This window comes from Parasphingopyxis sp. CP4 (genome assembly GCF_013378055.1).
Lineage (GTDB): Bacteria > Pseudomonadota > Alphaproteobacteria > Sphingomonadales > Sphingomonadaceae > Parasphingopyxis.
Genome location: NZ_CP051130.1, coordinates 1,418,061 through 1,473,946, shown reverse-complemented (window position 1 = coordinate 1,473,946; position 55,886 = coordinate 1,418,061). Strand labels below are relative to the sequence as shown.

Sequence of the window (55,886 nt, the reverse complement as noted above, 5' to 3'; positions counted from 1 at the left end):
AGGCGCCGAAAACGCGAGCCAGCTTGGATGCCGGTGCATTAGCGAGCTGGGCGACCTTGGTTGCAGGTGCATTAAGCAGACCCACAATCTTGCCACGCAGTTCGTCAAGCGAAGGCAACGCAGCCAGAGCTTTCACGCCGTCGAGATCGAGGACTGTTTCGCCCATCGCCCCGCCAACGATTTCGAGCCGGTCATTCTCTTTCGAGAATTCGGCAACCACTTTCGTGGCCGCTACCGGATCGTCCGACCAGGCCATCGCAGTCGGCCCGGCGAACAAATCGCTGATCGGGTCATACTGGGTGTCCTTGATCGCAAGCTTGGCAAGCCTGTTCTTCGATACTTTGAAGCTGGCGCCGGCTTCCCGCATCTTCGCCCGCAACGCGCTGGATTCAGCAACGGTGAGGCCGAGGTTGCGGGTCACAACGACCACGCCCGCCTCGGTGAAGGTGCGGTTCATTTCAGCAACCGCTTCGGTCTTTTGAGCTCGATCCATATATCGCACTCCTTCTTCGGCCTGCGGATCATCCGCTGACCATAATGAACCACAGGACCAAGGCCCTTATGGTTCGTTCGAAATGTCCGAGGGGTCGGTTGCCCAAAGCGGCTGGAGCCGCAGCAGACCGGGGTTCCCATCAGATGGAAACACCCGTCAAAAACTTTCCCCGTCTTGGCTGGAAATTAAGAGGACCCAATTGCCCTCACCAACTGTCTCGGACGGTGTGACCGAAGGTGAAATTCACTTTCGGCCGAATCCCGGCTCCGAAGAGCCGGGAAGCCCTTTACGCTCCAGCTTCCGCCGGATCAACCTTCACGCCGGGGCCCATGGTAGAGCTGACGGCGATCTTCTTGATATATTTGCCTTTGGCACCGGAAGGCCGAGCCTTCACAATAGCGCCGACAAATGCGTCGTAATTCTTTTTCAGGTCATCTTCGGTGAAGCTGGCCTTGCCGATCGTTGAATGCACGATGCCGGCTTTTTCTGCGCGAAACTCGACCTGGCCGCCCTTGGCGTCCTTAACAGCTTTCGCAACATCCGGGGTTACCGTGCCGAGTTTCGGGTTCGGCATCAGGCCCTTGGGACCCAGAACCTTACCGAGACGGCCGACGACGCCCATCATGTCCGGTGTTGCAATGACGCGATCATAGTTGAGATCGCCGCCCTGCATCGCTTCCATCAGATCTTCGGCACCAACTGTATCGGCACCGGCTTCCTTGGCTTCGTCAGCCTTCGCGTCCTTGGCGAATACGGCGACGCGAACGTCCTTGCCGGTTCCCGAGGGAAGCGAAACGACGCCGCGGACCATCTGGTCTGCGTGCCGCGGATCGACATCCAGGTTCAGGGCAATCTCGATCGTTTCGTCGAACTTCGAGGTCGCATTGCCTTTGACGATCTTCAGCGCTTCGTCAGATCCATACAGCTTGTCCCGATCTACGGTATCAACCTGTGCTTTTTGCTTTTTCGTGAGCTTTGTCATGATTAGCCCTCCACCACTTCGAGGCCCATCGACATGGCAGAGCCCTCGATGATGCGCGTTGCGGCTTCAATGTCATTCGCGTTCAGATCGACCATTTTCGCTTCTGCGATTTCGGCGACTTTCGAACGCTTGATCTGGCCAACGATTTCCGAGCCAACCTCGCTCGCGCCCTTTTTCAGCTTTGCAGCCTTTTTGAGCATGTAGCTTGCGGGCGGGGTCTTCGTGACGAAGGTAAAGCTGCGATCCGCATAGACCGTGATCTTGGTCGGGATCGGCGCGCCTTTTTCCATTTCCTGCGTGGCGGCGTTGAACGCCTTGCAGAAATCCATGATGTTCACACCGCGCTGGCCCAATGCGGGCCCGAGGGGCGGTGATGGGTTGGCCGTACCTGCAGGAACCTGCAGGCTGATATAGCCGTCAATTTTCTTTGCCATTGTTTCAGTCTCACCTTTTCTCTTGGCTTAGCGGTTCAAATGACAGTGGCACTGCCTCCCGCATTTTCCGGACCATCCGGAAACTCGTAAATTCCTATTTGACCAGTTCGACCTGCTCGAATTCCAGTTCGACCGGCGTCGCGCGGCCAAAGATCGATACCGATACCTTGACGCGGGCACGATCGAAATCGAGCTCTTCAACGACACCGTTGAAGCTTGCAAACGGGCCATCAAGGACCTTGATCTGGTCGCCGATTTCATAATCGACATTGATTTTCTGTTTCGGTGCTGCGGCCGCTTCCTCTTTCGTATTGAGGATGCGCGCGGCTTCGGCTTCGCTGATCGGTTGCGGCTTGCCGCTCGATCCAAGGAAACCGGTTACCTTGGGCGTATTCTTGACGAGGTGATAAACATCGTCGGTCATGCTCAGCTTGGCGAGCACATAGCCGGGGAAGAATTTCCGCTCGGTCTGGACCTTCTTGCCGCGCTTGACCTCGGTGACTTCCTCGGTCGGCACTTCGACTTCTTCGACCAGCTGTTCGAGACCCATACGCGTGGCTTCGGACATGATGGCGTCTCGCACCTTGTTCTCGAAGCCCGAATAGGCGTGAATGATGTACCAGCGCGACATGGAATACCCTTAGCTGAAGTCTTTTAGCTGACGAGGCCGATGAGGAAGGTGACGATCATATTGAAGAATGAATCGACACCCAGGAAGAACAGGGCGAGAATAGCGGTCATGATCATGACCATGATGCCGGTCTGTATAGTTTCCTGACGCGTCGGCCATACGACCTTCGACGTCTCGGCACGGACCTGCCGAACAAACTCGCCTGGGCTAGTTTTTGCCACCGTTTTCAAACCTCGTTCAAACCAAAAACGCACACACGCCGCCATCGGCCCCTGCGGCCGACATCGGCGTGAGTGTTAAACTCTATCTCGGACCCGCAAGCTGCCGTTTCAAGGCATACCCGCCGGACCAATCGAAGACCGGATGGCAGGAGCGGAGGGGCTCGAACCCACGACCCTCGGTTTTGGAGACCGATGCTCTACCAGCTGAGCTACACTCCTCCGAGTCCAAGAGACGCGCGTTTAACGGGGCTGGCCGGGGGATGCAAGGATATTGTCGTACGGAATAGATTGTCGTGACAGCGATTAGGCGACAGCCTCGTCCGGCGCTAATGGGAAACGGGATTGGACATCCTGTCCCTCCATCGGGCGATCAAGATAATAGCCCTGGACCTGCGCAACACCGAGCTTCTCGGCGATCACATATTGGCGATCATTCTCAATTCCTTCGGCGATCGTTGCAATGCCGAGGCTGTCCGCCATGGCGATCACGGCGCGAATAATGGCGACGCTCGATTGTGACCCGGCTTCCGCATCGCGGATGAAGCGCTTGTCGATCTTGATCGAATTGAAGCTTGTGCGTCCGATAAAGCCCAGTGTCGAATAACCGCTGCCAAAATCATCGAGCGCCATCGTAACGCCCAGCCCGCGTAACTGTTCAAAGGTCTGGATTGCCTGCTCGCTGTCATTGTTAAGAATGGCTTCGGTGGTTTCGAGTTCCAACCGGTTTGGTGCGAGGCCGGAGCTGGCCAATGCCTGGATTACAAGTTCGCCAAGCCGCGGATTGCGTAATTGACCCGCGGACAGGTTGACCGCCAGACGATATTGTTCGGGCCAGTTCATGGCTTCCATACATGCTTCGCGGAAGACCCATTCGCCGATTGAATCAATCAATCGTGTCTCTTCGGCGATCGGGATGAATTTTTCGGGCGGGACCAGGCCAAGCTCCGGATGCGTCCAGCGTAAAAGGGCTTCGAAACCGGCCACTTCCTTCGACGCCAGGGTAACGACCGGCTGATAGACGAGATGAAGCTCATTCTTGTCCAATGCTTCGCGCAATGCGGTTTCGATCGCGCGCCGTTCCTCGGCTTTCTGCAGCAGGGAGGGTTCGTACGGAGAATGGGTTCCGCGTCCGCTGGCCTTGGCCCGATAGAGAGCGAGATCCGCCTTGCGCAGCAAAGCCGAGGCAGATCCACCGTCTTTCGGGTAGATGGCCGAACCGACACTGGCGCCGATGTGAAGGTCGTGTCCGTCAACCCGATAGGGTTTGGACAGCTGAATGATGATATCGCGGGCGCGTTTGTCGAGCTCATCCGACGAACGGAAATTACCGATGATCACGGCAAATTCATCGCCACCCAGCCGGCCGCTGGCATCGCTGCCTTGCAGCATGCCGTTGAGGCGCACAGCGACCTGTTCGAGCAGTTTGTCCCCTACCGGATGGCCAGACGTGTCGTTGATCGCCTTGAAGCGATCCAGGTCGATCATCAGAAAAGCGCAGTAGCGATGTTCATCGGCAGCTTTGGCAATGCGATCACGCAGGAGCTCATTAGTATGCGCACGGTTCGACAAGCCGGTCAGCGCATCAAAATGGGCCATGTGATAGATGCGGCGCTCCATTGCTTCGCGGTCCGTTACATCGGAAATCACACCGCGATAACCGATTACGTGCCGGTTGGTGCTCAGCCGCGGTGTCCCAGAGATCTTCCACCAGCGTTCTTCGCCGTTCAGCATGACGGGCATTAGCAAGTCACTGAAGGTCTTTCCTGCTTGCATCTTGGTGAGAAGTTCACGCGTTTCGTCGCTTAGCACCTCCTCGCGCCATTGGTCGCCAGCAAGCAAGTCAAGCAATGGCATTCCCTCTAACTTGCGAGGCGCCAGACCAGCGGCAGCAGCAAATCGCTGGGAGGCATCGACAATACATTTGCGAGCATCGACCTGCCACAACCAGTCGCTTTCAGCGGCATTCTCCTGACGCAGCATCAGCTTCACCACGTCATTCTGGGCAGCCAGCGCGATATCGTTGCGCAGCCGTGCGACGGCGGCTCGACCGTTGATCAGCAATGTGAAGGTGAGGCATAGTCCGTAAGAGAAGGTCAGCCCGGCCAGCAGAGTGAGATCGAGCCGGAACAGCATGACGCTGACGCTGATCGCCACCAGCCCATTGAGCATGATACCGCCCAACGGCACCGAATTGAGCATCAATGCGGTCGCGCCCATGATTGCAAGGCTGAGCGCCGCGATAGTCACGATTTGCTCGAGATTGCCATATTCCGCGAAGAACAGGGACGGAATTGACCAGAACAAGCCCAGGATCGTGCAATTGGCAACCGATCGCATCACATCCGATCGTGTCGCGCCGCCGGTGCGCGCAAGATTAGCGCGTCGGGCGGAGGCGATCGAGGCCATGCCGATGACCAGCATCGCGAACCACACGGCCATCATTTCGTTGGGCACCTGACCCCAGAATAGGGTGCCGGCAGATAATGTCGCGAGCAGCACGGCGACGACCGGCAGGAGTGAGTTTTTGCTGAGTTCACGCAGCTGAGCCGCGCGCACGAGCTTCCACTCGCCGTCCCGCGGCTCCCTGAGGCCTAGAATGTCCAGCCAGCCGAGCTGGTTGGTATCAAGTGCTGCCATTGCTTTCCCTCTAAGCAAGGGATAGCCGAAAAAGCCTTTCTGAATGCCGGACTAGCAAGGTAAATTTTGCATTTACCTTTGCATTTTCTGCCCGATTATCAGGCAGCAATGGCGTAAGGTTGGATTTCACCGGATAGGTAGAGATTGCGCGCCTTTGCCCGGCTCAGCTTGCCTGAGCTCGTGCGCGGCAGGGTGCGCGGCGGAACGAGTTCAATCACGCAGTTCATACCGGTTATTGCGCGGACCTTGTCACGGATCATGCCGTGAAGTCTTGTCCGTTCGTTAACGTCCGACGTGCGGCACTGCACAAGAACAGCCGGTGTTTCCTCACCGCCAGCGGCCGTTATGGAGAAGGCGGCAATGTCACCGGACTTAAAACCGGGCAGCTGTTCGACGGCCCATTCGATATCCTGTGGCCAGTGATTTTTGCCGTTGATGATGATCATGTCCTTGGCCCGGCCAACAACATAGAGATAGCCGTCGGAAAGATACCCCATATCACCGGTATCGAGCCATCCTTCGACAAGGCAGGCATCGGTCGCCTCTTGGTCGCGGAAATAGCCGTCCATAATGGCCGGACCCTGCACCCAGACCTGGCCGATCGCCTTATCGGGCATCAGGCTGCCATCTTCTTCGCGGATTTCGATTACCGTGTCGCGGACAGCCTTTCCGCAATTGACGATCGCCCGATAGCGGGTCGGCTCGTCATTATCGGCCTTGGGTACGCCAGAAAGTTCACTTTCTTCGACCAGATCGACGACGATCCCCTCGCCAGCAGGCATCAGGGTGACGGCGAGCGTCGCCTCGGCAAGGCCATAGCTCGGGACAAAGCATTTGGGATCGAAACCGGCATCCGCAAATGCATCAGTGAAATGCTGCATCACATCGGGACGGATCATGTCCGCACCATTTCCGGCAAGCCGCCACCGTGACAGATCAAAGCGTTCTTTTACGTTCGACTGACTGCCGATGCGGCGGGCACAAATGTCGTAGCCAAAAGTCGGCGAATAGCTGCAGGAAGTCCCAGGATTACGGCTGATCAGATCCAGCCATGCAAGAGGGCGCCGGGCAAAGTCAGCGGTCTTTAGATAATCCGTTGAAACCTGGTTCGCGACCATCGAGAGCATGCAACCCACAAGGCCCATATCGTGATAGAAAGGCAGCCAGGAGATGCAGCGGTCATTCTGTCCGATCAGCATGCCATTGGCATGCGAACCGAGATTGTGAAGCAGCGCCTTGTGGCTGATGATCACGCCGTGCGGGAAGCGCGTCGACCCGCTGGAATATTGAAGATAAGCAACATCGTCAGGACCGGCTTTCGGGAATTCGACATCCGGCGCGTCGCGCAGGGCAAAACTTTCCCAGTCCTCGCCTGGTACCGAACACGCATCTGCGGCGGCTTTCGAGATTTCAGCAATTTCTGCTGGATAGAGCAGGATTTGCGGTTCCGAACTTCGCAGTTGGACTGCCAGCTGGTCGATATAACCTTCCTTACCGCCAAAGGAAGTTGGGAGCGGCAGCGGAACCGGCAGCGCGCCTGCATAGACGGCACCGAAAAATAGGGCGCAGAAATCCGGCTCAGTATCAGCGATCAACGCTACCCGATCTCCTGGCTCGATACCAAAGTCGATCAGCCGCTTGGCGGCAGCAATCGCGTCGCTGCGCAGCTCTGAATAGGGATAGGGTCGAACCAGATTGCCGCGTGCGTCATGGAAATTGAAACCGCGCTTGCCTTGGGCGGCATAGTCCAGCGCTTCGCCCACGGTGTCAAAATCGGCAAAGCGCCGTGGCAATTCGTCGGAGATTGGTGTCGGTTCGAGAGTATCCGTCATAATATCCTTCAGCCGATGCCGTGCGACCCATGGGTGGTTTCGGCATGCTGTCTACGTTGTTTCGATCCCACGAATTAGCCGATCAGGGGCGTTCAAAATCCGGCTCGACTATGGCACAAACGTGGCGCATGACCGGTCGAACCCGCAAAAAACCCCGTCCACCGCTGGATCAAGAGAGTTTAGAGCAGCTCGCGCTCTTCTATGTGGGCCGCTACGCAACGACCCGCGCAAAGCTACGCTCTTATCTTTCGCGCAAAATTCGCGAACGCGGCTGGGATGACAATCGCGAGCCTGACCTTGAGAGGTTGTCGGAGAGATTCTCCGAGCTTGGTTATATTGACGATGCTGCGTTTGCGGAGGCGCGGGCCCGGTCGCTTGCGCGCCGTGGCTATGGTGCACGTCGGGTCGATCAGGCCTTGTTTGCAGCGGGAATCGAAGACGCGGATGGCGTCGATGCGCGGCAGATTGCTGCGGATAATAGCTGGGATGCCGCCTTGTCATTTGCCCGAAAAAGACGATTTGGGCCGTTTGCGAACGCCCCGGTCGATGCCGATCGCAAGCGAAAGTCTATCGCCGCAATGATGCGTGCCGGGCATTCCTATGAAATTGCGCGAAAATTTATTAATGCCGACCCTGGAAATATCCCGGAACGGGAAGACTAGCCGGCTTGACTTAAGACTATTTCACGCGAGTGAGATTCTGTGTTAGATATTTGCGCTAACAGGGGACGATGCATGACATCCGAGCGCAACGCAGTGGCTTTTCGTGCTGCGTCGGACGACGTGGCGCACGGCGAGTCCGTGGCTGTTTCAGTCGCGGAAGACCATATGCACGCGGCCGGAACCATTAAATGGTTCGACGGGACGCGGGGCTACGGTTTCCTGATTCCCGATGATGAAGATGGCGATATCCTCATCCACTTTTCCGTATTGCGTGATCATGGTCGCCGGACATTGCCTGAAGGTGCACGGATCGAATGTTATTTCGTCGAGCGGGACCGCGGTAGGCAGGCCACTGAAATCCTCTCGATCGATGTTGAGGGCTGCGACAACTACGCGCATTCGCGTCCTGAGGGCAGTGACGCGGAAGACGCGGCACTTGAAGAGGCGGCGGGCGATTTCGAAACAGTGACTGTAAAATGGTTCAATCGTCTCAAAGGCTATGGCTTTCTCGTCCGTGACGATGAGGATCGCGACGTATTCATTCATATGGAGATCGTACGCCGGTCGGGCCTGGGCGAGATCGATACTGGGGATCGCTTGCAAGCGCGCATCGCCGACGGTGGAAAAGGGCCCCTTGCGGTTGCGCTCGCGCACTGCGAATAGCAGGCAATGATCAGAAAAATTTCCGGACTTGTAATCTTCAGCGCAATCGCGCTCGCGGGGTGCCGAGCCGAATCACAGCCGCGTCCCAATCCACCTGCCACTCAGGAAACGGTGGAATCGCCCGAAGAGGCGGCTGTGGAAACCATTGCTGTCACTATTCAACTCGCCGATGGCGGGCGTCACATATTCAATGTGGAGACTGCGATCACGGCTGAGGAGCAGCGGCGTGGACTGATGTTTCGCGAATCCCTGCCGCAAGACGGGGGGATGATCTTCCCCTTTGAATATCCCCGCTATGCCAGTTTCTGGATGCGCAACACGATGATCCCGCTCGATATGATCTTTATCCGGGCGGACGGTGTCATCACCAATATTGCCCGCGAAACCGAGCCCTATACGCTGGATTCCAATGTTTCGATCGAGCCCGTCATTGCCGTCCTGGAAATTGATGGCGGCCGTGCGGCGGAACTCGGTATTGATGCTGGAGACCGTGTCAGCTGGGCCGGCGGACCTGGCGCTGCCGAATAGGCGCAGGCAGTTAGGCGCAGATGAATCGCAACAACGGTTGGCGCGCCCGGCAAGAGACGCTAAACGCCGAACCACTATGCGATTTTTGAAAATGATCTTCACCTGGTGGGAAGGGGCCACAATTGGCACCGCCCTGTATTCCGCCCGCAAGGGCCGTCATGTCGCCACGGACGACAGCGGCAACCGCTATTATGAGAGCAAGAAGGGCCCACGGCGTCGCTGGGTAATCTATCCCGGTGGCAATGACGCCAGCAATGTTCCGGCGGAATGGCACGGATGGCTGCATCAAACCGTCGAAGATGTGCCCGATCAAAGCCTGCCACCGGCGCGCGCGTGGGAATCGCCATACACGAAGAACCTTACGGGCACGGACGAAGCCTATCGACCGGCCGGCGATCTTGAACAAGGTGGCAAACGTGCGGGCGCTAGCGGCGACTACGAGGCCTGGAGCCCAAGTTGAGCACGGTGCGCAATCATCTGTTTGAGGCACTGGTGGGCCTGGTCGTTGTTATCGCGGCAATCTGGCTCGTCTTCACCTTCATCGGCCGAACGGCGAGCGGAGCGGGTAGTGATGCAATTGAGGTTACCGCCTATTTCCCGAATGTGAGCGGAATCTCGGTGGGTACCGATGTTCGGGTGGCTGGCCTCTCCATCGGTGAAGTAACGGCGATTACGCTCAATCCGGAAGATTATCAGGCGGAAGTCCGCATGGCGATCGACCCGGGGACTAATCTTCCCAATGACAGCAGCGCAGCGATAACCAGCGAAGGCTTGCTGGGCGGTAGTTTCATATCGATGCTGCCCGGTGGTTCGGATGAAGCCTTGCGGGCCGACGATGTCATTCTCGACACCCAGGGTGCGATCGACATGACCGGCCTGATTGGCTCGATGATCAACGATTCCGGTGGCAGTGATGGTGGTATGGATGACACCATGTCGGACACGTTCGGCGATACCATGAGCGACGAGTTTGTCGCCGATCCCGCCGATGCTGAAGATCCGCTTCCATGATCCGCGGTGTGGCGGTTGTCGCCTGTGCAGCCTTGGCTGCCTGCGGTTCGGCTGAAGAAGTCCCTGATGAAGCACCGCCGAGTGAATTGACGCTCGATCAGAATCGAAGCGGCGCGGATGACGACACGCTGAATGTCGACGATATCGAGATCGTCGGCGATCTTCCCGTGAATATGGCGGGTGTGACGCCCATGGAAGATCGGGTTGCGGTGCTTGGCCTGCTCAACAAGCGCAACGGCTTGTCGCGCGAAATCCGGTTGCAGCCGGGCGAATCAACGCGGGTGGGCGACGTTCTGGTCCGCCTGCGCGCATGCGAAGTGACCGCACCATGGGAGCCGCAACAGCTCACCGGCGCCTTTGTGCAGCTATTTGTTCGGGATCGTGACGCAAATGGCGACGACGATAGCTGGAACCGGGTTTTCTCGGGCTGGCTCTATAAAGAGCGCCCGGCGCTCAATGTGGTCGAGCATCGCCTTTATGATGTCTGGCCCAAAGCCTGCGAAATGACATATCCGGATAGCGCGCCGTCTTCCCCAGTACCGTCTCCGCCTTCCAGTGCGGACAGGTCTCCGCCGGTTGCAGAGACTGTGCCCGATGGCCCCAGCGGCGACAGCGCAGCGTCCAGCAACGACGCATAATCTTCTTTGCTGATCTCGATCGCGCCTAACGAGGCGAGATGATCGGTCATGAATTGGCAATCGAGAAGCTCGAATTCGCCGGCGCGCATCCGCGCGACAAGATGCGCCAGCGCGACTTTGGACGCATCCGACATCCGGCTGAACATGCTCTCGCCAAAAAAGGCGCGGCCCAGCCTGACGCCATAAAGGCCGCCGACCAGCTCATCATCCATCCAGCATTCGATCGAATGGGCATGGCCGCGCTCGTGCAACTCGCCATAGGCCTTCTGGATCGCCGGATTGATCCATGTGTCCGGACGATCCGGGCGGGATTCAGCACAGGCCGAAACAACCGCATCAAACGCCGTGTCCAGTGTCACGCGATAGCGATCGGAGCGGATGGTCTTGGCGAGCGATCTCGATACACGCAACCCGTCCAGTGGCAGGATAGCGCGTTTCTTGGGGTCGACCCAGAACACATCGGAGGCGTCTCGGCTATCGGCCATCGGAAACACGCCAATCGCATAGGCGCGCAGCAACATGGTCGGATCAAGCAAGTCCACGGGCGCAATGATAGCGTTTCCGCGCCAAGCCGTCATCGGCTGTTGCGGGAGGCATGTTAGAGTTTTGAGATTTTCCGTTCCACGCCGCGCCACAATTTGGCGAAGGCTTTGCCGGCCGGCGAATTGGGCGCAAAAGCTCCCACTGGTTTTCGATGGGCCGCCATTTGTTCAACCGCGCTGGCATAGGGGATTACCGGCCAGCGCTTTTCTCGCTCCAGAGCCGCTTTGTGAAGATTGCGACGCCGATCGACCATGGTGAAAACCGGCAGGATAGCCGTGCGGCCCTTGTGATTGCGCTGAACGTGATCGACCACGGTATCGAAGGCTCGCTCCGAAAGTGGTGAGGGAATTACCGGAACCAGCACAATATCCGCAGCGCGCAGTATCTGATCGCTGGTCTCACTGAGCCCGGGCGGGCAATCGAGGATGACGCGATCATAGTCGCGCGCGACGCTATCGATGATCTTGAGGAGTCGCTTCTTCTTTCCGAAAGAGAAGAACATATGGTCGAGGTCACGCAAAGAGGAATCGGCGGCTAACAGGTCGAGCCGCTCGATATCGGTTTTGCGGATCAGTTTGCGGGGTTTGACCTCTTGGTCATAGACGCCTTCGGCGCGGCGCTTGGGTTTCTTGCCCGTTTGAACGAGATAGGTCGCCGCGGCCTGTTGATCGAGATCCCATAGCAAGGTCCGCCGCGATGAAAGCGTGGCGGCGCTCCACGCAAGATTCACCGCCAGCGTGGTTTTTCCGACGCCGCCCTTCATGCTGTAGATCGCAATTGTGCACATGGGTACGTATCTAGCGACCTCTTGCTCGCCAGCCAAATAGCGAGCCCGGCTGCCATCCCATTTTGGGACGCTTCTTCTATAGGTTACTCGGCGGGTTCTTCTTCTGCCACCGGATACAGCGTTGCCATCCATGACGCGACATCGGCGGCGCTGCGATCGGGGGCTTCTTCCATCGGAATATGGCCGATTTCCGGATAGGCGATCAGCGCGCTGTCCGGGATATGTTCGTCAAACCACTGGCCCGCTTCGAGCGGAACAAGTGTGTCCTCTGCACCCCATATCAGCAGGGTAGGGGTCGATATGCTGGCCATGGTTTCCGGGCTCGCCACAGTGCGCTCGGCGCGATTGCGAGCCCGCGTCGCGGCACGATTACCCGGATAGCGAAGCAGATCATGATAACGATCGACCATCGCGTCATCGATCATCGCCTGGTTGCTGACACTCTGGCGCAACGAGCGCTCGACCATTGAACGTGGCGTTATCTTTTGCATGAGCGAGGAGATGACTGGCATGGACGCAATCCGGAAGCCGATCGGAATCTTGCGTGGCTGCGCGTCTGGCGCGCCTGAGCCGCCGACAAGCATGAGTCCGTCGAGCCGGTCACCATGCGCCAATGCATAGTTCCAGGAGACCCAGCCGCCCATTGAACTGCCGCCGATCACAAAACGATCAAGCTCAAGCGCTTCGGCCACGCCCTGTGCTGTCTCAACAAAGACATGCGTATCGTAATTGCCATCTGGGGTCGGGCCGGTCAGACCATGGCCTGGCTGGTCATAAGTGATGACGCGATAGTCCTCGGACAGTCGCTCGACCCAGGGTTCCCAAGTCTGCAACGAAGCGCTCGATCCGTGAAGTAGCATGATAACCGGCGCATCACGCGGGCCATGATCGCGGACATGGACGGTCAGGCCAGTATCGAGTTCGATAAATTGCGACGCGTCATTGGCGTATATTGCGCGCAGCTCGTCGGCATCGCGATCGGGGGTCCAGAACCAAACGATCGCACCAACTATGACAATCAATAGGGTCAGCGCAGTCCATTTGAGAAACTTCTTCATTGGCGCGCTCCCAGTGTGTCAGGCGTTAGATGATTTCCTTGACGAGATCCTGCGGTCGGCAGAGCCGGACGCCGTTTTTCGTTTCAACGATCGGCCGATTGATGAGAATCGGGTTCTTGATCATCGCATCGAGAATTTGATCATCGCTGATATCCGGGTCGTTCAGCCCGAGCTCCTTGGCAAGCGGTTCCTTGGAACGCAGCCCGTCGCGCGCCGTAATGCCGGCTTTCTTGTAAAGCTCTTTCAGCTTTGCCTTGGTTGGCGTGTCGTTGAGATATTCGATCACTCGCACGGCAATAGCTGGCGCTTTTTCTAGTATTTCCAGCGTCTTGCGAGATGTGCCGCACCGCGGATTATGGTAGATAATGGCCTGCATCGAACGAATTACTCCTGTACCTTCGATAATTTTTCCAGAACCGCCATCGCCTCGTCACGCCGTGCCCAGGGCACAAAGACATGATCGTGATGATATGCCGCAACTATATTGGCACTGATCCCGGCTTCGGCAAGAACCCCGGAGATTTTTGCCGTTAGCCCGACTGCGCTCAACGCGCTGTTAGCGCCAATCGTGATTTTTGCCCAGCCCCCTTCATGATCAAGGCCAATGCCCTCCATGATCGATGCGAGCGCGATCACGCTTGCGCCTTCGGCTTCGGCAAAGGTGGCGACCGGCACCAAACCTTGTGGCCACCCTGTACCCATCGGGATTGTTGCAAAGCCATGCTCCTCTTCGGCAAGCATAGGCTTCAGATCGCGCAGCAGCGCATCAAGATCGGATTCGCCGGGCATTAGTTGGCCTGATCGGCGCTATTGTTTCGGTCGAGCCATTCCTCGAGCCATTTGATCGTATAATTGCCATCGAGAAAATCGGGATCGTCGAGCAATGCCTGATGCAGGGGCAGCGTCGTATCGACACCCTCGATCACCATTTCTTCCAGCGCGCGGCGCAGCCGCATGATGCATTTGTTGCGGCTAGATCCATAGACGATCAGCTTGGCGATCATGGAATCATAATAAGGCGGGATCGAATAACCGGTATAGAGGCCGCTATCGACGCGAACATGCATGCCACCCGCCGCATGATAGTTGATCACCTTGCCGGGTGATGGGGCGAAGGTTTTCGCGTTTTCCGCGTTGATCCGGCATTCGATCGCATGGCCGGTAAAGGTTACCTCATCCTGTGTTACCGACAGCGGTTGGCCTGCGGCGACTAAGATCTGCTCGCGCACCAGATCGAGCCCGGTGATCATTTCGGTCACCGGATGTTCGACCTGCAGCCGCGTATTCATTTCGATGAAATAGAAACCGCCATTCTCGTAGAGAAACTCGATCGTACCCGCACCGCGATAACCCATATCGGCCATGGCTTTGGCACAGATATCGCCCATTCGCTCACGTTCTTCGGCTGTAATTGTCGGTCCCGGTGCTTCTTCCAGCACTTTCTGGTGGCGGCGTTGCAGCGAACAATCGCGTTCGCCCAGATGGACGGCATTGCCTTTGCCATCTCCAAATATCTGAAACTCGATATGGCGTGGATTGCCGAGGAATTTCTCAAGATAGACCGTGTCGTCGCCAAAGGCCGATTTCGCTTCCGACCCGGCTTGTTTCATCAAGGTTTCGAGTTGGCTCGCTTCAGGCACGACTTTCATGCCGCGACCGCCGCCGCCGGATGCAGCCTTCACGATCAGCGGATAACCGATGTCAGCGCCGATCTTCTTGGCTTCGCTATATTCGCGCACCGCGCCATCGGAGCCAGGGACCAGCGGCAAGCCAAGCTTGCCGGCCGTTTTCTTGGCTTCCACCTTGTCGCCCATGATGCGGATATGTTCAGGCTTCGGCCCGATCCATATAATGTCATGGTCCTCGACGATCTTGGCGAATTTTTCATTTTCGGAGAGAAAACCATAGCCGGGATGGATGGCATCCGCCTGACTGATCTCTGCAGCCGATATGATATTCGGGATGCTTAGATAGCTGTCGGTCGCCGATGGCGGCCCGATACACACAGCCTCATCTGCAAGCTTTACATGCTTCGCCTCCGCATCGGCGGTCGAATGCACAGCCACCGTCTTGATGCCCATTTCATGGCAAGCGCGATGGATGCGCAGCGCGATTTCGCCGCGGTTGGCAATCAGGACTTTCTCGATCACGATGGCCGCCTATTCGATCGTTACGAGCGGCTGATTGAACTCAACCGGTTCGGCATTCTCGACGAGGAGGGCCGTAACCTTGCCGGATTTGTCGGCGATGATCGGGTTCATGACCTTCATCGCCTCAATAATGAGCAGCGTATCGCCTTCGGAGACCGAATCGCCAACCGAGACAAACTGGTCTGCGCCCGGTTCCGGTGCCAAATAGACTGTTCCAACCATCGGAGAATTGACTGCGCCCACCAAATTTTCTGCTGCCGGAGCCGGTGCAGCAGCCGCAGGAGCTGATGCCGGTGCGGCAGCCGGCGCAGCCGCGATCGGAGCGGCGACGGGCGCTGGTGCGGCGACCGCAACGGCGCTGCCAGCGCGCGATACACGGATGCTGCGATTTCCATCTTCTACTTCGATTTCGGTGAGATTGGCATCGTCCAACAGCTCTGCCAGCTGGCGCACGAGATCGGCGTCGACATTCATGGTGCCTTTTTCGGCACCTTTAGAGGTCGTCATAGCAAACCCTTTATCCCTGTTGCCGGTACGAAACCGGACTGCAAGAGGCGGCTTTTACTCAAAGCTGCATGGCCGCGTCCAGCGCCAGCAGATAGGAAAATGCCCCGAATCCCGAAATAGTGCCTTTTGCGGCCTCGCCGACATAGCTTTTATGTCGAAACGCCTCCCGTGCATGCGGATTTGAGAGATGGACCTCGATAACCGGCACCGAAACCGCCTTTATCGCGTCATGCAAAGCAACTGAAGTGTGCGTGAAACCGGCTGCATTCAATAGGATAGCCTTGGCATTATCGCCCTGGGCTTCGTGAATCCAGTCGATCAAATGTCCCTCATGATTGGATTGACGCACTTCAACGTCAACGCCCAGTTCCTGCGCCCGATCTTCCAGTTTCCCGGCGATATCGTCGAGCGTATCAGACCCATAAATTTCCGGCTCGCGCAGCCCGAGCAGGTTCAAATTTGGCCCGTTCAGAACAAAGATCACGGGTTTATCGCTCATTGGCCTAGCCTTTTGGTTGCGGCGATGCGGGGCGGACACCTATATGCGGCTCGGATCGTAACGCAAAGGCAGGATGCAGCAATGACAAGTGACGGCACGATATCGATACAGGTGAATGGTGAGCATCGCCGTATCCATCCGGGTCTGTCGCTGGCTGCCTTTGCAAGCGAAGCGCTGGGTCTGGATCCAGCGAAGATTGCGGTTGAACGCAACCTTGAAGTGGTACCGCGCTCGACGCTGGCCGATGTCCTGGTTGAAGATGGTGACACGTTGGAGATCGTGCATTTCGTTGGTGGCGGTGACCATCGGGATGACGATAGCTGGACGGTTGCTGGCCAGACTTTCACCTCCCGGCTTATTGTCGGCACCGGCAAATATAAGGATTTTGAAGAGAATGCGGCGGCGCTTGAAGCATCGGGTGCAGAGATCATTACCGTCGCCGTGCGCCGGGTGAATGTTTCGGATCCCAATGCGCCGATGCTGACCGATTTCATCGATCCCAGACGCTTTACCTATCTACCAAACACGGCAGGCTGCTTTACCGCGGACGAAGCGATCCGGACGCTCAGGCTTGCGCGCGAAGCCGGCGGCTGGGATCTCGTGAAGCTCGAAGTGCTGGGTGAGGCGAAGACGCTCTATCCCGATATGCGCGAGACGCTGACGGCCACTGAGACGCTTGCCAATGAAGGCTTCAAGCCCATGGTGTATTGCGTTGATGATCCGATCGCGGCGAAACAGCTGGAAGCGGCCGGAGCTGTGGCGGTGATGCCGCTGGGCGCACCGATTGGCTCAGGCCTTGGTATCCAGAACCGGGTGACAATCCGGTTGATTGTCGAGGGCGCTTCGGTGCCGGTACTGGTAGACGCTGGTGTCGGTACGGCGTCCGATGCGGCCGTCGCCATGGAGCTGGGCTGTGACGGGGTGCTGATGAACACCGCGATCGCCGAAGCCAAGGAACCGGTCCGCATGGCCCGGGCGATGAAGCTGGCGGTTGAGGCGGGACGCGAAGCCTATCGCAGCGGCCGGATGGCAACGCGGAAATATGCCGATCCCTCTAGCCCATTGGCGGGGTTGATCTAAACTCATTGGTCGTTCGTCGAAAACGAACCGCAGGTTGCTTTACTCCGCGACGATTTCGCGGTGTACGACACTCGTCGGAGATACCTGGTTTCTACTGCCCCTGTAGTTAAACCGGGTCGCATTGGGCCATCATCGCTTGATCGGTGATGGCCCTTTCGATTCAGGCGCTTGTCGCGGCGCGCACCTTTGCCACAGATGTCCCAGCCGCCAGCTGATCCTCAACATCGATCTTCAGATGGAGGAGGCGCACACCGGTTTCTGCCTTGGCGCGATCGAGCGCACCGGCGAAGTCTGCGGTCTTCTCGATCGTTTCCGACCAGCAGCCATAGGCTTTCGCTAACGCGGCGAAATCGGGGTTGCTCAGCGCGGTCCCGGATAACCGTTCGGGATAGTTGCGCTCCTGATGCATGCGGATCGTGCCATAGCTGCCATTGTCGATCACCATCACCAACATATTGCAGCCATGCTGGACTGCGGTCGCCAATTCCTGCCCGTTCATCAGAAAGTCGCCATCACCCGCTACCGCAATCACCTGGCGATCCGGATTGCGCAGCGACGCCGCGACAGCAGCCGGTACGCCATAGCCCATCGCGCCCGCCGTCGGGGCGAGCTGGCTTACCGGGCCGGTGTAGCGCCAGAAGCGATGCCACCAGCCTGAAAAATTCCCGGCACCGTTGCAGATGATGCTGTCAGCGGGGAGCGCTTCGCATGCCGTGCCGACACATTGGGCAAGATCGAGTGCGAGATCGTCATTCGGGGTTACGCTGTTCCAGGCTTCCCATTCGGTATGCGCGTCCTTGCCGCAGTCGAAATCGATAATGTCATGCTCCCAGAGCGAGGCTTCCTCGGAGAACTCCCGCATATCCGCGCAGATGGCGAGATCGGTGCGATAGACGCTGCCGAGTTCCTCGGGATCAGGATGGACCTGAATCACGGTCTGATCCGGATGATCGGGGGTGATTAGCGTATAGCCATCGGTCGTCGCTTCGCCGAGCCGGGCGCCGACCACGAGCAGCAAATCGGCCGCCCTGATCCGCTCGAGCAGCTTCGGATTGGGCCCATAGCCAAGATTGCCGGCCCAAACCGGGCTCTCATTGGGTATCGCGTCCTGGCGACGGAAACCGCAGGCTACCGGAATACCAATATCTTCGGCAAAGTTCTGGAAATAGTGCGATGCGCCCGCGCACCAATCTGCGCCACCGACAATGGCGACCGGCGAAACGGCGTCCTTGAGAAGCTCCATCATCACCGCCATCGCTTCAGGGTCCGGATGCTGGGCCGGACGGATAACTTTCGGGCGATCGGCTGCTTCGACAGTGTCACGCAGCATGTCTTCGGGCAGCGCGAGAACGACGGGTCCGGGACGCCCGTTCATCGCGACCGAATAGGCCCGCGCGATATATTCGGGGATCCGCTCGGCCTGGTCGATCTTTGCTGCCCATTTGCACATCGGGCCGAACATTGCCGGAAAGTCGATCTCCTGAAACGCTTCGCGATCCTTGTCGCCGCGCCCCACATCGCCGATGAAATAGATCATCGGCACCGAATCCTGCATCGCCACATGGACACCGATTGAACCATTGGTCGCCCCGGGTCCGCGCGTGACGAAGGCGATACCCGGATGGCCCGTCATCGCACCGTCAGCGGCCGCCATGAAAGATACACCGCCTTCCTGACGGCACACGACGAGATCGATTGCGTCCTTGTCATGCAGGGCATCGAGGACAGCGAGATAGCTTTCGCCGGGCACGCAGAATATCCGGTCGCAGCCCTGCTCAACGAGATTATCGACGAGGATCTGGCCGCCGGTGCGAGAGGTCGATGCGTCGCTCATGCCTGATGCACCGCTTTGGTGACCATATAGGCTTCCAAGCCTTCTGGCCCGTCCTCACTGCCGAAGCCGGATTCCTTCACCCCGCCAAAGGGTGCGTCGACCGCACTGATACCGACTGTGTTGATACCGACCATGCCGCTTTCGATCGCATCGCCCAGCAACATCGCCTGACGGCCATTTTCGGTGAACGCGAAGGCAGCAAGGCCATAGGGGAGGCGGTTTGCCTGTTCGATTGCTTCATCGAGCGTCGCAAAGGGTCGCATCATCGCGACCGGGCCAAAGGGTTCATTCGCCATGATCTGAGCATCGAGCGGGACGTCAGCGATCACGGTCGGGCGGAAGAAAAAGCCGCTCTCGCCAAGAACATCGCCGCCGGTTGTGATCCGCGCACCTTTGTCCGCTGCATCGGCGATGAGCGCGCCGACCGCTTCGGGGCGTCGCTCATTGGCGAGCGGACCCATTTCGGTTGCATCTTCAAGGCCATTGCCGACGGTCAGCTGTTCGGTGCGTTTGGTGAACTCGTCGACAAACCGATCATAGATGCCGTTCTGGACGTAGAAACGCGTCGGGCTGACACAGACCTGGCCGGCATTACGGAATTTCTGCGGGACGATAATGTCGAGCGTGCGATCGAGATCGCAATCGTCAAAGACCAGCACGGGCGCATGGCCGCCCAACTCCATCGTTGTCCGCTTCACGCCATCTGCGGCAAGCTTCATCAGATGCTTGCCGACGGGCACCGAACCGGTGAAGCTGATCTTGCGGATGATCGGCGAGGCGATGAGATGCGTGCTGACCTGGTCGGGCACACCAAACACCATCTGTGCGACATGGCCGGGCACGCCTGCATCCAATACGCAGCGCATGAGCGCCATGCAGCACGCCGGTGTTTCTTCCGGCGGCTTGCAGATGATTGAACAGCCCGCCGCCAGCGCTGGTGCGAGCTTACGGGCCATCAGGAAGAGCGGGAAATTCCACGGGCTAAATGCGGCAACGGGACCCACCGGTTGCTTGATGACGATCGAGCGCTGCCCGGTCGGACGAACCAACACCCGGCCTTGAGCGCGTTTCGCTTCTTCAGCAAAATAATCAAATAATCCCGCCGCACCATGTACTTCACCGGCGGCTTCCTTGACTGGCTTGCCTTGTTCCAATGTGAGCAGCGGCGCGATATCATTGGCCCGGTCCCGCAACAGATCGGCTGCCTTGCGCAAGACAGCGCCACGCTCATTGACGTCTTTTGCCTTCCACTCGCGAAAACCAAGCTCAGCTGCAGCCAGCGCGCGATCAAGATCGTCGCTATTGGCCAAAGGCAAGGCGGCCAGTGTCTCTCCGGTTGCCGGATTAATAACGTCCTGGGTCTGCCGGTCCCCGGCCTCAACCCATTCGCCATCGACATGAAAGCGTAAATCTTGCGGATATTCGGTCGTCATTTGTTGCGTCCCTTTGTTCCCTTCGTCATGCTGAACTTGTTTCAGCATCCACTTATCACCCTGCTCCGGTGTGTAGATTGAGGAGTGAACCCTGAAACAAGTTCAGGGCGACGATGTCTGATTATAATAGCGCGTCGCGACAAGGAGAGGAACTGGCATGAGCAATTTTGAATTGGTATCCGACGGACTGCGCTTTCCTGAAGGTCCGGTGGCGATGGACGATGGTAGCATTATCCTGGTGGAGATTGCCGAAGGCCGCATCACGCGCGTACTTCCAGATGGCACCAAGGAAACCGTGGCCGAACCGGGCGGCGGTCCGAACGGCGCGGCGATCGGCCCGGATGGCAAGCTCTATGTCTGTAACAATGGCGGCTTCGAATATCTTGAGAGTGACGGCATGCTGGCCCCCCATGGGATCGCCAGCGACTATTCGGGTGGTCGAATCGAACGCATCGATCTGGCGACTGGCGCGATCGAGACTTTGTACAAGTCGGGCGATTTCGACTGTGTATTGCGCGGTCCGAATGACATTGTCTTTGACGCGCATGGCGGCTTCTGGTTCACCGATCATGGCAAGGTGGATTATGCCAAACGCTGCCATGACATTGTCGGCATCTTCTATGCCAAGGCCGATGGCAGCCATCTCGAAGAGGTGATCTTCCCGTCCAACAACCCAAATGGCATCGGCCTCTCGCCCGACGGCAAGACGCTCTATGCGGCCGAGACCTACACATGCCGGTTGATGAAGTTCAACATCACTGAACCTGGCAAGGTGGCCGACGACGCCGGACCCGGCGGCCCCGGCATCCCTGTCTATCGCCCGGCCGGCTACAAATTCTTCGATAGCCTCGCCGTGGATGGCGATGGCAATGTGTGTATTGCCACAATTGGCGAATGTGGGATTTCGGTCGTCTCCCCGGATGGGTCGTTGGTCGAATTCGTCGCGACTGATGATATCTTTACGACTAATGTCTGTTTTGGCGGGCCGGACATGAAAACGGCTTGGCTGACGCTCTCGGGGACGGGCAGATTGGTCAAGATGGAATGGCCGCGTCCGGGCCTGAGACTGGAACATAACGCCTGATTTCAGGCCTTTCAGTCTTGGAGAAAATGATGAAATTACAGGTGGTAACCGGCGGGCTCTTACTCGCAATCGGTGCTGCGGCTTTGCCAGCACAGGCCCATGACATGGCGGCGTTCGATGCAGCGGCGGCTCAAGCCGTGCTCAATGGCTGCGTTGTCCATGCCGAAGCCAATGGCCAAAGCCAGGGCATCGTTGTTGTTGATGCCGGCGGCCATATCATGGCGGCACTCCGGATGGATGGAAATGGGCCTGGCGCAATCGCCTTTGCCGAAGAGAAGGCCTATGCGGCCGCGACCTGGGGTTTCCCGACATCCGGCATGGAGCAGGGCGCTCGTAACACTCCCGGCTTTGCCGACGCACCTGGCGTAGTCACCGTCGGTGGTGGGGTCCCCATTTATGACGCAACCGGCCAGCATCGGCTTGGCGCGATCGGTGTATCGGGCGAACCACCCGAAGACGATATCGCCTGTGCCGAGGCCGGGATTGCGGCCGCCGGCTTCTTGCCGAGCCGTGTCAGGCAGTAGCGAGCTGGCTTTTCATCGCGGCAAACCGTCGCATCCGCGAAGCTATTGTTTGACCGGTGCGATTCATCGCCTCTAAGGACCACGCAGAAATTTTCGGCGAGGATGGCGATGAACAAGACGACGGTGATTTGGGATTTCGGTGGCGTGATAACATCCTCGCCCTTCGATGCGTTCAATCGCATGGAAGAAGAACGCGGCATGCCGATCAACAGTGTGCGCAAGATCAATGCGGCTGACCCGGACAGCAATGCCTGGGCGAAGTTCGAGCGATCAGAGATTAATGCGGCTGAATTCGATACGCTGTTTGCGGAAGAAGCACGGGCCGTCGGTGTCGAGCTGCGCGGAAGCGATGTGCTTGCCTGCCTGTCTGGCGATATCCGACCGCGGATGGTTGAGGCGTTGGACATTTTGAAATCCAAAGGTTTCGCCATTGGCTGCATCACCAACAATGTGCCGGCCGGCAAAGGTGCCGGAATGGCGGGCAGCGCGGAAAAAGCGGCAGCAATTGCCGAGATCATGGCGCGGTTCGATCATGTGATTGAAAGCTCCAAGGTCGGTGTGCGCAAGCCCGATCCGCGAATTTACGAGATGATGTGCGACGCACTGGAGGTCGAAGCTACGGCCTGCGTCTATCTCGACGATCTGGGTATCAACTGTAAGCCCGCTGCCGGATTGGGCATGGCTGCGATCAAGGTGGTCGGCGAAGATAAGGCGCTTGTAGATCTGGGCACCGTTCTTGAATTTGAAGACGGTTGGGTGTGATCTTCCTCCGGTCATTTGCCGGCTTTCTTCTGGCCCTGGCCGTCCTGTTTAGCGGACCAGCACAGGCAGACAACGGCCGGCTACTGATTGTCGGCGGCGGTTTGCTGCTCGAAAATGAAGCAGTCTATCGCGCGCTGATCGACAATCGCCCTGAGGACAGCCCTGGCATCGCGATTATTGCAGCGGCCGGGGTCGACGGATCTGCTCGAGCGACCACATTTGCTGGCCATCTTATGCATCACGGCGTCGATCCGGAGGTCATTACTATTGTCGCTCTTGCCACGGTCGATGATCCCGACACGCCCGATATCGACGAAGGTGATTGGGTCGCCAACGCCGCTAATCCCCAAGAGATTGCCAAGATCGAAAATGCGGGAGCGATTTGGTTCACTGGCGGGGACCAGGCTCGACTGAACCGTACACTGGTGCGCCCCGGGGGCATTGATAGCCCGATGCTGGCAGCGATCCGTGCCCGCCTTGCCGCCGGCGCCATTATTGGCGGCACCAGTGCGGGAGCGGCAGCCATGAGCAGCCCGATGATAGCGCGCGGTGGACCGTTCGAAGCGCTATTTGGTCCGGTCGGTGACACGCCGAGCGATGAAACCAACCCGTCGGAACCATTGGTTTTAATGCAGGGACTCCGTTTCTTTGCGCCGTTCACGATTGACCAGCATTTGATGGAACGGGCGCGCTTGGGTCGGCTCGCGCGCGCAACCGCCCGGCAACCAGGTCCGGCACGTCTGGGGATCGGCATCGATGAGGATACAGCATTGCTGGTTAATCTGTTCGAGCGCCGGGGCACCGTTATCGGGCGTGGTGCGGTCACTGTTCTTGACGCGCGCGACGCTGTGGTCAGTGCCGATGCAATCACCGGCATCCGCCTGTCACGATTGCATGATGGCGATCGGATCGGTCTCAATAGTTTCGAAGTCACGCCGTCCGATACGCGCCTGTCGGTTGCCGATCGCGATCGCATTTTCGGCGGGCTCTGGCCGACGCTTGAACCGCTGCAATTCCTCGAGAGCGAAGCGATTGGCTTTCACACATCGGAAATGCGCCGCGGTACCACTATCCGCGTCTCCGCCCGCCTGTCCTATGCCAAGCGGACCGCCACTTTCACGCTCAGCGGGGATAGCGATACCCGCTATTGGCGCCGCGATAGTGATTATGGCTGGAACGGCACGCTGACCGGCGTGCGTCTGTCGCTGACGACTGAAACCGCCGAATAGCCGCTCCGCGCCTTAGTGCGTCATAAACACCGGCACTGGCGATTGCTGGATGAAGTGACGCGACACTCCACCGAATAGCGTCTCGCGCAGCCGGCTATGGCTGAAAGCACCCATCACCATATAGTCGGCGCTGCGTTCGAGCAGCAGGTCGTGCATTTCATCGGCAATCTTGTCTTGCCGCTCGCGGCGAATCAGTTCGGTCTTGATGCCATGGCGTGACAGATAGGCACAGGCCTTGGCGGCCGGGAAATCCTTTGGATCTTCACCGATTGTGACAACCTCGACCGAATTGGCGACCTGCAGGAGCGGGATCGCTGCCCGCATTGCGTTGGCAGCCGGCGCCGAGCCGTTCCAGGCGACGACAGCCTTGCCAGCGCAGTTAAATGCCTTGCTGGACTGCGGCACTGCCAGGATCGGACATTCGGCTTCCATGACAAAATAAGTGACGCTCGACGCGAGATCGGCATCGCTGTCGCCAGACGGTTCACTGAGCACCGCTACGTCGGCAACCCGGGACTGGGCGACCAGCACGTCATCGGGCGCGCCATCGACCGAGAGGAAATCCCAGGCCACGTCTTCATTGTCCATTTCCGCCTTGAGCATGGTCTGTTTGCGGGTCGCTTCTTCGAGCGCCGCTTCACGCTGTTCGGCCACGAAATAGGATCCGCCAAAGGGATCGAGTGCGACATAATCGCTGACCGCAATGCCATGCAGAAAGCTGATATGACCGTTTGTGGCGCGGCCTAGATCAAGCGCGGCTTGCAGGCGGGATTCAAGGCCTTCTTCATTATTCACGGGGAGCAGGATGGATCGCATGATCAATCTCCTTGGCTAGATGAGCATTTCCCCATAATAGTAGGAGGCAATCGTCGATCCGCATTGATCGAAGTCAAAGCCTATCGACCGAAAACTGCGGCGATTGCAGCTTTTGCGTGTATGATCGCAGACAGGACAATTGACCCGACTCCACGGCCTTGCCTAATGGCCGGTGACAAGAAACGCCCGCCGGAGCGCATTATGCAAAAGATATACCCTGACGCCGCCGCCGCGCTGGATGGCCTGCTATTTGATGGCATGCACATCTGCGCCGGAGGATTTGGCCTATGTGGCATCCCCGAACGCCTGATTGACGCGATCCGGGATGCCGGAACCAAAGAGCTGACCATTGCGTCCAACAATGCGGGGATTGACGGGGAGGGGCTCGGCAAGCTGCTGCGCACCCGCCAGGTCAAAAAGATGATCTCCTCCTATGTCGGGGAGAATAAGGAATTCGAACGCCAGTTCCTTGCCAAGGAGCTGGAGGTGGAATTCTGCCCCCAGGGGACACTCGCCGAACGCTGCCGGGCCGGCGGCGCAGGCATTCCGGGTTTCTATACGAAAACCGGCGTCGGCACGGTTGTTGCCGAGGGCAAGGAAGTGAAGCAGTTTGCCAATCATGATGGCGTTATGGAGGATTATATCCTCGAGCGCGGTATCTTCGCGGACCTGTGCATCATCAAGGGCTGGAAGGCCGATACCAGCGGCAATCTGGTGTTCCGCAAGACGGCGCGGAACTTCAACCAACCGATGGCAACCGCGGGCAAGATTTGCGTCGCCGAAGTCGAGGAGATTGTCGAGGTCGGCGCGCTCGATCCGGACTGCATTCATTTGCCAGGAATTTACGTCAAACGGCTGATCGACGGATCGCCCTATGACAAGCAGATCGAGTTCGAGACCACCCGCGAAAGGGAGACGGCCTGATGAGCGATGCACCCAAAGGCTGGGACCGGAACCAGATGGCCGCACGGGCCGCGCAGGAGCTTGAGGACGGCTATTATGTCAATCTCGGTATCGGCATCCCGACGCTGGTCGCCAATCATATCCCGGACGGCGTGGAGGTCACGCTGCAATCCGAAAACGGTATGCTCGGTATCGGACCCTTTCCCTATCCGGACGAAATCGATCCGGACCTGATCAATGCGGGTAAGCAGACAATCAGCGCGCTTCCGTCATCAAGCTATTTTGGTTCGTCCGACAGTTTTGCGATGATCCGCGGCGGACATATCGACCTGACGGTTTTGGGCGCGATGGAAGTGGCGGAAAATGGCGATATCGCGAACTGGATGATCCCGGGCAAGATGATCAAGGGCATGGGCGGCGCGATGGATCTGGTTGCCGGCGTGAAGAAAATCATCGTCGTGATGGATCACAATTCCAAGGCCGGAGATCCCAAGTTCATCCCCGAATGTACGCTGCCGCTGACCGGAACCAATGTCGTCGACATGATCATCACCAATCTCTGCGTATTCCATCGGCCGGATCATGATGGCCCATTCGAGCTCATTGAGCTGGCACCGGGTGTGACGCTTGAGGAAGTCGGTGAAAAGACGACGGCCCATTATATCGAGCGGGTTGGGCAGGCTGCCTGATCGGATGCTGCGCTAGGATATCCGCATGCGCGTCCTGCTGACCGGATCATCTGGCTGGCTGGGGCGATATCTTGCGCCGATGTTGCAAGCTGCCGGACATGAGTGCGTGGGACTCGACATCGTTCCCGGCGCATATACCCAGATCATTGCGTCAGTCGCCGACCGCACCGCCATTGACCAGGCGTTCGCGGATTACAGGACCGAAGCCGTCATCCATGCTGGCGCGCTCCACAAGCCGGATATTGCCCGAAACCCGGCACAGGCGTTCATCGATACCAATGTTTCGGGCACGCTGAACTTGCTCGAAGCAGCGATCGCAGCCGGCCATGACCGTTTTGTGTTTACATCGACAACTTCGCTGATGATCCGGGCCGATGTCCGCGCGGGCAAAGAGGGCGGCGCGCAACAGGCGTGGTGGCTCGATGAGGAATTTGGTCCGCTACGACCCCGCAACATCTATGGAGTGACAAAGCTTGCCGCCGAACATCTGTGCCGCCTCTACCATGAGTTGCATGGTCTCGACGTTGCGATTCTGCGCACTGGACGCTTCTTCCCCGAAGACGATGATACGCACAGCGAACCAAGCGGCGAGAATTTGAAAGCCAATGAATTTCTGAACCGCCGCCTTACCGTTGAGGATGCGGCACGCGCGCATGTTACGGCGCTGGGCGCTGCGCCCGGTATGGGGTGCGAGACATATATCCTATCCGCCCCACCCCCCTTTGGGCAGGCTGAGGCCGCGGCGCTGATCGACGACGCGCCCGCCGTTATTGCGCGCCACTTTCCCGATGCTGCCGATATCTATGCGCGACGTGGCTGGACGCTGCCCCCCTATATCGATCGCGTCTATGATCCTTCGAAATTCGTTCGACATACGGGTTTTCGGTTCGACACCGACTTTGCCACAATTCTCAACGCCTTGCAGAGCGATGGTCCGCTCCCCTATGCCCATGACCCGGATTATGTGTCGCCGATTGTAAGGCGATAGGCTGAGTGAGCGGGAGGGACACATGAAGAAATGGATCTACTGGCTAGGGGCTGTTCTTGCAGTTCTCGCCTTAGCCTTTTGGTGGCTACTTCTTGATGCGCGCGCCCCGGCATCGGCAGAAGATGTCTTCGATCTCGATGCCTATCGCACGATGGTGAGTGAGGATGCTGGCAACCTGCCGGTCGAAATCCGCATCGAAACCGTCGGTACGGATACGGCACCGGGTTTTGCGGCGGACGCGGGAGATTTTGGCCGGGAATTCCAGCTTGCCTACACCGCACTTCAAATTGTCTGGCCTGACCAAGCGATCGTCATCGGTGGGGCAGCCGATGAAGCAACCGCCGCCGAAATGGCGCAGTCTGCGGAAACGTCTCACTTTGATGGCGATGCCTATCAACGGGTCTTGGAGGCAATGCTGCAAGCCGAACAGGTCCTGATCACGCATGAGCATCTTGATCATGTCATGGCGATCGCACGTCACCCCGATCCGGCGGCTTTGGCGCCGCGCTTGCGGCTCAATGCACTGCAGCTCGATGCGATGCCCCAATTCGCCATTGATGGTGAGTTGGCGGGCGAGATTGCCGGTTCAGCAACTACCAGTTTCGATGGGCCCGAGCGTATTGCACCTGGCGTGGTCCGCGTCCCAAGCGCTGGCCATACGCCGGGTACGCAATCCTTTTATGTCCGGCTGGCCTCGGGCGAGGAATATTTCCTGATCGGCGATATCGTCTGGGCGATGAGCAATATAGACAATCTCTCGACCCGCCCAAGGCTCCTCCAATATCTCATGTTCGATCCCAATGAGGATCGACCCAATGTGCTGGCTCAGGTCCGCGCGCTCCATGACATGCGAACAGCCAATCCGGACATCATTTTGGTACCCAGTCATGACCGTGATCACCTGGACGCATTGGTGGCAAACGGACAGCTCCGGTCCAATTTTCTCTTGCGCAGTGAAGATTTAGGCGAGAATGACGCTGCGACCACACCGGATTCCTGATTCCCCTCAAAGGACCATTTCATGACCATCAAGCTTCATCATCTGCGCTTTTCGCGCTCGACGCGCATCATCTGGCTGCTCGAAGAGCTTGGGCTCCATTACGAGATGGAGGAGCATCACCGGCATCCGGAAACCAATCGCTCGCAGGAAGATCTGTTTGCGATTCATCCGCTCGGAAAGGCGCCCACGGTCGAGATTGACGGCCATGTCATGGTCGAGTCCGGGGCGATCATCGAATATATCATCGAGACGCGCGGCGAGGGGCAGTTGGCTCCGTCATCAAACGCGGATCGGGCGCCTTATCTTGAATGGCTGCAATTTGCCGAAGGCACGCTGTCGATGCCGATCCTGCTGACTTTGCTTGGGCCACGCTTTGGCGGTCTTGGAGATGTGTTGGGCGGATTTGTCGGCGGAGAAGTCACCAAATTGCTCGATTATATTGACGGCCATCTGGAAGGGCGCGAATTCCTGCTGGGTGACACATTCACCGGCGCCGATATCAATCTCGAATATCTGCTCGAGCTGTCCAATCTTGTCAGCCTGCTCGACGAACGTCCCAATGCGAAAGCTTATCTTGGCCGGTTGATGAATCGTCCGGCGTACAAGAAAGCTATCGAGATCGGTGGTCCGCTGGTTGATCTGCCTGGCTAGGCGAGGGCGTGCCTAGCGGCTGCGTCCGCGGGCGGTCACCGGCCAAATATCGACGAGCGTATCATCCTCGACGACATGATAGGCGTCGTGCAAGTTAACGGTCGGATCGCAGTGCGGGACTTGCACTGAGACGGTAGCGCCATGGTCAAACTCATGGTCCGCATTGATCAATGCGCCATGTTCGTCGCCCATGAAAATATATCTCGTTTCCTCGGGGACGCCGTCCATCACGATTGGCGTGCCTCCATCAGTCGACAAGGCTTTGAAGCCAGCGTCGACTGTCGCCATGCCTGGCGTGTTGCAGCTGATAATCCGCGTATCAACGAGCAGGGCTGTTTCGAAATTCTCCGCTTCGGCGAAGAGCTCGCACTCCCCATATTCATTGTCCATGAAGACATAAGATCCGACCTGCAGCTCGTTGAACAGTCCAAGTTCAGCGTCAATTTCATGGGTGCCGGTACCACCGCCGCTGATGATTTCCGGCGACATTCCGGCATCGGACAAAAGCGTGACTATCCCGCGCAGATAGTCGGTCCGCTCGATGATCGCGGTGCGCCGTTCTTCATAGGATTGTATGTGTTGATGCAGCCCGCAATAGAATTGCAGACCGCGAAATCGCAACGATGCATGGCGGGATATTTCTTCGGCGAGCGCCAAGGCGGCTTCGGGCGAAGCAACGCCTGTGCGGTGAATGCCCGGATCGATATCGATGAGGACATGCAACGGATCATCCTCGTCAAACACGGCTGCCAGTTTTTTGGCATTGTCCGGGTGATCGACCACGAGCATCAGTTCCGATGTTTCCGATGCGAGCTTGGCCAGGCGAGTGATGGCTGCGTCCGATACGATAGGCGAGGTGATCAGGATGCTGGGAATGGGGCCAGCGGACACGAGCGCCTCAGCCTCACCCAGCTTCGCACAACACACGCCTTTGGCACCGGCGGCGACCTGCAGGCTCGCAATCTCGAAGCTCTTATGCGTCTTTGCATGGGGACGCAGGCCGATCGCATGGCGTGCTGCAAACTCAGCCATCCGGTCAATATTTCGGCCCAAGGCTTTGCGATCTATCACCAATGCAGGTGTGTTGAGCGATCGGCGGCCGCCTTGCTGACCCAAAAACCGTTCATTCTCGGAAGTGGCATTCATGACGATCTGTCCCCCAGCTGGAATAGCTCGGCCAAGGCCGGGTTAGCGAATTTTCCATCCGGGTCAGCAGCAAGGCAGGCGCTGCGAAACGCATCGGCCTTGGGGTACAGGCGCTGTACATCATCAAAAGCCAGGGTGTGGCGCTTCGCCCAATGCGGACGCCCGCCATGATCACGAAAAATAGCCTCGGCTTCGGCGAAGATATCGCGCCAGGCCATCTTCGCATATTGATGCATGGATATCGAAGCGCAGGGGCCATTGTTGAACGGGCTCATCCAGATATCGTCGCCAGCAACCAGCCGATATTCGAAGGGAAAGCTGACCGGCAGTTTCTCCCGCCGTATCCAGTCGATCACGGTGCGAAGCGCGGCAAAGCCGTTTGCGCGCGGCAGCTGGTGCTCCATCTCCTCAAAACGCGTATTCCGATCAGACGGGAAAATCACATAGGCCGGGCCGCGGCGCTCGCTGGATTTCATCTGCTTCATGATCTGGCGCTGCAGCGATGCCGTCAGCTTCGGCATTCGCGCGACCGTCTTGCAGTAAAGCGCGAAGGCCTTTTCATCCATGTCCGTGGTCTTGGTAGGGGAAGGGCATTCATCGCACGGCTGGAGCGTCTTCAGGATGGCAGTGTCGGCATAGGGAAAGGCCCAGAATTCGACATGGCGATATTCGCCGGCCAATTCGTCCCAGCGTTCCTCGAGCGCATCCATCGGGATCGCCTCGAGATGTTCTTCCAGATGATAGGCGGGGAGAATGTCGATCTTGATCGTGATGGCGATGCCCAGGAGACCCAGCGACAGGCGTTGCGCCTGAAAAAGCGATTCATTTCCTGTTGGACTGCATTCGACGACAGAACCATCAGCCAACATCAGACGAAAACCGCTCGCAATCGTGGCGAGACTTCCCAGATCTGCGCCGGTTCCATGCGTACCGGTCGATATCGCGCCCGCCAGGGACTGCGGGTTCACGTCACCCTGGTTCGGCAACGAATAACCGCGGTCCCATAGCCATTGGGTGAGCTTGGCGAGGCTCCAACCGGCGGGTGCCCATGCGCTCTTCCCGTCCTCGGCGATTGTCGGTTCGCCTTCGAGATTGTCGAGCCGAAGGAGCAGGCCATCTGTCTCGCATAGCGGCATGAAGCTGTGTCCGGCTCCGGTAACCCGGACCTTGTCATGTTGGGTGACGAGCTGCGCTAATTCCGCTTCGGATCGCGGCGAGGCAATCTGAGCCGGTTGGGCCTGAACGCTTCCGGACCAATTCTCCCAACTATTTGCTGTCATACGGCACCCTTTCGATAATCGGATACCCAGCGATGATGAAGCCGACAAGCGCAACCGGAATCAGGCTTCGACACAGATTCTCGTCAAACATCTCGCCGTTTTGTCCGTTTTGCGGTATCTTCTGTGCTTATGGGGGGACGTTTTCAAATCTATCTGATCAAGCCGACGCGCTACCATGACGACGGCTATCCACTGCAATGGTGGCGATCGATTGTGCCATCCAACTCGCTCGCTTGCATGGCTGGCATTGTCCAAGATGCCATTGCGCGCGGTGTCCTCGGTGATCTGGAATGCGATGTTCACACGCTTGATGAGATTCACAGCAAGGTGGACCCGAGGCGGATTGCGCGTGACATCAAGCGGTCTGGCGGGCGTGCATTCATTGGGCTTGTGGGCGTCCAGTCCAATCAGTTTCCACGAACCATGGAAATGGCGAAGGAGTTTCGTGCAGCGGATCTGCCCATATGCATTGGCGGTTTTCATGTTTCCGGCTGCATGTCGATGCTCAAGGAGTTGCCGCCTGAGCTTGTCGAGGCCCAAGCGATGGGCATAAGCTTTTTTGGTGGAGAGGCGGAGGATTGCCGCATTGATGAGGTGCTGCAGGATGCACTCAACGGCGAACTGAAACCCAGTTATGACTGGCTGAAGGACACGCCCAATATTGAGGGTGCGCCGATCCCGTTTCTCCCGCGCGAGCAGGTCGACAATAACACCAACGGCTTTTCGAGTTTTGATCTCGGACGCGGCTGCCCGTTTGAATGTTCCTTCTGCACGATCATCAATGTGCAAGGGCGCAAGAGCCGATTCCGCTCCGCCGACGATCTGGAACAGATTATCCGGGTCAATGCGGCTGAGGGAATTACCCGCTTCGTCCTGACCGATGATAATTTCGCCCGGAACAAGAATTGGGAAGTCTTTGCCGATCGGCTGATTGCCCTTCGCGAGGAAGGCCTGGCGATCAAGCTTGTAATCCAGGTCGATACGCTGGCCCATCGTATTCCGCGCTTTATCGAGAAATGCGTCCAGATGGGCGTGAACGAGATTTTCGTCGGCCTCGAAAATATCAATGCCGACAATCTCGAGGCTGCCAAAAAGCGCCAAAACCGCGTGGAAGAATATCGCGAGATGTTCCTCCTATGGAAGCAACATCCGGTCTATATCATCTGCGGCTATATCATCGGCTTTCCCAATGACAGCTATGAGAGCATCCAGAATGATATCGCGACCCTCAAGCGCGAACTGCCGATTGATTCCATATATCTCAATTATTTGACGCCGCTTCCTGGTAGCGAAGATCACAAGATTGCCTATGAAGCGGGGCAGTGGATGGACCCGGACCTCAACAAATATGATCTCAACCACCGGGTCACCCACCACCCGACGATGAGCGATGCGGAATGGGAGCGCGCCTATGAGGATGCGCATCGCAGTTTCTACAGCTGGGACCATATGGAAACCGTCATCCGGCGGATGGCCGCGCTCGGTTCCAACCAGAAGAAAATGACCGTCAATCGGCTGACCGCCTATCGCGAAGCCGTCCGCATAGCCGGCGTCGCAAAATTTGAATCCGGCTATATGCGCATCTATCGCCGCAAGCAGCGCCGGCCGGGCTTCAAAATAGAAAATCCGTTGATCTTCTATCCGAAATATTTCGCCAAGAATCTCTACATCACAATTGCTGTTGCTCGAACCTATGTCCGTCTGCGTCGGTTCATGAAACGGGTCATGAAAGATCCTGCGCGCTTCGACTATACAGATGAAGCGATCGTCGACGACAAGCGCACGGTCGATGTCCTGCTGACGGCGACCCGGTCGTCAGGTCAGGCCGAAATTCGCCGCCAGCATCGCGAAGACGCACAGGAAAATGCTGCCGCCTGATCAGCCCTGCGAGGCTAGAAGCTGATAAAGGCTCCGATCATGAACTGTTCGGGATCATAGGCCCCGCTGGCCTCGCGATGCCGATATTCGGCCCGCACGCCGACATCTGATCCGATCATATAGCGGGCGCCGATACCGTAGATGATCCCATCCATGGAATCGTCGCGTTCAAACTGCGCGCCGCTGGCGACATCGGTTACGGTTATGTCGACCTGCTCGCCGCCATAGCCGGCAATGCCATAAGCAGCGAAGCCGGGCAGGGGGGCGAGACCGAGCCGAGCCGTGGCGCTCCAGTTGAAGCGCGCTTGTGTTGATACCTGGCGATCAACGGTCCCATCGCGGACGAGCGCGGTGGTTTCGCCGGTTGAATCGCCGATCCCGGCTTCGACGGCCATATAGCCGAGCGGAAATGCGGGGAGCTCGACGCCAACATAGGCGCCATAATCCACGCCATTGCTTTCATCGCTTGTGACGATGGTTCCATCTTCGCCAAATCGACTGGCGCTGCGTTCGCCAGTGCCCGCCTCCACGCCCATGTAAATGTCCGGCACAAACGGGATGCTCTGCGCCTGGGCGGGCACGGCAATGACGGCTGCAATCGGGATTGCGATGGCTGATACGATAGGTTTCATGGTGCGATCCTACTCAATACACGGTTGCCCCCGGACCGGCTCTCGGCCCCAGAAAGCGGAATGGACAGCGCGAACCAACCAAATCGCGACGAACCGAATCAGCTTTGCGTTGGGTTGAATCTTCGCCAGAGCATTGGCGACACAAGAAAAGCTTCTTTTGCAGTGAAGAAGATTCGCGTTAGGGATGCCGCCATGAATCAACCACGTACGCTGTATGAGAAAATCTGGGACGCCCATGTCGTTGAAAGACGCGATGACGGCACCTGCATCATCTTCATCGATCGCCATCTCGTCCATGAAGTGACAAGCCCTCAGGCCTTCGAAGGACTACGCACCGCTGGCCGCCCGGTTCGTCGGCCAGACCTGACCCTCGCGGTGCCCGATCACAACCTTCCGACGACCGCCCGGCGCGATGCGGCTGGCAATCGTGTTCCAATCGCCGATCCGATGTCGGCGAAACAGCTTGAGGCGCTGGAAGCTAACGCCCCGGCCTTTGGCATTCGATACATTGATGATGCAGCGCCCGAACAGGGCATTGTCCATGTGGTCGGCCCTGAACAGGGCTTCACGCTGCCCGGTTGTACGTTGGTGTGCGGGGACAGCCATACTGCCGCCCATGGCGCGCTCGGCGCGTTGGCTTTCGGGATTGGCACCAGCGAAGTCGAACATGTGCTGGCGACCCAGACACTTTTGCTCAAACAGTCCAAGACAATGGAAATTCGCGTGGAGGGGAGCTTGGGCTTTGGCGTCTCACCCAAGGATGTCGTGCTCGCGATTATCGGGCGCATCGGCGCCGCAGGCGGCACCGGCCATGTGATCGAATATACCGGCTCGACAATCCGGGACATGAGCATTGAGGGCCGGCTGACGGTATCCAACATGTCGATCGAAGCCGGCGCGCGCGCTGGCCTGATCGCGCCGGATACCAAGACATATGCCTATTTGGAGGGCCGACCCATGGCGCCGACAGGCGCAGATTGGGATGCGGCGATGCAGTGGTGGCAATCGCTGCCGACCGATGTCGGCGCGAAATATGATTCGACCGTCGAACTAGCCGCTTCTCAGATCGCGCCGAACGTCACCTGGGGTACCAGTCCCGAGGACGTCGTGCAGATCACGGATAGTGTACCGGATCCGGCAAGTTTCGATGATGAATCGAAACGCGCAGCGGTTGAAAAATCATTGGATTATATGGGATTGACCCCCGGCCAGCGCATGGAAGACATCACGGTCGACAATATCTTTATCGGCAGCTGTACCAACAGCCGCATCGAGGATTTGCGTGCTGCCGCAGCCGTCGCCAAGGGGCGCAAGGTAGCCGATGGCGTCAAACAGGCATTGATCGTACCGGGATCGGGTCTCGTCAAACGCCAGGCCGAAGAAGAAGGGCTGGATCGCATCTTTGTCGAAGCCGGATTTGAATGGCGTGAGCCAGGCTGTTCGATGTGCCTGGGCATGAATCCTGATAAAGTACCGGCGGGTCAGCGTTGCGCATCAACGTCAAATCGCAATTTCGTTGGTCGTCAGGGGCCGGGTGCGCGCACGCATCTATTGTCACCGGCAATGGCCGCTGCGGCTGCCATTACGGGCCGATTGACCGATATAAGGGAGATGAAGGGATGAGGCGGTTGAAAGCTTTGGGAATGGCGCTGGCGGCGCTAGCGATGCCATTCGCCGCGGCGGCGCAGGATCGCGTGACGCCCGATATCGAAATGTGGCGGCTTGATTGCGGCGCCATCGCAATCAGTGACCTCGATGCCTTTGCGGATGGCTATCTGTATGAGGGCCGGGAAGGCCGCTTCACGGATAGCTGCTACCTGATCCGAAACGCGGATCGCTATCTGCTCTGGGATGCGGGGCTCCCATCGGCGCTTATCGACAGCCCGATGACACAGGGCATTTTTACCGTGTCGTTGGAACGCACTATTGCCAGCCAGCTTGCCGAAATCGGCGTCGCTGTCGAGGATGTCGATTTTCTCGGTCTCAGTCATCACCATTTCGATCATGTGGGCCAAACACCAGATTTTGCGGCTTCGACTCTGCTGTTGAACAGTCGCGATGTCGAAGCTCTGCGCGCCGGCGCTAACCCTCAATCGTCACAGATCCTCGCGGCTTGGTTGGAAGGTGGCGCTGCGATTACGGACTTCTCAGGCGATCATGATGTGTTTGGCGATGGCAGCGTCGTCATTCTGGCCATGCCGGGCCACACGCCGGGGCACAGCTCGCTATTGGTCCGCTTGCCCGAAACCGGAAACGTACTGCTGACTGGCGATCTCTATCATTTCCGTGAGCAAATCGAGAATCGCGGAATACCGCGTTTCAACACCGATCGCGCGGATACACTCGCGTCTTTTGAACGGTTTCTGCAGATCGATCAGGCGCTTGATGCGATGATCGTGATCCAGCACGATCCGGGTGATCTCGAGCGCTTGCCAGTCTTTCCGGAATCCGCGCGCTGATGGAACCGTTCAAACAAGTTGATGGCCGGGCCTATCCGTTCGGTCGGAAAAACGTCGATACCGATGTCATCATTCCCGCGGAATATCTGAAGACGATCAGCCGGGAAGGCCTGGGTGAGGGCGCGTTCAAAACCGTGCGCGCGGAAGACGGCAATGTCTTTGACAATCCCGAATATGCTGGATCGCCGGTGTTGATTGCGGGTGACAATTTTGGCTGCGGCTCGAGCCGTGAGCATGCAGCATGGGCGCTCAATGACATGGGTGTTCGCGTTGTAATCGCACCGAGCTTTTCGGACATTTTTTCCAGCAACGCCTTTAAGAATGGTATTTTGACGGTCGAACTGCCCCAAGAGGTTATCGACCGGTTGATGGAAGTGGCCGAAAGTGATCCAATCACCGTCGATCTGGAAAATCAGGTGGTCACAACACCATTCCAGGACCGTTTTGAATTCGCGGTCGATCCATTCCGCAAGTCTTGTCTCCTCGCAGGACTTGATGAGATCGGCTTGACCCTCGCCAGCGGGGACGCGATTGCCGCATATGAACAGAAAGCCAGCGCCGCTCGGCCATGGCTCGTAAAGGAGACGAACTGATGAAAGCCCTGCTGTCTTACGAAACCGGTGGACCCGAGACCCTCAAAATCGGGGAAGTTGATACACCGGAGGTAAAGCCGGGTCATGTGCGCGTGGCCGTGAAAGCCTGTGCCATCAACTATCCGGACGTGTTGATCATTATTGATCAGTATCAGTTCAAACCGGAACGGCCATTTGCCCCAGGCGGAGAAGTGTCTGGCGTCATCGACGCTGTCGGTGAAGGCGTGACGGACTTCGAAGTTGGAGATCGCGTGCTTGCCATGTGCGGCAATGGCGGCCTGTGCGAATATACCGTCACACCCGCAACCAGCGCGTTCAAGCTCCCCGATAGTGTCAGCTTTGAAGATGGGTCGGCGATGATTCTGACATATGGCACGACCATCCATGCCCTGCAGGATCGCGGCGATTTGAAAGAAGGCGAGAATCTCCTGGTGCTCGGCGCGGCTGGTGGCGTTGGTATGGCCGCTGTCGAGATCGGCAAGGCGATGGGTGCCCGGGTGATCGGTGCGGTTTCCAGCGAAGAAAAGGCGCAGGCCGTGCGCGATATCGGGGCGGATGAGACTATTATCTACGATCGGGGCCCACTGGACCGTGACGCGCAAAAGGCACTGTCCGCGCAGTTCAAGGAGCTTGGCGGGTCCCAGGGCATGGATGTCATCTATGATGCAGTTGGCGGGGATTATTGCGAACCGGCATTGCGTTCAATAGCCTGGGAAGGCCGCTATTTGGTCATTGGGTTTCCGGCCGGAATTCCCAAATTGCCGCTCAACCTTACCTTGCTGAAGAGCTGCGATGTGCGCGGCGTTTTCTGGGGGGCTTTTGCGGCGCGTGACCCGCAGCATAATCGCGCCAATATCGACAAGCTGTTCGATTGGTGGGCCGACGGCAAAATTTCTCCGCAGGTCACGGAAGTTTTTCCGTTCGAACAGGGCGGCGATGCGATCGCCAAGATGGGCGCGCGAAAAGCTATCGGAAAACTGGTCGTGAAAGTCGCCGATTAGCGGGAAACCGTTGCGCAGAGGCATTCGCCTCCCTATCTGCACTTCAACATAGTTTTACGCTCGGAGAGAGAGTTTCATGGCCGATTTCAAAGACCGCAAAAAAGGGTTTGAGAACAAATTCGCTCACGATCAGGAAATGTTGTTCCGCATCAACGCCCGTCGGAACCGCTTGATTGGCGAATGGGCGGCTGGAGTGATGGGCCTGACGGCGGAAGAAACCGATGCTTATGCGAAGGCAGTAGTCCAGGCGGATTTCGAAGAAGCCGGCGATGAGGACGTCATCCGGAAAGTCGTCGGCGATCTTGTTGCGGCAGACCACGAAGTTGATGATGCTGCCGTGCGTGCCAAGCTTGAAGAGATGACGGTTGAAGCGCGCCGCCAGCTGATCGAGTCCACGGACTAGCCGAGGAGCAGGCGCAGATGCCGATGGCCGCCGACGATATCGAGGCAATGATCCGGGAGGCGATTCCGGACGCTGCGATCGAGATTACGGATCTAGCTGGCGACGGTGACCATTATGCAGCGCGCGTGGTTTCAGAGAGTTTCCGCGGCGTTCCGAGAGTGAAACAACATCAAGCCGTCTATGCGGCGCTTAAAGGCCGGATGGGTGGAGAGCTGCATGCCCTCCAATTGACCACCGCCGTCCCCGAATAGGAGTTTCTATCATGTCCGACGCGCAAACCCGCATCGATGAAAACGTAAAAGCAAGCGATGTCGTGTTGTTTATGAAGGGATCACCCCTTTTTCCGCAATGCGGTTTCTCCAGTCGCGCTGTCGCCATTCTTGAGCATTGCGGCGTGGAATTTTCGAGCGTCGATGTCTTGCAGGATCAGGACGTGCGTCAGGGGATCAAGGAATATTCTGACTGGCCGACTATCCCGCAGCTCTATGTAAAGGGCGAATTTGTCGGCGGATCGGACATCATGATGGAAATGTACGAAGCTGGCGAACTCCAAGCCTTGATGCAGGAAAAAGGCGTCAAAGCCGCCGCTGCCAGCTAACGTCTTCGCCGACCAGGCAAACACATCGACGACATAATGCGGCCAGATGATTACCTTTGAGGTAATGGAATTGCCGCGCTGACCGCCCTATCATTTGCTCCAGTACAGACAGGAGCGAAGCAATGGCGACGATGGCAGTAGGACACCAGATCCGACAGTGGCGGGAACGTCGACGGCTGAGCCAGATGCAATTGGCGCTCGAGGCAGAGATTTCCCCGCGGCATTTGAGCTTCATCGAAACCGGGCGATCCCAGCCGAGCACCGGAACCATAGACCGGCTCGCTGAGCAGTTGGACATTCCCTATCGCGCCCGGAACGGGTTGCTCACTGCTGCGGGTTTTGCTGCGCGCCATGGCGAGCGAACCCTGGACGATCCGGCGATGACCGTCGCGCGGCGATCGGTCGAACATATTCTGAAAGGTCATGAGCCCTATCCGGCCATAGCTGTTGATCGCCACTGGAACATCGTGGCCACCAATGATGCGATCAGCTTCTTCACCGAGCAGATTGGCGATGCGCTCCTTACGCCGCCAATGAACGCTATCAAGCTTGCGCTCCATCCCGAGGGATTGGCGCCGCAGGTCGTCAATCTTGGCGAATGGCATGCGCATGTCCTGGAGCAGTTGGATCAGCAGATTGCGGTTACCGCCGATCCCGGCCTGGTTGCTCTGCGCGAAGAAGTGTCGAGCTATCCGCATGAAAGCGACTATGAAGCGCCGCCAGCCGATCCGGATCGGATCTGGGTGCCATTGATCCTGGATACGGTGGTTGGGCGCCTATCCTTTATAAGTACGATCACGATATTCGGGACGCCGGTTGATATTACCCTGTCGGAACTCGCGATTGAGGCCTTTTTCCCGGCGGATGAGCATACAGCCGAAATTCTCCACAAGAACTGGACGCGCTAACGAGACGCAGATCGGCGTGCGGAAACGCAGCGATAATGCGGGGTTTTCGGCGATTTGGGAATTTGGGGTAATGAGGGGACGGATTAGCGCGAGACCAGGGTAGCTGGCTAACCCGTCCCTCATTGGGGGGTATGGTGGTATGGAACGCCCTATACCATGCACCCCGCGTGCCAGTTTTTCGAAATCCCGGAAATCCAGGCCTTTCAATGGTTTTCGGTCTGTTAACCATATGCCGAACTGTCAGATTTTTCGACAGTCGGTCGGTTTTTCGCCACCAACTACATTTGTAGTCATTTACAGAAGCTGTGCCGTTCGACTACATCTGTAGTTGAAATGGAAGGCGCAATGGACAAACGAATTAGCGAAGCTGAGCTTGAGATCATGGAAGCATTGTGGCGCGAGGCACCGCGTACCGCTGCCGATGTCGCTGACGACGTGGCGGCTGAGCGGGGCTGGAGCCTCCAGACCGTGAAGACGATGCTGGCGCGGCTTCAGGACAAGCAGGTGGTCGATCATGTGAAGGATGGCCGGCGGTTCCTATACTCGCCGCTGATTGCTCGGTCGGACTATATACGCGGCGAATCCCGGCGATTTGTCGATCGGCTCTTCGGCGGGAAAATTTCCCCCCTCGTTGCGCACCTCGCCGAACGAGACGGACTCAGCGATTCCGACATCGACGAGATCGAAAAGCTGATCGGGGAGCTCAAGTCATGACCGAATGGCTGGCCGATACTTTCATTGCCACGACAATATTGATGGCACTCGTCATGGCCGTTCGCGGCCCGGTAACGCAGCTGTGTGGTGCGCGCGTTGCATATGCGCTGTGGCTGATACCAGCTGCTCGCTTCTTCATGCCGACGATCGAGCGGACGATCGAAGCATCTGGCGGTCCATTATCGGCAGATCCGTCGATTCTCTTGCAACCCGAAGTTCTAGTAGCACTGGCAAGCAACCAGCAAACCGGCGGGACCGATTGGACAGTAGCGCTAGTGACGGTTTGGCTAACCGGTGCCTCGCTACTCTTCCTGTGGCGCGTTACTGATCATTTCCGCGAGTGTGAGGAAATCCTCGAAGAATCAGATGAACTAGGCCGGGCCAATGGTATTCGGATCGTCCAGGCGCGCGGCATTACTGGCCCCATAGCATTTGGCGTAGTCCGTAAACACATTGCCCTGCCGCCCAATTTCTATCGCGACTATAGCGCGCGGGAACGAGACCTAGCGCTCGCCCATGAGTTTGCGCATCACCGATCGGGCGATCTCTTGATCAACCTGATCGCATTTTTTGCGCTCTGCCTGCACTGGTTCAATCCGATCGCCTGGATCGCATGGCGGGCATTCCGCTTTGATCAGGAAGCGGCATGCGACGCGCGAGTGCTTTCTCAAACGATTTCGGACGACCGACCGGCCTATGGCCGCGCGGTTGCCAAAGCCTCCTCCGGCCAGGCGCTGCTTTTCTCCAGCGTCCTCGACAATCCCCAATCATTGAAAAAAAGGCTAAAAACAATGGCTATGAATGACAAATCTCGGCTGCGCGTTGCAGTTGGGCGGATCGCGATCGGCGCCGGACTGCTCGTGGCGCTGCCGATGACGGCTACCGTGAGTTACGCCATCGCACAGGCACCAGGAGATGAGCAGGTAACGCAGCATGATGGCGAGCGGCATCAGGAACATACACGGCTCGCCGCGCATCAAGCTCACGATGAAACTACCCACCGCCGAGTTTACACCTATCGGTCGGATGGCGAGGCTCCAACACGAGAGGAGATTGAAGCGATGATTCCCAGTGAAGAGGAAATTGCCGCCATGATCCCGAGCGAGGCGGAGATCCGTGCGATGATACCGAGCGAAGCCGAACTCAGGGAGATGATCCCCGACGAGGCGGAGCTGCGCGAGATGATCCCGGATCGCGAAGAGCTGTTGGCGATGATCCCCGATGTCGAAACGCTTGAGCAATGCCACGCGAATGGCGAGGCAGTGCACACCGATGAGAGCGTCGACCCGGCGACCGGTCGGGAACGGATCCGCATCATGATCTGCCGCGAACGGCTGGGTCAGCAAGGGCGCGCGGAGGCCCTTGAAGGCATGCGCGAAGCCCGCAGCGAAGTCGCCGCAGACGCTGAAATCCCCGAGGATATTCGGACGATGGTGCTGGCCCGGCTCGATGCCGGTATCGCGCGCCTCGGCGAATAAGCCTGAGGAGACCCGCCGGAGCCCCTCCGGCACGGTTCAGGAGGAAAGGGGGCAGGGCACCAGTCCTGCCCCTTTTTTCGTCGCTTACCCTTTTCCGATGCCTCGCAACTTGCCACATGGGGCAGATGAACTTGCCTGATGACCTGCCGACCGGCCTGACAATGGAGTTGCACCCCCAGGTGCGCCGCGTCCTTGCGCCCAATCCCTCACCGTTCACCTATACCGGTACGCAGACCTATATTGTCGGCCATGGCGATGTCGCGGTCATCGATCCGGGCCCCAAAGACCCGCGCCATATCGATGCAATCCTTGCGGCGACCAAAGGCGAAACCATTCGCTACATCATCTGCACGCATACCCATCGCGATCACAGCCCCGCGGCTGCACCGCTCAAAGAGGCGACCGGCGCGGAAATCGTCGGCTGCGCGTTTCTCGCCATCGATGATGGTGGCCCGCGTGCGGATGCCGCCTTCGATCGCAGTTACGCGCCAGATCGCGTGCTCAGTGATGGTGAGATCATCTCCGAGACCGGCTGGACACTCGAAACGGTCGCCACCCCCGGTCACACCTCCAACCATCTCTGCTTTGCGCTGCATGAGGCGGATGCGATCTTCACCGGCGATCATATCATGGGCTGGTCGACAACTGTCATCGCGCCGCCTGACGGCGATATGAAAGATTATATGGAAAGCCTCGCCAAGCTCGTTGAGCGGGAGGAAACGCTCTACTATCCGGCGCATGGCGAACCGGTGCAAAAAGCGCGGCGTTATGCGCGCGGCCTGATGGGCCACCGTAAACAGCGGGAAGGCCAGATTTTGCGCGCCATCGATGACGGCCTGGTCGCTATCCCGGACATGGTCGCCAAAATGTACAAAGGTATCGATCCGCGCCTCCATGGCGCCGCCGGACGTTCCGTCCTCGCCCATCTGATCGATCTTCGCGATCGCGGCCTGGTCGAAGAGAATGATGAGACATGGTCGAAGACAGCCGCATAGAAATTGATCCACCGGGCGGGCCGAATGAGCCGCCGCCGCGCGAACCGCCGGTGATCATGATCCGCCAGGGCTCGGGCCGCTGGTTTGCGCTTGGCTGCCTGCTGACTCTGGTCGCGCTTGTGACGATCTTCTTTGTCGGGGTTGGCAGCATCACGAGCCGTGTCTTTGGCGGCGGCCCGGATCCTGAGACTATCGCCAGCTCCAGCCTTGAGGGCTTGCGCGAACAAAACACACTGATTCCTTTTTCCGCCCGCTTCGTGGCCGTGATTACCTCCACCCAGCGCCGCTTTGGCCTTTCTGCGCGCAAGACGCTGATCATGCCCGGCACGGTCCGCTATGAGCTCAATCTCAGTCAATTGGGCGAGGATGATGTCGCCTGGGATGCGGGATCGAATATTCTCACCGTCACCATGCCGGATCTCACCGTGTCCGAGCCCGCTATCGATATCGCCGCGATCCGCGAATATGATGATGGTGGGATCCTGATCGCGGTTACCGATGCCGAAGAGACGCTGGACGAAGCCAATCGTGCCGAAGGCCAACGCTCCCTGATGCGTCAGGCCCAGGCCGCACCAACAATGCGGCTGGCGCGTGATGCCGCGCGACGGGCGGTAGAAAATAACTTCCAGCTCCCGCTCCGTGCCGCTGGCATCGATGCGACGGTGCGCGCCCAGTTTGCCAATGAGGTCAATCCCAACCAGATGGATCGATCCCGCGACGTGCTTGGCGAGATACGTGAAGGTAAGCGTTAGCGGCCTTCGCGGGAGCGATGCTTTCAACTGTCCTATTGCCGTTAGGCCTGAGCCTGTCGAAGGGCTCAGGATAATCGCAAACATGCTGTGCTCCGGCGCAGGCCGGAGCCTAGACCCGAACCGTCCGGACTGGGCTCCGGCCTTCGCCGGAGCACGGCTCGCTCCCAATCTTCCGTCATGCTGAACTGGTTTCAGCATCCACTCATCAGACCGCACAGACTGCGCCTGTTACGCGGTGGACCCTGAAACGAGTTCAGGGTGACGGGATATCCTTCTGCGAACAACGACGATTTGACGGGCCCTTCCCCGCCGATCCATCTCATATCCACCCGAGACAATCGCTTTTTGAGTTCCTATATGGTTCCAAAGGAGCAGAATCATGGACGCACGCGAAGGTATTGGCGGCAGCTTGGCTGGTGTTGACATCAAGGAAGAGATCAACCGGCTGCGCAAGGAGCGGAACGCGGTTATTCTTGCCCATTATTACCAGGATCCGGAAATTCAGGACATTGCCGATTTTGTCGGCGATAGCCTCGATCTCTCGCGCAAGGCGGCGGATACCGATGCTGACGTCATTGCCTTTTGCGGCGTCAAGTTCATGGCGGAAACGGCCAAGATTCTTTCCCCGGAAAAGATTGTCGTGCTGCCGGATCTGAAGGCCGGATGTAGCCTGGAAGACAGCTGCCCGCCGGACAAGTTCAAGGAGTTCCGCGATGCGCATCCCGATCATATCGCGCTGACCTACATCAACTGTTCGGCCGCTGTGAAAGCACTTTCGGATATCATCGTAACCTCTTCATCCGCTGAGAAAATTCTCAACCAGATTCCCAAGGATCAGAAGATCATATTTGCGCCGGACAAGCATCTGGGTGCCTATATGGCGCGCAAGACGGGCCGGGATATGCTGCTCTGGCCCGGCGTTTGTATTGTCCATGAAGCGTTTTCGGAAACTGAGCTTCTGAAGCTCAAGGCGCAGCATCCAGACGCTCCCGTATTGGCGCATCCCGAATGCCCCGCAGCGATCCTTGATCATGCCGATCATATCGGTTCCACCAGTTCTATCTTGGCCGAAGCCAAAGCGACCGAAAGCGATACCGTGATTGTCGCGACCGAGCCGCACATCATGCACCAGATGGAAAAAGCGCTCCCTGACGTCACCTTTATCGGCGCGCCAGGTGCGGACGGAAACTGCAACTGCAATATCTGCCCGTATATGGCCTTGAACACGATGGAGAAGCTTTACGTGGCACTGCGTGACCTTGAGCCGCAAATTGAGCTCGACGAGGAATTGCGCGTGCAGGCGAAGAAAAGCCTCGACAAGATGCTCGAAATGGCCGGCGCTACGGTAGGGCAGGGCGATGTCGGCGATCCCGAGGCTGCGGCGAACCAGTGATCGTTTGCCCTGAGCTTGTCAAAGGGCTGTCCTTCGATTCTACGGCTTAAGTAAGGACAATCCTTCGACAGGCTCAGGATATACGGAGTATTTGGGCACTCTTGTGCTCCGGCGCAGGCCGGAGCCCAGTTCGAACGGTTCTGGCCTAGGCTCCGGCCTGCGCCGGAGCACAGAGCGCTTCCAATCTTCCGTCATGCTGAACTCGTTTCAGCATCCACCTATCAGTTCGAACCGACTGGGACCTGTGGAGCGGTGGACCCTGAAACAAGTTCAGGGTGACGATTATTATTGCATAAGTATTTTATGTGCTCCGGCGCGCTCATCACTATTCGTCATTGCGAGGAGCCGTTAGGCGACGTGGCAATCCAGAGCCGCATGCCGGGTGCCCATCCGCTCTGGATTGCTTCGGTGCGCTCGCAATGACGCTTATGCTCGTATATTAGCTGATTCATGACTGAATTTGCCCTCGACCGTTTCGATCTTGATGCCTTTGTCGCATCGACCTTCGCCGAAGACCTTGGCGAGATTGGCGATATTACATCGGCGGCTGTGATCCCGGAAACGGCGCGCTTTGAAGGTGTGATGGACAGCCGCGACGCGATTGTGGTCGCGGGCATGCCGATTGCGGAAGCTTTTTTCCGGGCGCTGGACCCGAATGTCGAAATCGACGCGTTGGTCGAAGATGGCGATCGCGTTCCTGCCGGTACCGATCTTATGCGTCTCACCGGTTTGGCCCGGCCCATGCTGACAGCGGAACGATCAGCACTGAACAGCATGCAGCATCTGTCTGGAATCGCGACCATGACGCGGAACTATGTGAAGGAAATTTCGGGTACGCGCGCGACCTTGCTCGACACGCGCAAGACGATTCCGGGACTGCGGGCGTTGGAGAAATATGCGACCCGCATGGGCGGCGCGCAGAACCACCGCATGGGATTGTGGGATGCGGCGATGATCAAGGACAATCATGTGGCCGTCGCCGGATCCGTCCGCGAAGCCGTGCGCCGGGCAGTCAGTGCCGGCATTGATCGGATCATTGTCGAGGTAGACCGGATCGACCAGATCGAACCGGCGCTGGAGGCGGGAGCTACACATTTGCTGCTCGACAACATGCCGCCCGAAATGCTCCGCCATGCCGTCGATATGGTTGACGATCGGGTGCCGACCGAAGCCTCGGGCGGAGTTACGCTGGGCAGTATCAACGAGATTGCAAAGACCGGGGTCGACTTTATCTCCGTTGGCCGGCTGACCCAATCTGCGCCTGCCGCCGATATCGGCCTCGACTTCGCCGAGATATGATAACAGCCAGACTACCGTTTGGGCTGAGCCCGTCGAAGCCCTGCACTTTCTTTGGGTTGGCACGGAGAAGAACAAAACAACCCTTCGACAAGCTCAGGGTAATCGGTTTTATTGTCGCCCTTTTTTCACTTCCCGCAGGCGTGCATGCCCAGGCCCGTGAATGCCGGATCCCGGATCGGGTCGCTGCCCCGCGCGCCGTCTCTATTCCACCCGGTGAAGCGCGCACTGCACCGGTTACGCGTCATGTCCTGGCGTTGAGTTGGTCACCCGAATTTTGCCGGACCCGGCGAGGCGATGCCAGTCACCGCATGCAATGTGGGGGTATCGCCAATGGCGGGGCCGGGCAGTTCGGCTTCATCCTGCATGGCCTATGGCCCGAGACCAATGGTTCGCGTTGGCCGCAATGGTGTCGGCCGGTCAATGCCTTGTCGCCGCGCCTGGTGCGCCAACATCTCTGCACGACCCCCTCGGTCCACCTGATTCAGCGCGAATGGGCCAAGCATGGGAGCTGCATGACGCGCGATCCGGGTCGCTATTTGCGGGCCGGAACGATCATGTACCGCGCGGTCCGCTATCCCGATATGGACGCGCTGTCGCGACGCAACTTGACCGTGCGGCAGTTTGCGGATGCTTTTGCGGCCGCCAATCGCGGCGTAACTGCGGATATGGTGCGGGTGCAGAGCAACAGTCGCGGCTGGCTCACCGAAGTGCGAATTTGCCTGGCTCGGGATTTTCGACCGCAACGCTGCCCGGCGCGGCAACGGGGCGCGCGGCCCAATGAACGATTGCGGATCTGGCGCGGACGCAGCTAGCGGCGGACTTCGCCCTCAATCACCATCGTTTCGGGATGATGCTTGTCGAGATGCTTGCGGATGATCTTCAGGTTGCGCGTGTTGGACCGGAACACAAAGTCAGCCGCGTCGCCGATGAAGGGAACCGCGCCCACGGCAAGATCGACACCGATATTGCCGAACATGCGGGCGATTTTCCATTTGGGCATGTTGAGGTTGCGCGCTTCCCAGACCAGCCAGGTGCCCATTACAGCCGCGATGATGTCGCCGATTACCGGGATCAGACCGAGAATGAAATCAAGGCCGAATTCGCGGTTGATGATTGGCATGGTGAAACCGCGCTCAAGCACCGCCTCCATGGCTTCTATGCGTTGGCGAACAGAAGCCGGATCGCGCCCGATCTCGGGCATATTGGCTGTAATCTTGTCTAGATGATCCTGCGTAAGCGCCATGAAAAACCTCTTTAAACTCAATGATATTGCGGAAGAACAGGTCCGCACCCACCCTTTATGTAGGTATTGAGAGGTGTTTTAGCTAGGTGGCGCACCCAGTGTGTCGAGCGGGTGGCTGCCAAATCTATTGGGTGTAAAGCCCGAAATTCTGGGCGAAACCAATGACCAACGAATGGGTCGGAGCAGGGGGATATAGGGGGTAAGCCGCTGCAATTCGGTCGCCGCTTCGCCGATCCGGATGGCGCGGACGCGGTCCGATTCCACTTCGTCGATCTGTTCGAGCAGGTCGGCATAATCATCGCTGCAGGGAAGACCGCGATTGCAGCGAAACTGCTCGAGATACCAGGTTGCGCTTTCTGTCGCGGCGACGCGATCGATCAGTCTGAGATCTGCGTCGTCGGTCCAGGCCACCCGCTCAACGGGAATGCCGACTGCCGCCCAGTTGGTGCGGAGAACGGCAAAAACGACCCGACTGCCGGGACCATCTGGAAGCGCGATGCGTAGCGGTTCGATATCGCCATTATCGGCAGTCCAGCTTGCCACCGCCTGGCGCGCAAAGGCGCGGCGGAGCGCGATCGTACTGTTGACCCAGGGCGGGCCGACGGGATCGAGCAGCCCATCGACGTCGGCCGGGACGATGGTCAGCCGCGCTTCGGCGAGGTCGGCGCCGAAATAGCCGGCCAGTTGACCGCGATCGATGGCGAGCGAAAGGACTTCACGATTCTGCGGCGTTTCGAGAAAGCCGGTTTGTTCGACAATTGCGAGACCGTAGAGCCCGTCGACGGGATCGATCTGGAGCTGATTGGAATTCGGATTGATAGCTTCTGCGAGCACCAGCGTCGCCCAGCTGCCGCCCAGCACGATATCAGCAAGTTCGGCGTCAAACCGCGCGACCGCCGTTGCGGCTGTGCGAAATCTGAGCTCGATTGTTTCGCTGGGTGCGATCGGGGGGAGTTCGACAATCTCGTCGTCAACGATTTCGGGCGGTTCGCGGCGCGGCGCCAGCAGTATCATTTCGCTATCGGGTTCATAGCCATCGGCAATCTCATAGGGCCCAAGGCCGGCGCCTTCGACGAAGATAGCGAGGTCCGGTGTTGCGAGAAGCTGCAGGAAATCGAGGCGCGGCCGGGTGAGGTTGATCTCGACAACCATTGGCGTGACCGCATTTACCGTCTCGATATCGGAGAGCAGCGCCGCGATCCGGTTGTTGCGATTGACACGGCTGGCGGTGCGCAATTGCTGCACGACCTGGCCTGCGGTGACGGCGGTTCCGTCATCCCAGGTGACATCGTTGAGGCGGAACACATAGGTCTGGCCCTCGTCGAGCACGATCCAGCGTTGGGCCAGGGCCGGTTCGATCTGCCCTTCGCCGTCCAACCGGACCAGGCCTTGTGCGGTCGCCTCGAGCAGCAACGCATCGGCAGGCGAGGGGAGAGCGGCGATCGGGTTTGAGAAATCCGTCGGCTCGGCCAGCATGTCGACCCGCAGCGCGCGAGCATCCTCGCTATCGGTGCAAGCGACGGCCAACAAGCCGAGAAGCGGAGCAAGAATCGAGACGCGTTGGCGGATCATGACGCTGGATTGAGTAGCAGCGTCCGGCTCGGATGGACATTGGGCGAGTTATCGACCCAGCCCGAGACCCGCTCGGAAACCAATGATCGGCTGACGTAGTAATAGATTGGCAGGATTGGCGCGTCCGCCACCAGTATCGCTTCGGCCGCCCGCATCCTCTCTGCCCGGCGCTCGGGGTCCGGCTCATTGAGCGCCGCATCAAGCGCGCTATCATATTCCGCGCTGGCATAGCCGGAATAGTTGATCACGCCGGCGTCCGATCGATGGACAGCGAGGAAATTCTCCGGCGCCGAGATATCCCCGATCCAGCCTGAACGCGCGAGTGTGAAATCGGCCCGGCGCAACGCGGAAAAATGCAACGTCGCTTCACTGTTGAAGAGCTGCGCCTCGACGCCCAGCGGCTCCCACATGGCTGCGAGCGCTACCGATATCCGGCGATGCTCCGCCGCACTGTTGAAGCGGATATCAAAGCTGAGCGGGTTGGTTGGACCATAACCCGCGTCGGCCAACATCGCACGCGCCTCAGCCAGGCGCGCTTCGCGATCCATCGCCGCACTCGCCGGCGCTATCGGATCAAGCCCCGACATCCCCGGCGGGATGATGCCCCAGGCCGGTTGCGTACCGATGGCGAGCAGCTCTTCAGAGATCCAGCGCCGATCGATGGCGAGGCTCAATGCACGCCGCACGCGCGCGTCATCAAAAGGCGGCTGGCGTGTGTTGAAGGCGAAATAATAAGCGCCGCGATAGTCGGTGATGCGGGTCTCGGCTGGACGGCGCGCCCGAAGCCACTCAAGCCGTGTCGAAGGGAACTCGCCTGCAATGTCTGCGCCGCCCGCCAGGAACATGCGCATTGCCGTAAGGCTATCATCGACTGGCCGCCAAGCGATCTCAGCGATTGGCGCTTCGCCGCCATGCCAGCGCGGATTGCGTTCGAGCAGCACCCGGTCGTTCAATGTCCAATCGGCGAGCCGATACGGACCCGAGGTGACCAGCGGTCGATCGCTGGTCCAGCCGTCTCGGTCCGCCTCGATCCGATGGAGCGGCAAGGCGGCCATTGCCGGATGCGCCAGCAGCTCAATTATTGCTGGATAGGGATAATTCAGGCGGACCCGAACAGTATCAGGAGCAAGGGCATCCACCGCCGCGATCGCATCGAACAATGAGGCAGTCGGCGCGGCCGTGACTGGATCGCGAAGCCGCGCAAAAACCGCTGCGAAAACCGCTGCGGTGATCGCCTCGCCATCGGAAAAAACCAGGTTGTCGCGCAAGGCGAATTCCCACACCAACCCATCGTCAGAAGCCGCCCAATCCGCCGCCAGGCCAGGTTCGATACTGCCATCCGCGGCATAGCGCGTCAGGCCTTCAAACTGGTCGGATGCAACGCGCAAGGACGCGAGATCGGACACGCTGTGGGGATCGAGCGACTTCACCTCGTCATCGGCAAGCCGGACAAGCGTCTCGGACGGCAATGCGCCGGTCTGTGGCCCGCCACAGGCAGCCAGCGCTCCATACAGCATGAGGGCGAAGATCAGTCGTTGCAGCACGACGCTACATTACGCCAAGCGCCGCCAATGCTCCACGGCCAAGATCAGCTGCTTAGGCTTTCCCAAGGTCCGCGGATTGCGAGCGTGATGCCCGGAACCTGGATGTTCACAAACATCGTGCTTCCGTCCGGCGAAAAACAGGCACCGCAAAACTCGCTCTTCAATGGATGCGCATTGCGGGCGACGTCGTAAATCTCTCCCGTGGGTGTCAGACCGCGCAGATAATTCTCGCCGCGACCATCCTCACACAGGATGAGATCGCCCCAGGGCGCAACAACCAGATTGTCGCACATGTCGAGCGAATCTGCGCCCGGCGATTCATACACCAGGGTCAGTTGGCCTGGCGTTCCGGTTTCATCGCCCTGGCCCTCCGACGGACTTGGCGAATATCGCCACACCTGACCCGCCCGCTGGACGCCGCCCTGTGTACAGTTGAAATAGATGTCACCGCCGCTGCCATCGGGCCGCCGGGCATAATCCATACCTTCACCACGGAAGAACTGAGCTGCACCCGCCGCATAGCCGCGGGCCGGCAAGGTCGCATCGGGTGATTCCACATCGTTCAGGTCGATCCAGTCGACCGCATAGGATCTGCCCTGGCCAATTTCACCCAATCCTGCGCCACCCCAATCCCGCGGCCAGTTACTGGTATTGGCCGACGGCCATTCCCGGATCACCAGCGCCTGGAGGCGGCCACCCAGGTGTAACTGACCCGGGCTGTTCGGCAAAAAGCGATAGAAGAGACCGGTCGGGCTATCTTCAGTGAGGTAAATAATGCCGGTATCCGGATCGACGGCCACGGCCTCATGGACAAAGCGTCCCATGGCAGTCAGCGGCACCGGGTCGATCAAGCCGGTTGCAGATGACGGCGTTTCGAAGACAAAGCCGTGATAGCGTTGCGATTCTTCCGGTGGTCGCCGGGGGGCTTCTTCGCAGGTCAGCCAGGATCCCCATGGCGTTGCCCCGCCAGCGCAGTTGGCCGAAGTGCCGGTCAATACGAGATAATCCTCAACCAGCTCTCCGCGACGCATATCGTACACGACCTTGGAGACGCCGCCGAAAAACGGGCTGCCATCAGGTTTCAGGCCGAAAATCTTGCCTTCGGGAACGCGCGATAGCAGCTCGTTATTCTCGCCAAACGGGCTGCCATCGGTGGTGTCCGGCCAATTTTCATGATTGCGCATCAAGATGCAGCGATCTGCATTTGTTGGATCAGCGAAACAGGCCATGCCATCGGGACGGCCAGGCCGAAAAAATCCATCGGCCATCATGCCGCCCGTTTCTGACACAACCGAATAGGAAAAGCCTTGGGGAAGGTCGATCAGCGCTTCAGGGTCCGGAACAAGGGGATTGGCACGGGCCGACGATGTCAGAGCCGTTAGGCCGCCCAGTGCAGTTGCTGAATAGAAGAGACCAGCCGCCTGGCCATATTGTAGGAAAGTTCGGCGAGAGAGCGTCATCGATCAGGTGTCCCGGCTGGTTGATTGGGTAACCAGCAGCCTAGCGCGAATATGGTACAGTGAACAACTTTTCGCGCTTTTGGTGCGGACGGCGGGACTCGAACCCGCACTCCCTTACGGGAAGCAGATTTTAAGTCTGCAGCGTCTACCGGTTTCGCCACGTCCGCATCTGGAAATGCGTGGCTGAACTGTCTTCGTGTTACAAGCGCAAAGTGCGCGCGCCTTAGTCGTTAAGGCGTTCGCGCATTTCCTTGCCCGGTTTGAAATAGGGCACGCGCTTGGCTGGAACACTAACCGAAGCCCCGGTGCGCGGGTTGCGGCCGATGCGTGCTTTTCGGTCACGCGTCGAAAAGGCACCGAAGCCACGAAGCTCAACCCGTCCGCCATCGGCGAGCTGGTCGGTAATCGTGTCAAAGAAGCAGTTCACGAGTTTTTCGACATCCTTGGCCGAGAGGTCAGGATTGTCGGTGGCGATCTTCTGCACAAGCTCAGATCGAATCATGCGCGTTTCCCCCAAAACATTTTAGTTTGCGACTCTTATTTCACATGGCTTTGCCATTGCGGCAGAGGCCAGACGCGTGTCTCCGCGCTTATGACCCGTGCAATTCCGTAATGTTCCGCTTTGCCATCTTTTTCAAGGCGATTGGGCAGGTTTCATGGTGAAATGCCCGCAAATCGGTCTGATTTTTGGGGAATTCGTGATTAACGAGCAAAAAAAGAGGCCTGAGACCACGCTATGAGACAATGTCCCACTCGCGAGTCGCAGGCCTCTGATCCTGCGCGATAATCGCTCAGATGACGGCTTTAGCTGTCGTCTGAGTCATCGCCTTTCTGCTTCAGCGCTTCGCCGAGAATATCGCCGAGGCTCGCACCGGAATCCGTCGAACCATATTGTTTGACGGCCTGTTTCTCTTCGGCAACCTGAAGCGCCTTGATCGAGAAGTTCGGCTTTTTCGAGCGATCGAAACCGACGACCATCGCGTCGAATTTCTGGCCAACCTGGAAACGGTCCGGACGCTGTTCGTCGCGGTCGCGACCCAGATCCGAGCGCTTGACGAAGCCGGTGGCTCCATCGTCGCCAACCTGTACGTCGAGGCCACCATCGCGAACATCGAGCACGGTGACCGTAGCCACTTTGCCTTTACGAAGATCGCCGGTGTCGGTCGATGCGCCGCCGCGTTCGAGCTGCTTCATGCCGAGGCTGATGCGTTCCTTTTCGGGATCCACGTCGAGAACGATTGCCTTGACGGTTTCGCCTTTGTGATGAAGTTCAAGGGCTTCTTCACCGGAAACGCCCCAGCTGATGTCCGACATGTGAACCATGCCGTCGACATCGCCATCGAGGCCGATGAACAGGCCGAATTCGGTAGCGTTTTTGACTTCACCTTCGACTTCGGCACCAACCGGGAAGCGATCTGCGAAGCTATCCCACGGATTGTCCTGTGCCTGTTTCAGGCCAAGGCTGATCCGGCGCTTCTCTTCATCAACTTCGAGAACGACGACTTCAACCTGTTCGCTCGTCGAAACGATCTTGCCCGGATGGACGTTCTTTTTCGTCCAGCTCATCTCGGACACATGGACCAGGCCTTCAATGCCGGATTCCAGTTCGACGAAAGCACCATATTCGGTGATGTTCGTAACCCGACCGGTGAACTTCGCCTCGACCGGATATTTGGCCGATGCACCATCCCAAGGATCGGTTTCGAGCTGTTTCATGCCAAGGCTGATGCGCTGCGTCTCGCGATTGATGCGGACGATCTGCACGGTAACCTTGTCGCCGATATTGACCATCTCGGACGGGTGGTTGATGCGCTTGTAGCTCATGTCGGTGACATGCAGCAGACCATCAATGCCGCCGAGGTCAACGAACGCACCATAATCGGTGATGTTCTTGACGACGCCTTCGATAACCTGGCCTTCGGTGAGCGACTGGATCAGGTCCGAACGCTGTTCGGCGCGGGTTTCTTCCAGAACGGCGCGACGCGAGACAACGATGTTGCCACGGCGACGATCCATTTTGAGGATCTGGAACGGCTGCGGAATATCCATCAGCGGGGTGACGTCGCGCACGGGGCGGATATCGACCTGACTGCCGGGAAGGAAGGCCACGGCGCCGCCAAGATCGACGGTGAAGCCGCCTTTGACGCGACCGAAGATCGTACCTTCGACACGGGCTTCCTTGTCATATTCTGTTTCGAGGCGGTCCCAGGCGGCTTCGCGGCGGGCGCGATCGCGGCTGAGCATTGCTTCGCCATTCGAGTTTTCGACGCGGTCGACATAGACTTCGACTTCGTCGCCAACGGAAAGTTCAGCTTTTTGGCCGGGGCTCGCAAATTCGCGAAGCGGCACGCGGCCTTCGGATTTCAGCCCAACATCGATAACCGCGAGATCATTCTCGATACCGGTAACGGTGCCTTTGACGACGCGGCCTTCGAAGCCGTCAGCATCGCCCAGTGTTTCGTTGAGCAGTTTTTCAAAATCGTCCCGTGTAGGGTTCGGCGCAGTTGCCATGAATAAATAGTCCTTCGAATATTCGTTTCAGGCCATCCGGTTGTCTCCGGAGGTCTTGGAACAAAATTGCAGAAACGACCCCATGTCGATCCCGCATCCAGTGGCCGTTTTCGGCGTAAAAGCTAGGCGCTGTGCGAAAAGCACAAAAACGCACCAAGACCGCGGCGCATGCGCCGTTGCCTGATACGTTGCTGGGTGGATGCGGTTGTTACCGCTTACCCGTCCGAGCTTCTACGAGCGCAATCGCCCGCTGGACGGCGGCTGATATAGTCAGGTTCGTGGTATCGAGCAAGTCCGCATCGTCTGCGCGTTTCAGAGGGGCGCTGGAGCGTTCTGAGTCGCGTTCGTCGCGCGCTTCGATATCAGCGAGGATCGCATCGCGATCTGCATCCGGATTGCTCTTCACTTCATCGGCGAACCGGCGGTCTGCGCGCGCTTGCGCACTCGCTGTTACAAACAGTTTGGCGTCGGCATGAGGCGCGATCACCGTGCCGATATCGCGACCGTCAAGAACCGCACCTCCCGGCTGGTTTGCAAAGCGTTCTTGTCGCTCGATCAGTGCGGCGCGTACCGCCGGGTGTACGGATACGCGTGAGGCATAGTTTCCGGCCCGTTCGCTGCGCAGTTCGGGGTCTTCCAGCAGGTCGTCCGCGAAATCACAGCCGGCCAGGGCCGCATCGGAATCCTCTGGATCCGCCTCTGCCCGCATCACGCTCACCCCTACGGCGCGATACAGCAGGCCGGTATCGAGCCAGGCG

The 55,886-nt window shown here is 58.3% G+C and carries 59 protein-coding genes, 2 tRNA genes and 1 pseudogene (2 of these 62 cut by a window edge); 32 read left to right on the top strand and 30 right to left on the bottom strand.

The genetic code is table 11. From position 1 onward, the window contains the following. From rplJ to HFP51_RS07140, 8 genes are all read right to left on the bottom strand, one after another. Nucleotides 1-493: the 5' portion of a 50S ribosomal protein L10 gene (gene rplJ / locus HFP51_RS07175; RefSeq protein WP_176875088.1), read on the bottom strand. It extends 23 nt beyond the left edge of the window; only the first 493 of its 516 coding nucleotides appear in the window; its start codon is at nt 491-493; its stop codon lies beyond the left edge, outside the window. A 286-nt stretch (nt 494-779) separates the two neighbouring features. Beyond that, nucleotides 780-1,475, bottom strand: coding sequence for a 50S ribosomal protein L1 (gene rplA / locus HFP51_RS07170; RefSeq protein WP_176875087.1), 696 nt, complete (start codon nt 1,473-1,475; stop codon nt 780-782). A gap of 2 nt (nt 1,476-1,477) precedes the next feature. Further along, nucleotides 1,478-1,909 carry a 50S ribosomal protein L11 gene (gene rplK / locus HFP51_RS07165; RefSeq protein WP_176875086.1) on the bottom strand — a complete coding sequence of 144 codons (432 nt, stop codon included), beginning with the start codon at nt 1,907-1,909 and terminating at the stop codon, nt 1,478-1,480. Nucleotides 1,910-2,003: 94 nt separating this feature from the next. Next, nucleotides 2,004-2,540, bottom strand: a complete 537-nt coding sequence (nusG, locus tag HFP51_RS07160) for a transcription termination/antitermination protein NusG (RefSeq protein WP_176875085.1) — start codon at nt 2,538-2,540, stop codon at nt 2,004-2,006. Nucleotides 2,541-2,563: 23 nt separating this feature from the next. Next, on the bottom strand, nt 2,564-2,761 hold the full coding sequence (gene secE / locus HFP51_RS07155) for a preprotein translocase subunit SecE (protein ID WP_176875084.1): 198 nt from the start codon (nt 2,759-2,761) through the stop codon (nt 2,564-2,566). A 143-nt stretch (nt 2,762-2,904) separates the two neighbouring features. Continuing rightward, nucleotides 2,905-2,980: transfer RNA gene (locus tag HFP51_RS07150), tRNA-Trp, on the bottom strand. 84 nt (nt 2,981-3,064) lie between these two features. Continuing rightward, nucleotides 3,065-5,398, bottom strand: a complete 2,334-nt coding sequence (locus HFP51_RS07145) for a bifunctional diguanylate cyclase/phosphodiesterase (protein WP_176875083.1) — start codon at nt 5,396-5,398, stop codon at nt 3,065-3,067. A gap of 98 nt (nt 5,399-5,496) precedes the next feature. Continuing rightward, on the bottom strand, nt 5,497-7,230 hold the full coding sequence (locus HFP51_RS07140) for a fatty acyl-AMP ligase (RefSeq protein WP_176875082.1): 1,734 nt from the start codon (nt 7,228-7,230) through the stop codon (nt 5,497-5,499). A 128-nt stretch (nt 7,231-7,358) separates the two neighbouring features. Between HFP51_RS07140 and HFP51_RS07135 the strand changes: the two genes are divergently transcribed. The 6 genes and pseudogenes from HFP51_RS07135 to HFP51_RS07110 form a co-directional block, all read left to right on the top strand. Further along, on the top strand, nt 7,359-7,892 hold the full coding sequence (locus tag HFP51_RS07135; RefSeq protein ID WP_176875081.1) for a regulatory protein RecX: 534 nt from the start codon (nt 7,359-7,361) through the stop codon (nt 7,890-7,892). 72 nt (nt 7,893-7,964) lie between these two features. Next, complete coding sequence (locus HFP51_RS07130) at nt 7,965-8,555, top strand: cold-shock protein (RefSeq protein ID WP_255454962.1); 591 nt, start codon at nt 7,965-7,967, stop codon at nt 8,553-8,555. A 6-nt stretch (nt 8,556-8,561) separates the two neighbouring features. Further along, nucleotides 8,562-9,083 carry a DUF192 domain-containing protein gene (locus tag HFP51_RS07125; protein WP_176875080.1) on the top strand — a complete coding sequence of 174 codons (522 nt, stop codon included), beginning with the start codon at nt 8,562-8,564 and terminating at the stop codon, nt 9,081-9,083. Nucleotides 9,084-9,159: 76 nt separating this feature from the next. Beyond that, nucleotides 9,160-9,543, top strand: a complete 384-nt coding sequence (locus HFP51_RS07120; RefSeq protein WP_176875079.1) for an NADH:ubiquinone oxidoreductase subunit NDUFA12 — start codon at nt 9,160-9,162, stop codon at nt 9,541-9,543. 5 nt (nt 9,544-9,548) lie between these two features. Then, entirely contained in the window at nt 9,549-10,094 is a 546-nt protein-coding gene (gene mlaD / locus HFP51_RS07115) for an outer membrane lipid asymmetry maintenance protein MlaD (RefSeq protein WP_255454970.1), read from the top strand. Then, a pseudogene (locus tag HFP51_RS07110) lies at nt 10,091-10,534 on the top strand (DUF2155 domain-containing protein); the annotation flags it as partial. The gene mlaD and the pseudogene HFP51_RS07110, both read left to right, overlap by 4 nt. Before the next feature lie 35 nt (nt 10,535-10,569). Here the strand turns inward: HFP51_RS07110 and aat are convergent. From aat to aroQ, 8 genes are all read right to left on the bottom strand, one after another. Next, nucleotides 10,570-11,310 carry a leucyl/phenylalanyl-tRNA--protein transferase gene (gene aat / locus HFP51_RS07105; RefSeq protein WP_176875077.1) on the bottom strand — a complete coding sequence of 247 codons (741 nt, stop codon included), beginning with the start codon at nt 11,308-11,310 and terminating at the stop codon, nt 10,570-10,572. 20 nt (nt 11,311-11,330) lie between these two features. Continuing rightward, nucleotides 11,331-12,062, bottom strand: a complete 732-nt coding sequence (locus HFP51_RS07100) for a ParA family protein (RefSeq protein WP_176875076.1) — start codon at nt 12,060-12,062, stop codon at nt 11,331-11,333. Between the two features lie 83 nt (nt 12,063-12,145). Then, complete coding sequence (locus HFP51_RS07095) at nt 12,146-13,120, bottom strand: alpha/beta fold hydrolase (protein ID WP_176875075.1); 975 nt, start codon at nt 13,118-13,120, stop codon at nt 12,146-12,148. A gap of 25 nt (nt 13,121-13,145) precedes the next feature. Then, nucleotides 13,146-13,496 (bottom strand): arsenate reductase (glutaredoxin), encoded by a 351-nt coding sequence (gene arsC, locus HFP51_RS07090; RefSeq protein WP_176875074.1) that lies wholly within the window; start codon nt 13,494-13,496, stop codon nt 13,146-13,148. A gap of 8 nt (nt 13,497-13,504) precedes the next feature. Next, the gene (locus HFP51_RS07085; RefSeq protein WP_176875073.1) at nt 13,505-13,909 is read right to left on the bottom strand and encodes an ACT domain-containing protein; all 405 of its coding nucleotides are present in this window, start codon (nt 13,907-13,909) and stop codon (nt 13,505-13,507) included. Continuing rightward, entirely contained in the window at nt 13,909-15,273 is a 1,365-nt protein-coding gene (gene accC / locus HFP51_RS07080; RefSeq protein ID WP_176876585.1) for an acetyl-CoA carboxylase biotin carboxylase subunit, read from the bottom strand. Before accC ends, HFP51_RS07085 begins: the two co-directional genes overlap by 1 nt. Nucleotides 15,274-15,279: 6 nt before the next feature. Next, on the bottom strand, nt 15,280-15,777 hold the full coding sequence (accB, locus tag HFP51_RS07075; RefSeq protein WP_255454961.1) for an acetyl-CoA carboxylase biotin carboxyl carrier protein: 498 nt from the start codon (nt 15,775-15,777) through the stop codon (nt 15,280-15,282). 58 nt (nt 15,778-15,835) lie between these two features. Further along, the gene (gene aroQ / locus HFP51_RS07070; RefSeq protein WP_176875072.1) at nt 15,836-16,276 is read right to left on the bottom strand and encodes a type II 3-dehydroquinate dehydratase; all 441 of its coding nucleotides are present in this window, start codon (nt 16,274-16,276) and stop codon (nt 15,836-15,838) included. Nucleotides 16,277-16,357: 81 nt separating this feature from the next. Here aroQ and thiS point away from each other — a divergent pair, with 81 nt between their 5' ends. Beyond that, entirely contained in the window at nt 16,358-17,356 is a 999-nt protein-coding gene (thiS, locus tag HFP51_RS07065; RefSeq protein ID WP_176875071.1) for a sulfur carrier protein ThiS, read from the top strand. A gap of 160 nt (nt 17,357-17,516) precedes the next feature. On the opposite strand, the gene HFP51_RS07060 is transcribed toward thiS, so the two are convergent. Continuing rightward, the gene (locus HFP51_RS07060) at nt 17,517-19,190 is read right to left on the bottom strand and encodes a thiamine pyrophosphate-binding protein (RefSeq protein ID WP_176875070.1); all 1,674 of its coding nucleotides are present in this window, start codon (nt 19,188-19,190) and stop codon (nt 17,517-17,519) included. After that, on the bottom strand, nt 19,187-20,623 hold the full coding sequence (locus tag HFP51_RS07055) for an NAD-dependent succinate-semialdehyde dehydrogenase (RefSeq protein ID WP_176875069.1): 1,437 nt from the start codon (nt 20,621-20,623) through the stop codon (nt 19,187-19,189). The genes HFP51_RS07060 and HFP51_RS07055 overlap by 4 nt, the downstream gene beginning before the upstream one ends. A 157-nt stretch (nt 20,624-20,780) precedes the next feature. Between HFP51_RS07055 and HFP51_RS07050 the strand changes: the two genes are divergently transcribed. From HFP51_RS07050 to HFP51_RS07035, 4 genes are all read left to right on the top strand, one after another. After that, nucleotides 20,781-21,707, top strand: coding sequence for an SMP-30/gluconolactonase/LRE family protein (locus HFP51_RS07050; protein WP_176875068.1), 927 nt, complete (start codon nt 20,781-20,783; stop codon nt 21,705-21,707). 26 nt (nt 21,708-21,733) lie between these two features. Then, nucleotides 21,734-22,231, top strand: coding sequence for a heme-binding protein (locus tag HFP51_RS07045; RefSeq protein ID WP_176875067.1), 498 nt, complete (start codon nt 21,734-21,736; stop codon nt 22,229-22,231). A 108-nt stretch (nt 22,232-22,339) separates the two neighbouring features. Next, nucleotides 22,340-22,993, top strand: a complete 654-nt coding sequence (locus HFP51_RS07040) for an HAD-IA family hydrolase (RefSeq protein ID WP_176875066.1) — start codon at nt 22,340-22,342, stop codon at nt 22,991-22,993. Next, the gene (locus tag HFP51_RS07035; protein WP_255454969.1) at nt 22,990-24,222 is read left to right on the top strand and encodes a cyanophycinase; all 1,233 of its coding nucleotides are present in this window, start codon (nt 22,990-22,992) and stop codon (nt 24,220-24,222) included. The genes HFP51_RS07040 and HFP51_RS07035 overlap by 4 nt, the downstream gene beginning before the upstream one ends. A 12-nt stretch (nt 24,223-24,234) precedes the next feature. Here the strand turns inward: HFP51_RS07035 and HFP51_RS07030 are convergent, their stop codons facing one another. Further along, entirely contained in the window at nt 24,235-25,038 is an 804-nt protein-coding gene (locus tag HFP51_RS07030) for a universal stress protein (RefSeq protein WP_176875064.1), read from the bottom strand. 198 nt (nt 25,039-25,236) lie between these two features. On the opposite strand from HFP51_RS07030, the gene HFP51_RS07025 reads away from it, so the two are divergent. From HFP51_RS07025 to HFP51_RS07005, 5 genes are read left to right on the top strand one after another with little or no spacing between them, the layout of a single operon-like run. Further along, nucleotides 25,237-25,962 carry a CoA transferase subunit A gene (locus tag HFP51_RS07025; protein WP_176876583.1) on the top strand — a complete coding sequence of 242 codons (726 nt, stop codon included), beginning with the start codon at nt 25,237-25,239 and terminating at the stop codon, nt 25,960-25,962. Then, nucleotides 25,962-26,630 (top strand): 3-oxoacid CoA-transferase subunit B, encoded by a 669-nt coding sequence (locus HFP51_RS07020; RefSeq protein WP_176875063.1) that lies wholly within the window; start codon nt 25,962-25,964, stop codon nt 26,628-26,630. Before HFP51_RS07025 ends, HFP51_RS07020 begins: the two co-directional genes overlap by 1 nt. Before the next feature lie 25 nt (nt 26,631-26,655). Then, complete coding sequence (locus HFP51_RS07015) at nt 26,656-27,618, top strand: NAD(P)-dependent oxidoreductase (RefSeq protein WP_176875062.1); 963 nt, start codon at nt 26,656-26,658, stop codon at nt 27,616-27,618. 22 nt (nt 27,619-27,640) lie between these two features. Then, entirely contained in the window at nt 27,641-28,618 is a 978-nt protein-coding gene (locus HFP51_RS07010) for a hypothetical protein (protein WP_176875061.1), read from the top strand. A gap of 21 nt (nt 28,619-28,639) precedes the next feature. Next, entirely contained in the window at nt 28,640-29,269 is a 630-nt protein-coding gene (locus HFP51_RS07005) for a glutathione S-transferase family protein (RefSeq protein WP_176875060.1), read from the top strand. 12 nt (nt 29,270-29,281) lie between these two features. Here the strand turns inward: HFP51_RS07005 and HFP51_RS07000 are convergent, their stop codons facing one another. Both HFP51_RS07000 and HFP51_RS06995 read right to left on the bottom strand, forming a co-directional pair. Then, complete coding sequence (locus HFP51_RS07000; protein WP_176875059.1) at nt 29,282-30,415, bottom strand: DSD1 family PLP-dependent enzyme; 1,134 nt, start codon at nt 30,413-30,415, stop codon at nt 29,282-29,284. Next, a complete protein-coding gene (locus HFP51_RS06995; RefSeq protein ID WP_176875058.1) occupies nt 30,412-31,695 on the bottom strand; it encodes a D-arabinono-1,4-lactone oxidase in 1,284 nt (427 codons plus the stop codon). Before HFP51_RS06995 ends, HFP51_RS07000 begins: the two co-directional genes overlap by 4 nt. A 129-nt stretch (nt 31,696-31,824) precedes the next feature. Here HFP51_RS06995 and HFP51_RS06990 point away from each other — a divergent pair, with 129 nt between their 5' ends. Continuing rightward, on the top strand, nt 31,825-33,573 hold the full coding sequence (locus HFP51_RS06990) for a radical SAM protein (RefSeq protein WP_176875057.1): 1,749 nt from the start codon (nt 31,825-31,827) through the stop codon (nt 33,571-33,573). Between the two features lie 14 nt (nt 33,574-33,587). Here the strand turns inward: HFP51_RS06990 and HFP51_RS06985 are convergent, their stop codons facing one another. After that, nucleotides 33,588-34,205, bottom strand: coding sequence for an outer membrane protein (locus HFP51_RS06985; RefSeq protein ID WP_176875056.1), 618 nt, complete (start codon nt 34,203-34,205; stop codon nt 33,588-33,590). Nucleotides 34,206-34,397: 192 nt separating this feature from the next. On the opposite strand from HFP51_RS06985, the gene leuC reads away from it, so the two are divergent. The 15 genes from leuC (at nt 34,398) to HFP51_RS06910 (ending at nt 47,610) form a co-directional block, all read left to right on the top strand. Next, nucleotides 34,398-35,828, top strand: coding sequence for a 3-isopropylmalate dehydratase large subunit (leuC, locus tag HFP51_RS06980; protein WP_176875055.1), 1,431 nt, complete (start codon nt 34,398-34,400; stop codon nt 35,826-35,828). After that, the gene (locus tag HFP51_RS06975) at nt 35,825-36,664 is read left to right on the top strand and encodes an N-acyl homoserine lactonase family protein (RefSeq protein ID WP_176875054.1); all 840 of its coding nucleotides are present in this window, start codon (nt 35,825-35,827) and stop codon (nt 36,662-36,664) included. The genes leuC and HFP51_RS06975 overlap by 4 nt, the downstream gene beginning before the upstream one ends. Further along, complete coding sequence (gene leuD, locus HFP51_RS06970; RefSeq protein ID WP_176875053.1) at nt 36,664-37,257, top strand: 3-isopropylmalate dehydratase small subunit; 594 nt, start codon at nt 36,664-36,666, stop codon at nt 37,255-37,257. Before HFP51_RS06975 ends, leuD begins: the two co-directional genes overlap by 1 nt. Next, the gene (locus HFP51_RS06965) at nt 37,257-38,258 is read left to right on the top strand and encodes an NADPH:quinone oxidoreductase family protein (protein ID WP_176875052.1); all 1,002 of its coding nucleotides are present in this window, start codon (nt 37,257-37,259) and stop codon (nt 38,256-38,258) included. Before leuD ends, HFP51_RS06965 begins: the two co-directional genes overlap by 1 nt. A 76-nt stretch (nt 38,259-38,334) precedes the next feature. Then, on the top strand, nt 38,335-38,661 hold the full coding sequence (locus HFP51_RS06960) for a DUF1476 domain-containing protein (RefSeq protein ID WP_176875051.1): 327 nt from the start codon (nt 38,335-38,337) through the stop codon (nt 38,659-38,661). 17 nt (nt 38,662-38,678) lie between these two features. Further along, nucleotides 38,679-38,912, top strand: coding sequence for a BolA family protein (locus tag HFP51_RS06955; RefSeq protein ID WP_176875050.1), 234 nt, complete (start codon nt 38,679-38,681; stop codon nt 38,910-38,912). Between the two features lie 11 nt (nt 38,913-38,923). Further along, the gene (grxD, locus tag HFP51_RS06950) at nt 38,924-39,259 is read left to right on the top strand and encodes a Grx4 family monothiol glutaredoxin (RefSeq protein ID WP_176875049.1); all 336 of its coding nucleotides are present in this window, start codon (nt 38,924-38,926) and stop codon (nt 39,257-39,259) included. Between the two features lie 122 nt (nt 39,260-39,381). Further along, nucleotides 39,382-40,167, top strand: coding sequence for a helix-turn-helix domain-containing protein (locus tag HFP51_RS06945; protein ID WP_176875048.1), 786 nt, complete (start codon nt 39,382-39,384; stop codon nt 40,165-40,167). A 345-nt stretch (nt 40,168-40,512) separates the two neighbouring features. Beyond that, entirely contained in the window at nt 40,513-40,881 is a 369-nt protein-coding gene (locus HFP51_RS06940; protein WP_176875047.1) for a BlaI/MecI/CopY family transcriptional regulator, read from the top strand. Further along, the gene (locus tag HFP51_RS06935; RefSeq protein ID WP_176875046.1) at nt 40,878-42,359 is read left to right on the top strand and encodes a M56 family metallopeptidase; all 1,482 of its coding nucleotides are present in this window, start codon (nt 40,878-40,880) and stop codon (nt 42,357-42,359) included. The genes HFP51_RS06940 and HFP51_RS06935 overlap by 4 nt, the downstream gene beginning before the upstream one ends. Nucleotides 42,360-42,484: 125 nt before the next feature. Beyond that, nucleotides 42,485-43,354: an MBL fold metallo-hydrolase gene (locus HFP51_RS06930; RefSeq protein WP_176875045.1), complete on the top strand. Its 870-nt coding sequence runs from the start codon at nt 42,485-42,487 to the stop codon at nt 43,352-43,354. Continuing rightward, entirely contained in the window at nt 43,333-44,106 is a 774-nt protein-coding gene (locus tag HFP51_RS06925) for a DUF4230 domain-containing protein (RefSeq protein WP_255454955.1), read from the top strand. Before HFP51_RS06930 ends, HFP51_RS06925 begins: the two co-directional genes overlap by 22 nt. A gap of 379 nt (nt 44,107-44,485) precedes the next feature. Beyond that, complete coding sequence (nadA, locus tag HFP51_RS06920; RefSeq protein ID WP_176875044.1) at nt 44,486-45,499, top strand: quinolinate synthase NadA; 1,014 nt, start codon at nt 44,486-44,488, stop codon at nt 45,497-45,499. A 450-nt stretch (nt 45,500-45,949) separates the two neighbouring features. After that, entirely contained in the window at nt 45,950-46,798 is an 849-nt protein-coding gene (nadC, locus tag HFP51_RS06915; RefSeq protein WP_176875043.1) for a carboxylating nicotinate-nucleotide diphosphorylase, read from the top strand. A gap of 140 nt (nt 46,799-46,938) precedes the next feature. Continuing rightward, entirely contained in the window at nt 46,939-47,610 is a 672-nt protein-coding gene (locus HFP51_RS06910) for a ribonuclease T (RefSeq protein WP_255454954.1), read from the top strand. Here the strand turns inward: HFP51_RS06910 and HFP51_RS06905 are convergent. From HFP51_RS06905 to cmk, 8 genes are all read right to left on the bottom strand, one after another. Next, nucleotides 47,607-48,041 (bottom strand): DUF4112 domain-containing protein, encoded by a 435-nt coding sequence (locus tag HFP51_RS06905; RefSeq protein ID WP_176875039.1) that lies wholly within the window; start codon nt 48,039-48,041, stop codon nt 47,607-47,609. The genes HFP51_RS06910 and HFP51_RS06905 overlap by 4 nt on opposite strands. A 78-nt stretch (nt 48,042-48,119) precedes the next feature. Next, nucleotides 48,120-49,613, bottom strand: a complete 1,494-nt coding sequence (locus HFP51_RS06900) for an ABC transporter substrate-binding protein (RefSeq protein ID WP_176875038.1) — start codon at nt 49,611-49,613, stop codon at nt 48,120-48,122. Further along, the gene (locus HFP51_RS06895; RefSeq protein WP_255454947.1) at nt 49,610-51,157 is read right to left on the bottom strand and encodes an ABC transporter substrate-binding protein; all 1,548 of its coding nucleotides are present in this window, start codon (nt 51,155-51,157) and stop codon (nt 49,610-49,612) included. Before HFP51_RS06895 ends, HFP51_RS06900 begins: the two co-directional genes overlap by 4 nt. Before the next feature lie 44 nt (nt 51,158-51,201). Beyond that, nucleotides 51,202-52,617 carry an alkaline phosphatase PhoX gene (locus HFP51_RS06890; protein ID WP_176875036.1) on the bottom strand — a complete coding sequence of 472 codons (1,416 nt, stop codon included), beginning with the start codon at nt 52,615-52,617 and terminating at the stop codon, nt 51,202-51,204. Nucleotides 52,618-52,697: 80 nt separating this feature from the next. Next, nucleotides 52,698-52,784 (bottom strand) — tRNA-Leu (locus tag HFP51_RS06885). Nucleotides 52,785-52,840: 56 nt separating this feature from the next. Further along, complete coding sequence (locus tag HFP51_RS06880) at nt 52,841-53,119, bottom strand: integration host factor subunit beta (protein WP_176875033.1); 279 nt, start codon at nt 53,117-53,119, stop codon at nt 52,841-52,843. Between the two features lie 302 nt (nt 53,120-53,421). After that, nucleotides 53,422-55,128, bottom strand: coding sequence for a 30S ribosomal protein S1 (gene rpsA, locus HFP51_RS06875; protein ID WP_176875032.1), 1,707 nt, complete (start codon nt 55,126-55,128; stop codon nt 53,422-53,424). Between the two features lie 208 nt (nt 55,129-55,336). Continuing rightward, nucleotides 55,337-55,886, bottom strand: the 3' portion of a protein-coding gene (gene cmk / locus HFP51_RS06870) for a (d)CMP kinase (RefSeq protein ID WP_176875030.1). Its footprint extends 77 nt past the window's final position; the window shows 550 of its 627 coding nt (coding positions 78-627); the start codon falls outside the window, past its right edge; it ends in the stop codon at nt 55,337-55,339.

Bases quoted from the DNA above. Each gene is read 5' to 3' on its own strand.
- rplA (WP_176875087.1), bottom strand. From the start codon at position 1,475: ATGACAAAGCTCACGAAAAAGCAAAAAGCACAGGTTGATACCGTAGAT.
- rplK (WP_176875086.1), bottom strand. From the start codon at position 1,909: ATGGCAAAGAAAATTGACGGCTATATCAGCCTGCAGGTTCCTGCAGGT.
- nusG (WP_176875085.1), bottom strand. From the start codon at position 2,540: ATGTCGCGCTGGTACATCATTCACGCCTATTCGGGCTTCGAGAACAAG.
- HFP51_RS07145 (WP_176875083.1), bottom strand. From the start codon at position 5,398: ATGGCAGCACTTGATACCAACCAGCTCGGCTGGCTGGACATTCTAGGC.
- HFP51_RS07140 (WP_176875082.1), bottom strand. From the start codon at position 7,230: ATGACGGATACTCTCGAACCGACACCAATCTCCGACGAATTGCCACGG.
- HFP51_RS07135 (WP_176875081.1), top strand. From the start codon at position 7,359: ATGACCGGTCGAACCCGCAAAAAACCCCGTCCACCGCTGGATCAAGAG.
- HFP51_RS07130 (WP_255454962.1), top strand. From the start codon at position 7,965: ATGACATCCGAGCGCAACGCAGTGGCTTTTCGTGCTGCGTCGGACGAC.
- HFP51_RS07125 (WP_176875080.1), top strand. From the start codon at position 8,562: ATGATCAGAAAAATTTCCGGACTTGTAATCTTCAGCGCAATCGCGCTC.
- HFP51_RS07120 (WP_176875079.1), top strand. From the start codon at position 9,160: ATGCGATTTTTGAAAATGATCTTCACCTGGTGGGAAGGGGCCACAATT.
- aat (WP_176875077.1), bottom strand. From the start codon at position 11,310: ATGACGGCTTGGCGCGGAAACGCTATCATTGCGCCCGTGGACTTGCTT.
- HFP51_RS07100 (WP_176875076.1), bottom strand. From the start codon at position 12,062: ATGTGCACAATTGCGATCTACAGCATGAAGGGCGGCGTCGGAAAAACC.
- HFP51_RS07095 (WP_176875075.1), bottom strand. From the start codon at position 13,120: ATGAAGAAGTTTCTCAAATGGACTGCGCTGACCCTATTGATTGTCATA.
- arsC (WP_176875074.1), bottom strand. From the start codon at position 13,496: ATGCAGGCCATTATCTACCATAATCCGCGGTGCGGCACATCTCGCAAG.
- HFP51_RS07085 (WP_176875073.1), bottom strand. From the start codon at position 13,909: ATGCCCGGCGAATCCGATCTTGATGCGCTGCTGCGCGATCTGAAGCCT.
- accB (WP_255454961.1), bottom strand. From the start codon at position 15,777: ATGACGACCTCTAAAGGTGCCGAAAAAGGCACCATGAATGTCGACGCC.
- aroQ (WP_176875072.1), bottom strand. From the start codon at position 16,276: ATGAGCGATAAACCCGTGATCTTTGTTCTGAACGGGCCAAATTTGAAC.
- thiS (WP_176875071.1), top strand. From the start codon at position 16,358: ATGACAAGTGACGGCACGATATCGATACAGGTGAATGGTGAGCATCGC.
- HFP51_RS07060 (WP_176875070.1), bottom strand. From the start codon at position 19,190: ATGAGCGACGCATCGACCTCTCGCACCGGCGGCCAGATCCTCGTCGAT.
- HFP51_RS07055 (WP_176875069.1), bottom strand. From the start codon at position 20,623: ATGACGACCGAATATCCGCAAGATTTACGCTTTCATGTCGATGGCGAA.
- HFP51_RS07050 (WP_176875068.1), top strand. From the start codon at position 20,781: ATGAGCAATTTTGAATTGGTATCCGACGGACTGCGCTTTCCTGAAGGT.
- HFP51_RS07045 (WP_176875067.1), top strand. From the start codon at position 21,734: ATGATGAAATTACAGGTGGTAACCGGCGGGCTCTTACTCGCAATCGGT.
- HFP51_RS07040 (WP_176875066.1), top strand. From the start codon at position 22,340: ATGAACAAGACGACGGTGATTTGGGATTTCGGTGGCGTGATAACATCC.
- HFP51_RS07030 (WP_176875064.1), bottom strand. From the start codon at position 25,038: ATGCGATCCATCCTGCTCCCCGTGAATAATGAAGAAGGCCTTGAATCC.
- HFP51_RS07020 (WP_176875063.1), top strand. From the start codon at position 25,962: ATGAGCGATGCACCCAAAGGCTGGGACCGGAACCAGATGGCCGCACGG.
- HFP51_RS07015 (WP_176875062.1), top strand. From the start codon at position 26,656: ATGCGCGTCCTGCTGACCGGATCATCTGGCTGGCTGGGGCGATATCTT.
- HFP51_RS07010 (WP_176875061.1), top strand. From the start codon at position 27,641: ATGAAGAAATGGATCTACTGGCTAGGGGCTGTTCTTGCAGTTCTCGCC.
- HFP51_RS07005 (WP_176875060.1), top strand. From the start codon at position 28,640: ATGACCATCAAGCTTCATCATCTGCGCTTTTCGCGCTCGACGCGCATC.
- HFP51_RS07000 (WP_176875059.1), bottom strand. From the start codon at position 30,415: ATGAATGCCACTTCCGAGAATGAACGGTTTTTGGGTCAGCAAGGCGGC.
- HFP51_RS06995 (WP_176875058.1), bottom strand. From the start codon at position 31,695: ATGACAGCAAATAGTTGGGAGAATTGGTCCGGAAGCGTTCAGGCCCAA.
- HFP51_RS06990 (WP_176875057.1), top strand. From the start codon at position 31,825: ATGGGGGGACGTTTTCAAATCTATCTGATCAAGCCGACGCGCTACCAT.
- HFP51_RS06985 (WP_176875056.1), bottom strand. From the start codon at position 34,205: ATGAAACCTATCGTATCAGCCATCGCAATCCCGATTGCAGCCGTCATT.
- leuC (WP_176875055.1), top strand. From the start codon at position 34,398: ATGAATCAACCACGTACGCTGTATGAGAAAATCTGGGACGCCCATGTC.
- HFP51_RS06975 (WP_176875054.1), top strand. From the start codon at position 35,825: ATGAGGCGGTTGAAAGCTTTGGGAATGGCGCTGGCGGCGCTAGCGATG.
- leuD (WP_176875053.1), top strand. From the start codon at position 36,664: ATGGAACCGTTCAAACAAGTTGATGGCCGGGCCTATCCGTTCGGTCGG.
- HFP51_RS06965 (WP_176875052.1), top strand. From the start codon at position 37,257: ATGAAAGCCCTGCTGTCTTACGAAACCGGTGGACCCGAGACCCTCAAA.
- HFP51_RS06960 (WP_176875051.1), top strand. From the start codon at position 38,335: ATGGCCGATTTCAAAGACCGCAAAAAAGGGTTTGAGAACAAATTCGCT.
- HFP51_RS06955 (WP_176875050.1), top strand. From the start codon at position 38,679: ATGCCGATGGCCGCCGACGATATCGAGGCAATGATCCGGGAGGCGATT.
- grxD (WP_176875049.1), top strand. From the start codon at position 38,924: ATGTCCGACGCGCAAACCCGCATCGATGAAAACGTAAAAGCAAGCGAT.
- HFP51_RS06945 (WP_176875048.1), top strand. From the start codon at position 39,382: ATGGCGACGATGGCAGTAGGACACCAGATCCGACAGTGGCGGGAACGT.
- HFP51_RS06940 (WP_176875047.1), top strand. From the start codon at position 40,513: ATGGACAAACGAATTAGCGAAGCTGAGCTTGAGATCATGGAAGCATTG.
- HFP51_RS06935 (WP_176875046.1), top strand. From the start codon at position 40,878: ATGACCGAATGGCTGGCCGATACTTTCATTGCCACGACAATATTGATG.
- HFP51_RS06930 (WP_176875045.1), top strand. From the start codon at position 42,485: ATGAACTTGCCTGATGACCTGCCGACCGGCCTGACAATGGAGTTGCAC.
- HFP51_RS06925 (WP_255454955.1), top strand. From the start codon at position 43,333: ATGGTCGAAGACAGCCGCATAGAAATTGATCCACCGGGCGGGCCGAAT.
- nadA (WP_176875044.1), top strand. From the start codon at position 44,486: ATGGACGCACGCGAAGGTATTGGCGGCAGCTTGGCTGGTGTTGACATC.
- nadC (WP_176875043.1), top strand. From the start codon at position 45,950: ATGACTGAATTTGCCCTCGACCGTTTCGATCTTGATGCCTTTGTCGCA.
- HFP51_RS06905 (WP_176875039.1), bottom strand. From the start codon at position 48,041: ATGGCGCTTACGCAGGATCATCTAGACAAGATTACAGCCAATATGCCC.
- HFP51_RS06900 (WP_176875038.1), bottom strand. From the start codon at position 49,613: ATGATCCGCCAACGCGTCTCGATTCTTGCTCCGCTTCTCGGCTTGTTG.
- HFP51_RS06890 (WP_176875036.1), bottom strand. From the start codon at position 52,617: ATGACGCTCTCTCGCCGAACTTTCCTACAATATGGCCAGGCGGCTGGT.
- HFP51_RS06880 (WP_176875033.1), bottom strand. From the start codon at position 53,119: ATGATTCGATCTGAGCTTGTGCAGAAGATCGCCACCGACAATCCTGAC.
- rpsA (WP_176875032.1), bottom strand. From the start codon at position 55,128: ATGGCAACTGCGCCGAACCCTACACGGGACGATTTTGAAAAACTGCTC.